Annotated in this window: 57 protein-coding genes and 1 other RNA gene (2 of these 58 only partly in view); 20 read left to right on the top strand and 38 right to left on the bottom strand. The window is 48.9% G+C overall.

Annotated elements, in window-relative coordinates:
• The 6 genes from AMJAP_RS01905 to grpE all read right to left on the bottom strand — a co-directional run.
• A protein-coding gene (locus AMJAP_RS01905) for a DUF3461 family protein (RefSeq protein WP_019620863.1) crosses the window boundary here: on the bottom strand, positions 1-293 show its 5' portion. 97 nt of this gene lie to the left of the window's left edge; the window shows 293 of its 390 coding nt (coding positions 1-293); it begins with the start codon at positions 291-293; its stop codon lies beyond the left edge, outside the window.
• Between the two features lie 167 nt (positions 294-460).
• Positions 461-1,267: a 4-hydroxy-tetrahydrodipicolinate reductase gene (gene dapB / locus AMJAP_RS01900; RefSeq protein ID WP_019620864.1), complete on the bottom strand. Its 807-nt coding sequence runs from the start codon at positions 1,265-1,267 to the stop codon at positions 461-463.
• A 52-nt stretch (positions 1,268-1,319) separates the two neighbouring features.
• Positions 1,320-2,123 carry a serine O-acetyltransferase gene (gene cysE, locus AMJAP_RS01895; RefSeq protein ID WP_019620865.1) on the bottom strand — a complete coding sequence of 268 codons (804 nt, stop codon included), beginning with the start codon at positions 2,121-2,123 and terminating at the stop codon, positions 1,320-1,322.
• A gap of 48 nt (positions 2,124-2,171) precedes the next feature.
• A complete protein-coding gene (gene dnaJ / locus AMJAP_RS01890; RefSeq protein WP_019620866.1) occupies positions 2,172-3,305 on the bottom strand; it encodes a molecular chaperone DnaJ in 1,134 nt (377 codons plus the stop codon).
• A 119-nt stretch (positions 3,306-3,424) separates the two neighbouring features.
• Positions 3,425-5,347 (bottom strand): molecular chaperone DnaK, encoded by a 1,923-nt coding sequence (gene dnaK / locus AMJAP_RS01885; RefSeq protein WP_019620867.1) that lies wholly within the window; start codon positions 5,345-5,347, stop codon positions 3,425-3,427.
• 121 nt (positions 5,348-5,468) lie between these two features.
• Positions 5,469-6,068, bottom strand: coding sequence for a nucleotide exchange factor GrpE (grpE, locus tag AMJAP_RS01880; protein WP_026340015.1), 600 nt, complete (start codon positions 6,066-6,068; stop codon positions 5,469-5,471).
• 178 nt (positions 6,069-6,246) lie between these two features.
• Between grpE and recN the strand changes: the two genes are divergently transcribed.
• Complete coding sequence (gene recN / locus AMJAP_RS01875; RefSeq protein WP_019620869.1) at positions 6,247-7,923, top strand: DNA repair protein RecN; 1,677 nt, start codon at positions 6,247-6,249, stop codon at positions 7,921-7,923.
• A gap of 62 nt (positions 7,924-7,985) precedes the next feature.
• Here the strand turns inward: recN and fur are convergent, their stop codons facing one another.
• Entirely contained in the window at positions 7,986-8,414 is a 429-nt protein-coding gene (fur, locus tag AMJAP_RS01870) for a ferric iron uptake transcriptional regulator (protein ID WP_019620870.1), read from the bottom strand.
• A 90-nt stretch (positions 8,415-8,504) separates the two neighbouring features.
• Between fur and AMJAP_RS01865 the strand changes: the two genes are divergently transcribed.
• Positions 8,505-8,843, top strand: coding sequence for an outer membrane protein assembly factor BamE (locus AMJAP_RS01865; protein ID WP_019620871.1), 339 nt, complete (start codon positions 8,505-8,507; stop codon positions 8,841-8,843).
• Between the two features lie 87 nt (positions 8,844-8,930).
• On the opposite strand, the gene AMJAP_RS01860 is transcribed toward AMJAP_RS01865, so the two are convergent.
• Genes AMJAP_RS01860 through AMJAP_RS01850 form a run of 3 tightly spaced genes read right to left on the bottom strand, consistent with a single transcriptional unit; the run spans position 8,931 to position 11,078 of the window.
• Positions 8,931-9,239 carry an RnfH family protein gene (locus AMJAP_RS01860; RefSeq protein ID WP_019620872.1) on the bottom strand — a complete coding sequence of 103 codons (309 nt, stop codon included), beginning with the start codon at positions 9,237-9,239 and terminating at the stop codon, positions 8,931-8,933.
• Positions 9,240-9,277: 38 nt separating this feature from the next.
• Complete coding sequence (locus AMJAP_RS01855; protein ID WP_019620873.1) at positions 9,278-9,709, bottom strand: type II toxin-antitoxin system RatA family toxin; 432 nt, start codon at positions 9,707-9,709, stop codon at positions 9,278-9,280.
• Positions 9,710-9,713: 4 nt separating this feature from the next.
• Positions 9,714-11,078, bottom strand: coding sequence for a sodium-dependent transporter (locus AMJAP_RS01850; protein ID WP_019620874.1), 1,365 nt, complete (start codon positions 11,076-11,078; stop codon positions 9,714-9,716).
• 201 nt (positions 11,079-11,279) lie between these two features.
• Here AMJAP_RS01850 and smpB point away from each other — a divergent pair, with 201 nt between their 5' ends.
• The 3 genes from smpB (at position 11,280) to AMJAP_RS01835 (ending at position 12,704) form a co-directional block, all read left to right on the top strand.
• On the top strand, positions 11,280-11,753 hold the full coding sequence (gene smpB / locus AMJAP_RS01845) for an SsrA-binding protein SmpB (protein ID WP_019620875.1): 474 nt from the start codon (positions 11,280-11,282) through the stop codon (positions 11,751-11,753).
• Positions 11,754-11,873: 120 nt separating this feature from the next.
• Positions 11,874-12,232: a transfer-messenger RNA gene (ssrA, locus tag AMJAP_RS01840) on the top strand.
• Between the two features lie 136 nt (positions 12,233-12,368).
• The gene (locus AMJAP_RS01835; protein WP_019620876.1) at positions 12,369-12,704 is read left to right on the top strand and encodes a 50S ribosome-binding protein YggL; all 336 of its coding nucleotides are present in this window, start codon (positions 12,369-12,371) and stop codon (positions 12,702-12,704) included.
• 255 nt (positions 12,705-12,959) lie between these two features.
• Here the strand turns inward: AMJAP_RS01835 and AMJAP_RS01830 are convergent, their stop codons facing one another.
• Positions 12,960-13,469 (bottom strand): HPP family protein, encoded by a 510-nt coding sequence (locus AMJAP_RS01830; RefSeq protein ID WP_019620877.1) that lies wholly within the window; start codon positions 13,467-13,469, stop codon positions 12,960-12,962.
• 122 nt (positions 13,470-13,591) lie between these two features.
• Here AMJAP_RS01830 and AMJAP_RS01825 point away from each other — a divergent pair, with 122 nt between their 5' ends.
• The gene (locus AMJAP_RS01825; RefSeq protein WP_019620878.1) at positions 13,592-14,179 is read left to right on the top strand and encodes a TetR/AcrR family transcriptional regulator; all 588 of its coding nucleotides are present in this window, start codon (positions 13,592-13,594) and stop codon (positions 14,177-14,179) included.
• An 88-nt stretch (positions 14,180-14,267) separates the two neighbouring features.
• On the opposite strand, the gene AMJAP_RS01820 is transcribed toward AMJAP_RS01825, so the two are convergent.
• Both AMJAP_RS01820 and AMJAP_RS01815 read right to left on the bottom strand, forming a co-directional pair.
• Complete coding sequence (locus AMJAP_RS01820) at positions 14,268-14,621, bottom strand: hypothetical protein (protein WP_019620879.1); 354 nt, start codon at positions 14,619-14,621, stop codon at positions 14,268-14,270.
• Between the two features lie 45 nt (positions 14,622-14,666).
• A complete protein-coding gene (locus AMJAP_RS01815; RefSeq protein WP_019620880.1) occupies positions 14,667-15,512 on the bottom strand; it encodes a protein NO VEIN domain-containing protein in 846 nt (281 codons plus the stop codon).
• Between the two features lie 762 nt (positions 15,513-16,274).
• On the opposite strand from AMJAP_RS01815, the gene AMJAP_RS01810 reads away from it, so the two are divergent.
• The 3 genes from AMJAP_RS01810 to AMJAP_RS01800 all read left to right on the top strand — a co-directional run bounded on the left by AMJAP_RS01810 (position 16,275) and on the right by AMJAP_RS01800 (position 22,391).
• The gene (locus tag AMJAP_RS01810) at positions 16,275-19,748 is read left to right on the top strand and encodes an indolepyruvate ferredoxin oxidoreductase family protein (RefSeq protein WP_019620881.1); all 3,474 of its coding nucleotides are present in this window, start codon (positions 16,275-16,277) and stop codon (positions 19,746-19,748) included.
• Positions 19,749-19,812: 64 nt separating this feature from the next.
• Positions 19,813-20,865, top strand: coding sequence for a Leu/Phe/Val dehydrogenase (locus AMJAP_RS01805; RefSeq protein ID WP_019620882.1), 1,053 nt, complete (start codon positions 19,813-19,815; stop codon positions 20,863-20,865).
• A gap of 110 nt (positions 20,866-20,975) precedes the next feature.
• Entirely contained in the window at positions 20,976-22,391 is a 1,416-nt protein-coding gene (locus tag AMJAP_RS01800) for a sodium-dependent transporter (protein ID WP_019620883.1), read from the top strand.
• Positions 22,392-22,568: 177 nt separating this feature from the next.
• Here the strand turns inward: AMJAP_RS01800 and AMJAP_RS01795 are convergent, their stop codons facing one another.
• A complete protein-coding gene (locus AMJAP_RS01795) occupies positions 22,569-24,239 on the bottom strand; it encodes a tetratricopeptide repeat protein (protein WP_019620884.1) in 1,671 nt (556 codons plus the stop codon).
• 477 nt (positions 24,240-24,716) lie between these two features.
• On the opposite strand from AMJAP_RS01795, the gene AMJAP_RS01790 reads away from it, so the two are divergent.
• Positions 24,717-25,307, top strand: coding sequence for a hypothetical protein (locus tag AMJAP_RS01790; RefSeq protein WP_201356400.1), 591 nt, complete (start codon positions 24,717-24,719; stop codon positions 25,305-25,307).
• Between the two features lie 335 nt (positions 25,308-25,642).
• Here the strand turns inward: AMJAP_RS01790 and AMJAP_RS01785 are convergent, their stop codons facing one another.
• From AMJAP_RS01785 to AMJAP_RS01775, 3 genes are all read right to left on the bottom strand, one after another.
• Positions 25,643-26,536 (bottom strand): c-type cytochrome, encoded by an 894-nt coding sequence (locus AMJAP_RS01785; protein ID WP_019620886.1) that lies wholly within the window; start codon positions 26,534-26,536, stop codon positions 25,643-25,645.
• A gap of 8 nt (positions 26,537-26,544) precedes the next feature.
• On the bottom strand, positions 26,545-27,114 hold the full coding sequence (locus AMJAP_RS01780) for a c-type cytochrome (protein WP_019620887.1): 570 nt from the start codon (positions 27,112-27,114) through the stop codon (positions 26,545-26,547).
• 128 nt (positions 27,115-27,242) lie between these two features.
• Complete coding sequence (locus AMJAP_RS01775; RefSeq protein WP_019620888.1) at positions 27,243-28,445, bottom strand: acetylornithine transaminase; 1,203 nt, start codon at positions 28,443-28,445, stop codon at positions 27,243-27,245.
• Between the two features lie 595 nt (positions 28,446-29,040).
• Between AMJAP_RS01775 and AMJAP_RS01770 the strand changes: the two genes are divergently transcribed.
• Complete coding sequence (locus AMJAP_RS01770) at positions 29,041-29,943, top strand: transferrin-binding protein-like solute binding protein (RefSeq protein WP_019620889.1); 903 nt, start codon at positions 29,041-29,043, stop codon at positions 29,941-29,943.
• Complete coding sequence (locus tag AMJAP_RS01765) at positions 29,906-31,180, top strand: porin family protein (RefSeq protein WP_019620890.1); 1,275 nt, start codon at positions 29,906-29,908, stop codon at positions 31,178-31,180. Before AMJAP_RS01770 ends, AMJAP_RS01765 begins: the two co-directional genes overlap by 38 nt.
• 20 nt (positions 31,181-31,200) lie before the next feature.
• Here the strand turns inward: AMJAP_RS01765 and AMJAP_RS01760 are convergent, their stop codons facing one another.
• The 3 genes from AMJAP_RS01760 to AMJAP_RS01750 all read right to left on the bottom strand — a co-directional run bounded on the left by AMJAP_RS01760 (position 31,201) and on the right by AMJAP_RS01750 (position 34,128).
• Positions 31,201-32,718, bottom strand: a complete 1,518-nt coding sequence (locus AMJAP_RS01760) for an ArnT family glycosyltransferase (protein ID WP_019620891.1) — start codon at positions 32,716-32,718, stop codon at positions 31,201-31,203.
• A gap of 79 nt (positions 32,719-32,797) precedes the next feature.
• On the bottom strand, positions 32,798-33,430 hold the full coding sequence (locus AMJAP_RS01755) for a 2OG-Fe(II) oxygenase (protein WP_019620892.1): 633 nt from the start codon (positions 33,428-33,430) through the stop codon (positions 32,798-32,800).
• A gap of 161 nt (positions 33,431-33,591) precedes the next feature.
• Positions 33,592-34,128: a hypothetical protein gene (locus tag AMJAP_RS01750; protein ID WP_019620893.1), complete on the bottom strand. Its 537-nt coding sequence runs from the start codon at positions 34,126-34,128 to the stop codon at positions 33,592-33,594.
• Positions 34,129-34,349: 221 nt separating this feature from the next.
• Between AMJAP_RS01750 and AMJAP_RS01745 the strand changes: the two genes are divergently transcribed.
• Positions 34,350-34,553, top strand: a complete 204-nt coding sequence (locus AMJAP_RS01745) for a hypothetical protein (protein WP_019620894.1) — start codon at positions 34,350-34,352, stop codon at positions 34,551-34,553.
• 160 nt (positions 34,554-34,713) lie between these two features.
• Complete coding sequence (locus AMJAP_RS01740) at positions 34,714-35,019, top strand: c-type cytochrome (RefSeq protein ID WP_019620895.1); 306 nt, start codon at positions 34,714-34,716, stop codon at positions 35,017-35,019.
• A gap of 70 nt (positions 35,020-35,089) precedes the next feature.
• Here AMJAP_RS01740 and AMJAP_RS01735 read toward each other — a convergent pair whose 3' ends face one another.
• Positions 35,090-36,043 (bottom strand): flagellar motor protein MotB, encoded by a 954-nt coding sequence (locus AMJAP_RS01735; RefSeq protein ID WP_019620896.1) that lies wholly within the window; start codon positions 36,041-36,043, stop codon positions 35,090-35,092.
• Between the two features lie 11 nt (positions 36,044-36,054).
• Positions 36,055-36,813, bottom strand: a complete 759-nt coding sequence (gene pomA, locus AMJAP_RS01730; protein WP_019620897.1) for a flagellar motor protein PomA — start codon at positions 36,811-36,813, stop codon at positions 36,055-36,057.
• Between the two features lie 235 nt (positions 36,814-37,048).
• On the opposite strand from pomA, the gene AMJAP_RS01725 reads away from it, so the two are divergent.
• From AMJAP_RS01725 to dxs, 3 genes are read left to right on the top strand one after another with little or no spacing between them, the layout of a single operon-like run.
• On the top strand, positions 37,049-37,288 hold the full coding sequence (locus tag AMJAP_RS01725; RefSeq protein WP_019620898.1) for an exodeoxyribonuclease VII small subunit: 240 nt from the start codon (positions 37,049-37,051) through the stop codon (positions 37,286-37,288).
• Positions 37,289-37,292: 4 nt separating this feature from the next.
• Positions 37,293-38,174, top strand: coding sequence for a polyprenyl synthetase family protein (locus AMJAP_RS01720; protein WP_019620899.1), 882 nt, complete (start codon positions 37,293-37,295; stop codon positions 38,172-38,174).
• 5 nt (positions 38,175-38,179) lie between these two features.
• Entirely contained in the window at positions 38,180-39,958 is a 1,779-nt protein-coding gene (gene dxs, locus AMJAP_RS01715; RefSeq protein WP_019620900.1) for a 1-deoxy-D-xylulose-5-phosphate synthase, read from the top strand.
• A 59-nt stretch (positions 39,959-40,017) separates the two neighbouring features.
• On the opposite strand, the gene ribA is transcribed toward dxs, so the two are convergent.
• The 13 genes from ribA to glyA form a co-directional block, all read right to left on the bottom strand.
• The gene (gene ribA, locus AMJAP_RS01710) at positions 40,018-40,629 is read right to left on the bottom strand and encodes a GTP cyclohydrolase II (RefSeq protein WP_019620901.1); all 612 of its coding nucleotides are present in this window, start codon (positions 40,627-40,629) and stop codon (positions 40,018-40,020) included.
• 109 nt (positions 40,630-40,738) lie between these two features.
• A complete protein-coding gene (locus tag AMJAP_RS01705) occupies positions 40,739-42,085 on the bottom strand; it encodes an ATP-binding protein (RefSeq protein ID WP_156815136.1) in 1,347 nt (448 codons plus the stop codon).
• Positions 42,082-42,744: a response regulator transcription factor gene (locus AMJAP_RS01700; RefSeq protein ID WP_019620903.1), complete on the bottom strand. Its 663-nt coding sequence runs from the start codon at positions 42,742-42,744 to the stop codon at positions 42,082-42,084. The genes AMJAP_RS01705 and AMJAP_RS01700 overlap by 4 nt, the downstream gene beginning before the upstream one ends.
• A gap of 15 nt (positions 42,745-42,759) precedes the next feature.
• On the bottom strand, positions 42,760-43,083 hold the full coding sequence (locus AMJAP_RS01695; RefSeq protein ID WP_156815137.1) for a PepSY domain-containing protein: 324 nt from the start codon (positions 43,081-43,083) through the stop codon (positions 42,760-42,762).
• A 132-nt stretch (positions 43,084-43,215) separates the two neighbouring features.
• Positions 43,216-43,689: a phosphatidylglycerophosphatase A family protein gene (locus AMJAP_RS01690; RefSeq protein ID WP_019620905.1), complete on the bottom strand. Its 474-nt coding sequence runs from the start codon at positions 43,687-43,689 to the stop codon at positions 43,216-43,218.
• Positions 43,686-44,663, bottom strand: coding sequence for a thiamine-phosphate kinase (gene thiL / locus AMJAP_RS01685; protein WP_019620906.1), 978 nt, complete (start codon positions 44,661-44,663; stop codon positions 43,686-43,688). Before thiL ends, AMJAP_RS01690 begins: the two co-directional genes overlap by 4 nt.
• 7 nt (positions 44,664-44,670) lie before the next feature.
• The gene (gene nusB / locus AMJAP_RS01680) at positions 44,671-45,147 is read right to left on the bottom strand and encodes a transcription antitermination factor NusB (protein ID WP_019620907.1); all 477 of its coding nucleotides are present in this window, start codon (positions 45,145-45,147) and stop codon (positions 44,671-44,673) included.
• Between the two features lies 1 nt (position 45,148).
• Positions 45,149-45,622, bottom strand: coding sequence for a 6,7-dimethyl-8-ribityllumazine synthase (gene ribH / locus AMJAP_RS01675; protein WP_019620908.1), 474 nt, complete (start codon positions 45,620-45,622; stop codon positions 45,149-45,151).
• Between the two features lie 5 nt (positions 45,623-45,627).
• Positions 45,628-46,746, bottom strand: a complete 1,119-nt coding sequence (ribBA, locus tag AMJAP_RS01670; protein WP_019620909.1) for a bifunctional 3,4-dihydroxy-2-butanone-4-phosphate synthase/GTP cyclohydrolase II — start codon at positions 46,744-46,746, stop codon at positions 45,628-45,630.
• 23 nt (positions 46,747-46,769) lie between these two features.
• On the bottom strand, positions 46,770-47,447 hold the full coding sequence (locus AMJAP_RS01665; RefSeq protein WP_019620910.1) for a riboflavin synthase: 678 nt from the start codon (positions 47,445-47,447) through the stop codon (positions 46,770-46,772).
• Positions 47,447-48,571: a bifunctional diaminohydroxyphosphoribosylaminopyrimidine deaminase/5-amino-6-(5-phosphoribosylamino)uracil reductase RibD gene (gene ribD, locus AMJAP_RS01660; RefSeq protein ID WP_019620911.1), complete on the bottom strand. Its 1,125-nt coding sequence runs from the start codon at positions 48,569-48,571 to the stop codon at positions 47,447-47,449. Before ribD ends, AMJAP_RS01665 begins: the two co-directional genes overlap by 1 nt.
• Before the next feature lie 5 nt (positions 48,572-48,576).
• Positions 48,577-49,053 carry a transcriptional regulator NrdR gene (gene nrdR, locus AMJAP_RS01655; RefSeq protein ID WP_019620912.1) on the bottom strand — a complete coding sequence of 159 codons (477 nt, stop codon included), beginning with the start codon at positions 49,051-49,053 and terminating at the stop codon, positions 48,577-48,579.
• Between the two features lie 172 nt (positions 49,054-49,225).
• Positions 49,226-50,482 (bottom strand): serine hydroxymethyltransferase, encoded by a 1,257-nt coding sequence (glyA, locus tag AMJAP_RS01650; protein WP_019620913.1) that lies wholly within the window; start codon positions 50,480-50,482, stop codon positions 49,226-49,228.
• 349 nt (positions 50,483-50,831) lie between these two features.
• On the opposite strand from glyA, the gene ettA reads away from it, so the two are divergent.
• Entirely contained in the window at positions 50,832-52,493 is a 1,662-nt protein-coding gene (gene ettA, locus AMJAP_RS01645) for an energy-dependent translational throttle protein EttA (RefSeq protein WP_019620915.1), read from the top strand.
• Between the two features lie 161 nt (positions 52,494-52,654).
• A complete protein-coding gene (locus tag AMJAP_RS01640) occupies positions 52,655-53,017 on the top strand; it encodes a PilZ domain-containing protein (protein ID WP_019620916.1) in 363 nt (120 codons plus the stop codon).
• Here AMJAP_RS01640 and radA read toward each other — a convergent pair whose 3' ends face one another.
• A complete protein-coding gene (radA, locus tag AMJAP_RS01635; RefSeq protein WP_019620917.1) occupies positions 53,018-54,391 on the bottom strand; it encodes a DNA repair protein RadA in 1,374 nt (457 codons plus the stop codon).
• 160 nt (positions 54,392-54,551) lie between these two features.
• Between radA and AMJAP_RS01630 the strand changes: the two genes are divergently transcribed.
• Entirely contained in the window at positions 54,552-55,826 is a 1,275-nt protein-coding gene (locus tag AMJAP_RS01630) for an O-acetylhomoserine aminocarboxypropyltransferase/cysteine synthase family protein (RefSeq protein WP_019620918.1), read from the top strand.
• Between the two features lie 69 nt (positions 55,827-55,895).
• Here AMJAP_RS01630 and can read toward each other — a convergent pair whose 3' ends face one another.
• Both can and hemE read right to left on the bottom strand, forming a co-directional pair.
• The gene (can, locus tag AMJAP_RS01625) at positions 55,896-56,621 is read right to left on the bottom strand and encodes a carbonate dehydratase (RefSeq protein WP_040404245.1); all 726 of its coding nucleotides are present in this window, start codon (positions 56,619-56,621) and stop codon (positions 55,896-55,898) included.
• A gap of 68 nt (positions 56,622-56,689) precedes the next feature.
• Positions 56,690-57,505: the 3' portion of a uroporphyrinogen decarboxylase gene (gene hemE / locus AMJAP_RS01620; RefSeq protein ID WP_019620920.1), read on the bottom strand. The gene runs 249 nt beyond the window's last position; only the last 816 of its 1,065 coding nucleotides appear in the window; its start codon lies off the right edge, out of view; the stop codon is at positions 56,690-56,692.

Here is a 57,505-nt window from a genome sequence, read left to right as displayed (position 1 = left end):
TTCACTAGCTTCTCTTCACAAACCAGCTTCTCCAGCTCAGCTAGCGCTCGCAAGTAATATGGCGAAGGCTCAGTACTGGCTCGATAAGGTACTAAACCACCTTCCACTGATACATTGGTGTGCTTGCGCTTAAACTTGAACTTCTTGCTCTTGGCCATCCACTCGCCCTGATGGCGGTGCAGATAGACTTTCAACACATCAACATCGTTTTCTGTGCGGGTCGTAAATTTCTCAATTTCATATGGGTCATCAAAACCCATCTCTGTCAGGGTCTGAAATTTTTTGGCAGACATTCCGTATACTCCATAAGCCATTCACTGTTATCCCATTGAATATAGATGAAAAACCATTAAATGGGAGTCGAACATAGTCCCATTATGGGATATTTTTCAATCGAGCCTGTAAACAGACATAAAAAAACCGCCAGCGGCGGTTTCAAAAGAGTCTGCCGTGGCCTGAGTTAATCACGCAGATCTAATACATCCTGCATATCATACAAACCTTTCTCTTTACCCGCTAACCAGCCTGCAGCCCGCACTGCGCCTTTGGCGAAAGTCATTCGGGAACTGGCCTTATGGGTGATTTCAATACGCTCACCTTCAGTGGCAAACAATACCGTATGATCACCGACAACATCACCGGCACGTACGGTAACAAAACCGATCTCTTCCTTAGTACGGGCGCCGATCTGACCTTCACGGCCATACACAGCACACTGACGCAGATCACGACCCAACGCACCCGCAACCGCTTCACCCATACTCAGCGCAGTACCCGATGGTGAATCGACTTTATGGTGATGATGAGTCTCAATAATCTCAACATCGTAGTCATCACCCAGCGCCTGTGCAGCTTCTGCCAGTAATTTGAAGCAGAGGTTTACACCAACACTCATATTTGAAGCAAAAACCACCGGCATCTTCTCACCAAAGCTGGTGAGTTCAGCGCGCTCAGCCTCGCTCAGACCGGTCGTACCAATCACCATCGCTTTGCCATGCTCAGCACACAACGCCAGATTGCTCAACGTCGCTTTGGGCGCCGTGAAATCGATCAGTACATCGAAGTCATCCATCACCTCCGCCAGAGAGCCAACAATAGCCACTCCCTGTTTACCAACGCCTGCTACCTCACCGGCATCAGCACCGATCAGGCTACTGGTAGCTTCGACAATAGCCGCACCCAACTGAACGCCTTCGGCTGCCTGAATTGCTTCAATGTTAGTTTTACCCATACGCCCGGCGGCGCCGGTTACTGCTATTCTGATCATTCTCTATTCCTATCTGCTCCAGAACCGCTAAAGTCTGCTCTGTGCCTGAATCTTATTTTGTCTTTAAACTAACGCTCTGGTCCATATCGAATGCAGGCATTTCGCATTCCGGACGACCAACAATTTTAGCTGGCACGCCTACCACGGTGGTATGGGGCGGAACATCTTCCAACACCACAGAGCCACCTCCGATTTTCGCACCGGCACCCACTTCGATATTTCCGAATATTTTAGCGCCTGCTGCGATCATCACGCCTTCACGAATCTTCGGATGGCGATCACCACACTCCTTACCCGTGCCACCTAACGTGACCGACTGAAGGATAGAAACATCATTTTCGATCACACAGGTTTCACCAACAACGATGCCGGTTGCATGATCAAACATCACTCCACAGCCAATTTTTGCCGCTGGATGAATATCAACCTGGAACACTTCACTGACGCGACTTTGCAGATAGAGCGCCATCGACTGACGTCCCTGCTGCCACATCCAGTGAGCAATTCGATACGCCTGCAAGGCATGAAAGCCCTTCAGATAAAGCAATACTGTGGTAAAAGTTGCGACGGCCGGATCACGGGTGCGTACCGCACTGATATCTTTGCAGATACATTTAAGAATATCCGGATCACCGCCCAACGCCGTTTCAATCAGCTCACGCAGCGTAATCGCCGCCATCACTTCATCAGACAGCTTGTTGGCCAGCAGGTAACTGACAGCCTCACAGAGACTCTTATGCTGGATAATCGTACTATGCAGAAAGCTCGCCAGAAAAGGCTCGCGGGATATCTCTTCCTGAGCTTCCTGTTGAATCAGCTGCCATAACTCTTCTGGGTGAGTGGGAAATTCACTCATACAAGACTCCTAAAAGTCAAAAGGGCTGCTAAGCAGCCCTTTGGGATATCAGGTCATATCCTCAAAAAATTTCTTAACGCTATCGAAGAAACCATGTTTCTTAGGCGCGTGATGTTTCTGACGTTCATCCATCGCCGTCTGGAACTCTCTCAGCAGCTCTTTCTGTTTACCGCTCAGGTTCACAGGCGTCTCAACAGTAACCCGAACTAACAGATCACCTACCGCACCACCACGAACCGGCTTGATACCTTTACCACGCAGGCGGAAAAGCTTACCCGTCTGAGTTTCTGCCGGAATCTTCAGTTTAACACGCGACTCAAGGGTAGGAACTTCAAGCTCACCACCTAACGCCGCATCGATAAAGCTAATCGGTACTTCACAGTATAGGTGTTTACCATCCCGCTCAAAAATCGCGTGATCACGAACATCCACCTGAACAAAAAGATCGCCGGATGGACCACCATGGCCGCCCGCTTCTCCTTCACCAGAGAGACGAATACGATCACCGGTATCAACACCCGCAGGAATTTTAACCGACAACTTCTTGGTTTGTTGCTTACGACCCTGGCCGTGACAGCTGCCACAAGGATCAGAGACAACCTGACCTTCACCATGACAGGTTGGACAAGTTTGCTGTACAGAGAAGAAACCCTGTTGCATACGAACCTGGCCCACACCACCACAAGTACCACAGGTTTTAGCGCTGGTACCAGGCTTAGCACCACTACCATCACAAACATCACAGCCGACCAGAGTCGGTACAGTGATCGTTTTCTCACAACCCCGAACCGCTTCTTCGAGACTCAGATCCATCGTATAACGAAGATCCGCACCGCGCTGCACATGACTACGACGACCGCCGCCATGGCCCTGCTGACCAAAGATATCGCCGAAGACATCACCGAAGATGTCCCCAAAGCCACCGGCACCACCGTGACCTCCGCCCATACCGTTCTGATCAACACCTGCATGACCATACTGATCATAAGCCGCTTTTTTCTGGTTATCAGAAAGAATTTCGTAGGCTTCGTTTACTTCTTTAAACGCATCTTCCGCCACTTTATCATCAGGATTACGGTCCGGGTGGTACTTCATCGCCATGCGGCGGTAAGCCTTTTTGATATCCCGGTCAGACGCGTCCCTTGAAACGCCTAACACATCGTAAAAATCTTTCTTCGACATAATCTGTTTCGCAATCCGGTTAGCTGGTTTTGTTGCTAAAAATTAGCTGACAATAAAAACGCGACAACGCGGGACCGGCCCGCGCTATCGTTTACAACGTTGAAAAAGCGATGAACGACTTACTTCTTTTCGTCGTCTTTAACTTCTTCAAATTCCGCATCAACAGCATCATCTGCAGGCTCTGCTTCAGCTTGTTCAGCGCCTTCGGCACCTTCAGCTTGCGCCGCTTCTGCGTACATCTTCTGAGCCAGACCAGAGATCGCTTCAGTCAGGGCAGCGGTCTTAGTATCGATCGCTTCTTTATCATCGCCCTTCAGCACTTCTTCCAGCTCTTCAACCGCTGCGTTGATCGCAGTTTTCTCTTCTTCAGTTGCCTTATCACCAGCATCTTCCAGAGTCTTCTTCGCCGAATGAATCATCGCGTCACCCTGGTTACGGGCCTGACTGATCTCTTCAAACTTCTTATCCGCTTCAGCGTTCGCTTCAGCATCCTGAATCATCTGTTCAACTTCTTCATCACTCAGGCCTGAAGAGGCTTTGATGATAATAGACTGTTCTTTACCCGTCGCTTTATCCTTCGCACCAACGTGCAGGATACCGTTTGCATCGATATCGAAAGTTACTTCGATCTGAGGCATGCCACGCGGAGCAGGTGGGATATCAGCCAGATCGAAACGACCCAGAGACTTGTTACCTGATGCTTGCTTACGCTCACCCTGAACAACGTGGATAGTTACCGCTGTCTGGTTATCATCTGCAGTCGAGAACACCTGAGATTTCTTCGTTGGGATAGTCGTGTTCTTATCGATAACCGGAGTCGCAACGCCACCCATGGTTTCGATACCCAGGCTCAGAGGCGTTACGTCCAGCAGCAATACGTCTTTAACGTCGCCAGCCAGTACCGCACCCTGAATAGATGCACCTACAGCAACCGCTTCGTCCGGGTTAACATCTTTACGTGCTTCTTTACCGAAGAACTCAGTAACGCTGGACTGAACCAGAGGCATACGGGTCTGACCGCCTACCAAAATCACTTCATCAATTTCAGAAACAGACAGCTCAGCATCTTTCAGCGCGATACGGCAAGGGTCCAGAGAACGCTTAACCAGATCTTCAACCAGAGATTCCAGCTTGGCACGGCTGATCTTAACGTTCAGGTGCTTAGGACCAGTCGCATCAGCAGTGATGTATGGCAGGTTTACGTCAGTAGTCTGTGTAGAAGACAGCTCAACCTTCGCTTTCTCAGCACCTTCTTTCAAACGCTGAAGAGCCAATGGATCATTATGCAGATCGATACCGGACTCTTTCTTAAATTCAGCCGCTAAATACTCGATCAAACGTAGATCGAAGTCTTCACCACCCAGGAATGTGTCGCCGTTTGTTGCCAGCACTTCAAACTGGTGCTCGCCATCAACTTCTGCAATCTCAATGATAGAGATATCGAACGTACCACCACCCAGGTCGTATACAGCGATTGTCTTATCGCCTTTAGACTTATCCATACCGTAAGCCAGTGCCGCAGCGGTTGGCTCGTTGATAATACGTTTAACAGTCAGGCCAGCAATCTGACCTGCATCTTTTGTTGCCTGACGCTGAGAATCGTTAAAGTAAGCAGGCACAGTGATAACAGCCTCAGTAACATCTTCACCCAGGTAGTCTTCTGCTGTTTTCTTCATCTTCTTCAGAATTTCAGCAGAGATCTGTGGCGCCGCCATCTTCTTATCGTTTACCTGAACCCAGGCATCGCCGTTATCGGCTTCGATAATTTTGTATGGCACCATTTTGATATCTTTCTGGACCACATCATCTTTAAAACGACGTCCGATCAGACGCTTAATCGCAAACAGAGTGTTGTGCGGGTTAGTAACCGCCTGACGCTTAGCTGGCTGACCAACCAGGATCTCACCGTCATCAGCATAAGCGATGATGGAAGGAGTGGTGCGATCACCCTCAGCATTTTCAATAACGCGTGGCTTGTCGCCATCCAGTACAGAGACACATGAGTTAGTCGTACCCAGGTCAATACCAATAATTCTACCCATTTCAATCACTCCCGTAATTCGGCGCCCGTTATGACGGGCTAAATTCTTTTCTAACTTGCTAGCTATATTGGTGCGGTTTTTTAAGTTTCAAGACCCTGCAACCAACTAAGTCAGCGACTATTTACTCTGCGCCCTTAGACACAATCACCATCGCCGGACGAATCAAGCGACTGTTCAGGCTATAACCTTTCTGCATAACGGCCATCACATGGTTAGCCGGCACCTCAGGATTTGGCACCATCGACATCGCCTGATGCAGTTCCGGATTAAAAGCCTCACCGGCAGGATTATGCTGCTCAACATTAAACTTACCCAGGCCAGAGACGAACATGTTCAATGTCATCTCTACGCCTTCACGCAATACCTTTACCGCTTCATCATCACTGACGCTGGCCTCAATCGCCCGCTCCAGGCTATCAACCACTGGCAGCAGCTCATTGGTAAACTTTTCCAACGCAAACTTATGCGCTTTTTCAACATCCTGCTCAGCCCGGCGGCGTATGTTTTGCATCTCAGCACGGGTACGCAGCTCCTGATCCATCAGTGCAGCCGTTTGATCCTGCGCTTGCGCTAACGCCAGCTGTAAAGCATCCACATCCGCTTCAGAGGCTTGTTCAGCAGCTGTTTCAACAGTCTCATCAGCTGCCGCAGCGCTGTCGACCGCATCAGTTACTGTTTCTGGCTGCATCTCGTCAACCTGAGATTTATCTTCGCCTGACATCACTCTCTCCAACCATCTGATATTTAAAATTTCTATTGAGCTTGTATATGGGGCTAAGACAACTGGATTCAAGTGGTTTTTCTGAGTTTTTTTTAACCAGACTGAGTAGTTAATCATTGCGCATCCATAATTATTGGCATATAAATAAAACACTGTATAAAAACACAGATAAAACCCTATGCTGACTCAACTCAATATTCGCAATTACGCCATTGTCGAGGAACTGGATCTGGAACTGGACGCCGGTATGACCGTTGTCAGTGGCGAAACCGGTGCGGGCAAGTCAATTATGCTGGATGCTCTGGGGCTCACTCTGGGCGACCGGGCAGACATGGGCTCAGTGCGCAAAGGCGCAGAGCGTGCAGAAATCATCGCCAGTTTCGACATCACTAACATCCCCAGCGCCAGGAAATGGCTACAGCTCCAGGATATGGATGATGACGAATGTATCCTTCGCAGAGTCATTACCAGCGAAGGTCGCTCGCGCAGCTATATTAACGGCAGCCCCTGTCCCATCACTAAAGTGAAAGAACTGGGCGAGTACCTGATTGAGATTCACGGGCAGCATGAACACCAGCGACTACTGAAAAAAGATCATCACCGCTATCTGTTAGATGCTTATTCCGGCAAAGCAGAGCTGGCCAAACAGACCCGCCAGCTGTTTCGTAACTGGAACACCCTTAACAAACGCCTGCAACAACTCTCCGCTCAAAGCGAAGAACAAACCGCGCGGCTACAACTGTTAAGTTATCAGGCGGAAGAACTTGAGCAACTTGAGCTAACCGAAGGCGAATTCGAAGCATTAGTTGAAGAACAAAGCACACTGGCCAATGCCGGTGAGATTATCCAGTCAGGCCAGCAAATACTGCAACTAACCAGCGAAGATGAGACCACCAACTGTCTGAGCTTAATCAACCAATGCCAGCACCTGTTAGAGAACATTAAAGGCACCTCACCTTCGATTACCCAAACAGTCGAGATGCTCAACAGCGCCCATATTCAGATCGAAGAAGCGGCACAGGAGATTAGCCACTATCTCGAACGGGTTGAGCTGAACCCGGAACGACAAGCGATCGTCGAAAGTCGACTGAGCGCTATTTTCGATCTGGCGCGTAAACACCGAATTCCCGCTGAGCAGTTATCCAGATTCCACCAGGACATTCACTCCGAGCTGGAAAATCTGAATCTTTCAGATCAGGCTCTGGAGCAACTGCATCAGGAAACCCAAGAGGCACGCAAAACATTCCTGAACAGCGCAGAAAAACTCAGCAAGGTTCGCATCAAAGCCGCCAAAGCCCTCTCTAGCGATGTAGACAAACAGCTTCACAGTTTAGGTATGGAAGCGGCGAAACTGACTGTAGGCCTCACCCCTTACACTAAAGATCATCTCAGCGCTCACGGTCTTGAGGAAGTTGAATTCCTTATTTCGACTAACGCAGGACAACCTCCCAGACCCCTGAACAAGGTTGCATCAGGGGGCGAGCTATCAAGGGTATCTCTGGCTATTCAGGTTATCACCGCACAAACGTCCAGCACACCGACACTCATCTTTGATGAGGTCGATGTGGGCATCGGTGGCGCTATCGCGGAAGTGGTCGGTAAATTACTGCGTCAATTAGGTGAGAACAATCAGATTTTAGTGGTCACTCACCAACCGCAGGTGGCCTCGCAGGGCCATCAGCACCTGTTCGTCAGCAAGCAAACGGTGAAAGACAAAACGATCACCCGAATCGACCGACTCAAGATCGATCAGCGGGTTGGGGAAGTAGCGCGTATGCTGGGCGGAATTGATGTGACTGAAACCTCACTGGATCATGCGCGTGAAATGCTGGGACTAGCAGACGCCAGAAGCTGATTAACGTTCAGACACAAAAAAACCGGCCATTGCCGGTTTTTTTTATGCTGCCATCGCCAGCCTTAGGCTTTAGGGCTGCACCCTTCTGCACATTCGCCATACAGATAGAGCGTCCGGTCGGTAATTTTAAAACCCAGCTCCTGAGCAATCTGATCCTGACGGTCTTTTAATGCAGGGTCGCTAAATTCCCGAACCTTACCGCATTTCACACAGACAATATGATCGTGCTGTTCATCCTGCGTCAGTTCAAAGACAGAATGACCACCCTCAAAATGATGTCGTGAAACCAAACCCGCCGCTTCAAACTGAGTCAGCACCCGGTAAACCGTCGCCAGACCTACATCTTCGTTGTGTTCCAACAAAAGCTTGTAAATATCTTCAGCACTGAAATGATCGCCTTCACCTGCTTTTTCAAGAATCTGATAAATTTTTACCCGAGGCAGGGTTACCTTCAGGCCGGCGTTTCTTAATTCTTGATTTTCATGTGCCATAATCTTTCTCTATGATGTTTATCGCAACGAATGTTAGACTTGCGATTCCAATTATCTGATTTTATACGCGAAAGTGGAAGTCATTTACTAATGCAAAAAATTCTTATTAGCGTTATTGCTGCTATTTTGCTTTCCGGGTGTGCCGAATTTCCCGGAGTTTACAAGATCGATATCCCTCAGGGTAACGTGGTTACTCAGGAAATGGTCGACACCCTCCGCCCAGGGATGACACAAAACCAGGTACGCTATGTACTGGGTACACCGTTGATTACAGACACCTTCAGCAGTAACCGCTGGGACTATGTCTATCGCAACCAGTACGGTGAAACCGGTACTGTAACTCAGCAACAGCTAACCGTGCTTTTTGACGACGCGGGCAGGCTATCGGGTCTGGCCGGCGACTTCCGTCCAGGTGGACAGCAGCAGTAAGCTACAGAAAATCATATCTGCTTTCAACATCGACAGTCTTATAAAAAAACCGACATCGTCCGGTTTTTTTAGGTCTGAAATCGGAGACTATTTAGCCTCTTCCGCTTCCCGCTCAGCTTTCGCCTTCGCAGCCCGGCGAGCCCGCACCTCTTTCGGATCAGCAATTAATGGACGGTAAATCTCCACTCGCTGATCCGGTTTAAGAATATAGCTTTTCGGATCAGGAATTCCCTTACCAAAAATGCCCATTGAATCATTCTCCGGATCAATCTGAGGATAGATCTCAACAATACGGGACTGAATCACCGCTTCATAAGCAGAACAATCTTCCGCTACCTGCAGTGATATAATTTTCTGCTCATGGGGTAGCGCAAATGCTACTTCAACCTTAATCATCTCTGTACCCCCGACCTTAATCTATTAATCCTAAACACTTAACCATAAACCTGATCAGCACGACTCACGAAGGCATCAACCATGGTCACCGCCATCTGATTGAAGACTTTACCCATCGCCAGGCTAGCCAGTTTACCGGAAAAATCAAACTGCAGGCTGAGACTCACCTTACAAGCCTCATCGCTCAGCGGTTGAAATAACCAAACACCGGAAAGACTGGAAAACGGGCCTTCGACCAGTTCTATCCGGATCTTCCCCGGACGTTCGTGCTCATTGCGGGTGGTAAAGCTGTATTTAAGACCCGCCTTAGCCACCATCAGACTCGCCTGCATCGTCGTATCTGTAGACTCAATCAGGGTAGTACCGGAACACCAGGGCAGAAACTGCGGATAGCTTTCCACATCATTTACCAGATCAAACATCTGCTCTGCTGTGTGAAGCACCAATGCACTCCGGTCTACCTGTGTCATTCAATCAGCCCAGTTTTTCGATCAGGTTCAAAATAAAGATCGCGGCAACCGCGACAGGTGCAATATAACGGATCGCAACCGACCAGGCCAGATAATAGCCCGGATTAGCCATTGCCAGTTCTTCACGGGTTACTTTTTGCTTCAGCGCCCAACCGGCAAAGCAGGCCACAAACAAGCCGCCCAACGGCAGGAAGACATTCGCGGTTATAAAATCGAGGAAGTCGAAAATATTCATACCAAACAAGGAGATATCGCTACCGAAATTGAACGAGCTCAGCGCCGCGATACCCAACAGCCAGACAACCAGCCCCAGCAGAATACAAACCGGGCCACGCTTAAGGCCAAACTTCTCTACCATCCAGGCAACACCAGGCTCCATCAGCGAGATCGCAGAGGTCCAGGCTGCCAGCGCTACCAGCACGAAGAACAGGAAGCCAAAGACCTGGCCACCCGGCATCTGCCCGAAGGCCACCGGCAGAGTAATAAACATCAAACCCGGGCCTGCACCCGGGTCCAGTGAGTTAGCGAATACGATTGGAAAGATCGCCATTCCCGCGATTAGCGCAATAGCGGTATCCAGCGCAGCAATGGTCAGCACCGTCCCCCCTATCGAAGCGTTCTTAGGCATATAGGAGCCATAAGCCATGATTGAGCCCATACCCAGTGACAAGGTAAAGAAGGAGTGCCCCAGCGCAACCAGCACGGCATCCCAGGACAGTTCAGAAGGGTCAAAATGGAAAAGAAAATCCAGGCCCTCACCAAAAGACCCAGACGTCATCGAATAACCCAGTAATACCAGCAACAAGACAAACAGAGCAGGCATCATCAGTTTAGTGGCCCGCTCAAGGCCCTTATTCACACCGCCCAGTAACACCACCATCACAAGCACTACAAATACTGAGTGCCAGATCAACAGAGTCTGCGGATCGGCCAGCAGATCACTAAAGACCTTACCCGCCTGCTCGCTGCCCACATCAAGAAAGTCGCCGTTGGCCATCGCCGCAACGTACGCCAGCACCCACCCGGCAACTACCGAGTAGAATGAGAAAATCAAAAATCCGGCCAGAGCACCCATCCACCCCACCAGCGCCCATTTAGGCGAATGATCTGACTCAATCGCAACCTCGCGCATCGAATTGATAGGGCTTTGACGTCCCCGGCGCCCCACCAGCACCTCGGCCATCATAATGGGCACACCAACACCCAGAATAAACAACAGGTAGACCAGTACAAAAGCACCGCCGCCATTTTCACCCGCGATATATGGAAACTTCCAGATGTTACCCAAGCCGACTGCTGATCCTGTTGCAGCCATGATAAAGATCCAGCGGTTAGCCCATGAACCATGAATATTCTGACGGTCTTTCATGTAAATCTCTTAAAGTAGACGGATATTTCAAATAGTAAACCAGGCGCATTGTCCATATTATAGCCACCTAATTCAATGATACTGGCCAGACCAGTGATAAAAAACCGACATTAGTTTTATCACTCCACTTATTGCGTTCATACGCTTCCAGCGATTCAATTCGCTTTCATTGCATTGCAGTGCTCTATATAATCGCGCCCCATGGCAAAGAAGAAACCAAAAATCAGTAGCAACACCATCTGTCAGAACAAAAAAGCCCGGCATGAGTATCATATCGATACCAAGTTTGAGGCTGGAATGGCTCTGGCAGGATGGGAAGTAAAAAGTCTCCGCGATGGCCGCGCTCAGCTTGTAGAATCCTATGTGATTATACATAACAGCGAAGCCTGGCTCGTTGGTGCCCATTTTACGCCACTGAAAACAGCCTGTACTCACGTTGTTGCCGATCCTACCCGGCAACGAAAACTGCTGCTCAACCGTCGTGAGATCGATCGCCTGATCGGTGCCACACAAGCGCAAGGCTTCACCTGTGTTGCTTTGTCCCTGTATTGGAAGAACGACAAAGTTAAGTGTGAAATTGCACTGGCTAAAGGTAAAAAGCAGCACGATAAGCGGGATACAGAAAAAGATCGCGACTGGAACCGCCAGAAGCAACGCATAATGGCGGCAAAGTAAGCCTCTTTTTACACTTTCTTTTTATATCGGCGTAATTGTTGATGTAAGTTTTGTCATAACGGCTATAATGGCCGCCTGATTCAGAGAACGAACCTGTTCCTCTGCTGTCAGAAACACTATGGGGATGACTTGGCTTCGACGCTGATTACGAACCCTTTGGTGCATGTCGTGAGTGTAGTGAATCACGTAAATCAATTACTACACAGTTATAGTTGCAAACGACGATAACTACGCTCTAGCAGCATAGTCTGCTTGCGCTGCTCCTTCAGGTGTCTATAACTAGAGGATTTTGCAGTGTCATTCGAGATAGAATCGCCCGGAAGCTTTGTCTCAAGCGGAACGGTTAAAACTTAAAGAGGCTCGCCCTATACGCCCTGACCTTCGGGCCGTTGCGGGTTAACTCAGTAGAAGTGTCTAAACATGTAGATCTAGAGGCAGAGGATTGGCGGACGCGGGTTCGACCCCCGCCATCTCCACCAAACACCACGGAAAAGGCCGCCCTCAGGGTGGCCTTTTTTGTTAATTATGTTGGTCAGATAAGCAGCTAGCCAAACTAGCTTTTGTCGTAAGCCTCACCCGCTACCACACAAACGCAATCTAATAGGATTTTCCATCATGGAAGCACGTCAAAAGCACAACCGCCGCCTACGTAAAAAACTGTACCTGGGTGAATTTGCCGTTAATCTCTTTGAGATTCATGTAAAGCTGTCTACCAACGAAACTAGTGAACTGGACGCCTTCATTGCCAGCTTTGTTGATCAGCTTGAAAAGCAGGGTCTGACCTACTTTGGCTACTCTGATCCTGACGGTATTCAGGGCCACGTCCTCTCGCAGCAGCGCTACGAGTCCCCTACTGAGAGCCAGCGACAGGAATTGGCTGATTGGTGCAAGGCTTACCCTACTATGGAAAGTTCCGAATTAGGTGAGTTAGTAGATATTAACCAGGCTTAATATCTACTCCCTGATGGACCAGGAAGAGCTCTTCAGTGGGTGTCGTGATTTACGACACCTACTAGTGAGAAACAGGCTCTTAGCTATTTCTTAACTACATACCTGTTCAGGTAAAACTCTGTCTAAGAGAAGCTCTCCCCTCTAATCGTCTTCGGTTCTATACAGCTAGCGCCTACAGATAAACAATATTACGACTCTGCCCCCTATTTATTATCCTATCTCTTCGCTCAACTGATAAATTCCTCACAACTGCGGCTACCAGTATTTAGGATAATTATCTGACCGGCTCAGGTTGTTATATAGCAGTGCTACCAGCACCAAGAGAACAGCACCACTCAGGGTAGGAAAGAACAGATAATCCCAACCCGGCTGAAGTAGAAAGACTATGACCGGGTTTGAACCGGCCGGCGGATGTACTGTTCGGCTAGCCATCATCAACATGATCGCAACACCGACAGCCAAAGCGACTGACCACCAAACAGGACCGAATAATATTACAAAAGTTAACCCTGTTAATGTGCTAATAAAATGCCCGAGAATCACATTTCTGGGTTGTGAAAAAGGCGCATCAGGAAACCCGAATACGAGTACACAGGAAGCACCAAAAGAACCCATTATCAGTACCGTTTCCAGGCTGTCTGCCAAATAGGCCAATAGCGCTATTGCAATAAAACCACCCAACCCGGCAACCAATATATTCCTGACTGGATGTTTCGCAGGTAAAGAAGTGGCATCCCCTCTCATTTTCACCAACAGATCAGCCATGTAACTCTCCAAAAACTTACCGGACAACATACAAAGTAGACCAATCTGTCTACCACCAGACTCATAGTAGACAGACCGGTCTACTCCTGTCAATATTGATGTTTTAGAATTCGGTGAAACGCATGTCAGACAAACGACTTCAATTGATCAAAACAGCCTTTAAGCTCTTTTATCTGAAGGGAGTGCATGCGGTTGGGATCAATGAGATATTATCTGAATCAGGCGTTGCTAAAAAAACCTTATATCATCACTTTTCTGGCAAAGAGGCACTAGTGTCAGCCGTTCTTGAGTACCGCGACCAGCGCTTTCATGACTGGCTAAAAGGCCAATTAGATCAGGCTAAGCCCGGTCCGGACAGCGTCCTGACTTTATTTGATGCACTTGATGACTGGTTCAATAACCGGGTTGATGAGCTACAACCCTTTCATGGCTGTTTCTTTATCAATGTTAGCGCCGAATTCAGTGAACCTAACAATCCTCTTCATCAACTATGTAGCCACCATAAAGAGCGCGTTGCTCAACTAATCAGAGCTCAGGTAGAAACGCTAGATCTCGAGCCTGTTGCGGCGGACGCTTTCACAAATGCATTATGTTTACTCAAAGAAGGCGCTATTACCCTGGCCCATGTACAAGGTGACCGCCTTGCTGCAATTAAAGCAAAAGAAACCGCCTTGCAGCTACTTCAAAGCAGCCATTGCATGAGAGATTAAAACTGAGCTAAGAAAGGTACGAACAAGCGTTATCTGGCGACGCAGAAGTAGCAATACTCAAACTCGGAAATTTCTAACTTTTAAAAGCTTAATATCCTTTAGTGACATACTGAACATAAGCATCACAAGACTTCTGCATTTCAAGTTTTGTGCTGTTGGAGTCAAATTGGATGTGAGCTTTTTTCCAGTCATCACATGACCTTCGTAATCTTTTTCCTTTAGTTGTTTGCTTTCGCTGCTCTTCAGTAGCAGCTTGCTCCGACCTCTGAGCTCTGACTTGCTTCGCTTGCACAACATTAATTTGTTCACGGAGCTCTTTGGACACCATGGATGCTTGATAAGCAACATACTGTGCTGAAATATAATTTGAAAGTAAGTTACCCGAAGCTACACCAAAAATTATAATCATTAGGATTAAAAGATAATGCAGAGGCTTTTGCATGATTAAAATTCCTTTTCTTATCAATACATAAGGAGCGATTTCTTCTCACCCTACCCTTCCCATATACTCCGACGGCCTCAAATCACAGAGTTCTTCTAAATTACCCTGTAACGAGAATACCTTCGGATCTGTTCGATATTTAAAGACTCGATACAAGTGGTAACGTTTAGCATTTGCTTGTGAAAAACGCAGTTCGTTTGGGGTGACATAGAATGGCGTATTCTTGCCGTTCTTGGTGGTTTTCGCCTCAATATATCGATCTGTACCATTTTCTTCAAAAGAAAGAATATCAAATCCTGCAGCAGGCCCCTGAGTAACAGAAATCTGCTCTATCCGTTCAGCCAGAGACTCTTTGCCTGCCCGAATAAGGCGAGCCTTTTCGAAATTAATAACAAACTGCTCACCTGCATCACCCAACTCAATATTGTTCGCTTCAATTTCCAAGAAGTTAACCTTCTCAGGTACATAAATAGCACGGGGTTCAGCTATCGAGCTTCCACTAGTATCTACAGGCTCAGGAGCATCTTCATAGGCTGCCAAGAAGTCCTGAATAGATGGGATAATAGGTAACGCTTCAGCATCCTTTTTGAACAAAGCATAAAGATCTCGATTTCGAGCTAAATAACCAAAGACTTCATTGAACAAGGCTCCTTGATAATTCCCAAGGGGTTTATAGCCGATAATACCCTGGATATCTTCTGACATTAGTACTGCACTAATGTTTTGATGCTTCATTTCAATTGAACCGTGAGTACGATTATTGAGTTGTTCGATAAGAGCGCGACGATGCCCTGTTTTGTTATACTTCTCGCCTCTTAACTCCAAGCGAAGCATATTGAAATAATCTTGAACGACCGCCTCAACTTCAGACTCAGACCAGTTATTAGCCATTTACATCCTTTAAATTTAAAACTAATACCGACACTCTGCCTCTATTTATCAAAATTTTCAATTAGTCAGAATTCCTTTTTCCTACCTGTACTTCCTCCACTAACCCATTGAATCAACAACCCTTTCTTAAGCGCTCTACTGTTATTGACCCAAAGAACGCACATAATCTATCCACCCAAAGCCCATTTTTTTAATAAAAAATTTATCTTACTAATTTTCAAATCCTGAACAGGCGATTTTCTCGTAACAACAATTAGAGGTTTCTCTTTTACTTTCATGAAGATAAGGGTAAATACCTATAAAACACCCGCAGATAACTTTATCGTAGATTTTAAAAAAGGCAGGATAATTCATCGCAAGAACCCGCTTTACTCTCTTAAAAACCTGTTGACTAAAAAAAATACCACCGATAGTATTTCTCGCCAGTACACCCCAAAACCCAACAGGTGTGCAGTAGTATTTCCCCGGCTACCCGCCGGTACAATAAAAACAATATTCAGCCATTGCTGTGATCCAGCAAGGTTAAAGGTATTTTGTAATGACAATGCGTCTCTCTCATCTCAGTGCCCCTGTGCACGCTCTTAATGCATCCGCAGTATCTGTTGTTTTGCCCCTGGCGAGTGATTCTCCGCCGCCAATGCGCTTAAGCCTGTCTGTGCGAGCATAGCCCGCCGGCGTTACACCTTCTTTCTCTTTTTTCTTTCTGATTCGTTCTGATACAGACAGCTCGACTGTACCTGTTCAGCACCAGGAGATCTCAGCATGCAGCAAACTATTACTCTGCAGGACAAGTGGGAAAAGCAGTCCGGTCGCGTCTATCTGACCGGTAGCCAGGCACTGGCACGTCTACCCATGTTACAAGCCGAGCGTGACCGTACCGCCGGACTCAATACTGCCGGTTTCATCTCCGGTTACCGCGGTTCACCACTGGGGAATTTTGACAAGACCCTGTGGCAGATCCGTGACTACCTGAAACAGCACAACATTACCTTTCAGCCCGGCGTTAATGAAGATCTGGGCGCCACTTCCGTATGGGGTTCGCAACAGGTCAACGTGTTCGAAGGCGCACGCTACGATGGCGTATTTGGCCTCTGGTATGGCAAAGGACCGGGTGTCGATCGCACCGGGGATGTGCTGAAGCACGCTAATGCCTTTGGTACCTCACCACTGGGCGGCGTACTGGCCGTTGCCGGTGATGACCACGCCAGCAAATCATCCACTCTGCCACATCAGAGTGACTACGCGTTTATGGACGCGATGATACCGGTACTGTACCCATCCGGTATTCAGGAAATGCTCGATTACGGCCTTTATGGCTGGGCGATGTCCCGCTACAGCGGCTGCTGGGTCGGCATGAAAGCACTGGCTGAAGTGATGGATTCTGCAATCTCCGCCAATCTGGATCAGGCCCGCCTTGAGATCAATACACCCACCGATTTTGAGCTACCTTCCGACGGGTTGAATGCCCGCTGGCCGGATAAGCCGCTACAGCAGGAAGAACGCCTGCACCGCTATAAGATACATGCTGCGCAAGCCTTCTGTCGCACCAACCGTCTTGACCGCACCATCATTGACACCGCCACACCGCGCTTCGGCATTGTCACCACCGGCAAGTCTTACCTGGATGTTCTGCAGGCACTGGAAGATCTGGGCATCAGCCACCAGCAAGCCGCTTCTCTCGGTATCCGCCTCTACAAGGTAGCAATGCCATGGCCACTTGAGCCCGAAGGTATTCACGAGTTTGCTCAGGGTCTGGACGAAGTCCTGGTGATCGAAGAGAAACGTAGCCTGATCGAAGATCAGCTGAAAGAGCAGCTCTACAGCTGGCAGGATCAGTCTGCCCGTCCGCGCATCGTCGGCAAGCGAGATGACCAGAACAACGAACTTCTGACGTCACTGGGCGAACTTACCCCGGCGATGATCGCCCGGGCGATTGCCGCGCGCATTGCACCGTTTTACACCAGCGAGCAGATCAGCAGCCGGCTGGATTTCCTGACCGGGAAAGAAGCCGAACTGGCCCAGCCTCGCGCCTTGCTGGAACGTACTCCACACTTCTGTTCCGGCTGTCCACACAACACCTCCACTACGCTGCCAGAAGGCAGTCGCGCCCTGGGCGGTATTGGCTGTCATTACATGGCCACCTGGATGGACCGTGGCACCGACACCTTCACCCAGATGGGTGGTGAAGGAACCACCTGGATCGGCCAGGCGCCGTTCACTGAAAACAACCATGTCTTCCAGAATCTGGGCGATGGTACCTACTTCCATTCGGGCCTGCTGGCCATCCGTGCGACCGTCGCATCCGGCGTCAACATCACCTACAAGGTGCTGTACAACGATGCTGTAGCGATGACCGGTGGTCAGCCGATCGATGGCACCCTGACGGTGCAGCAGATAACTCATCAGCTGTACGGTGAAGGTATCCGCCGCATTGCACTGGTCAGTGACGAGCCAAACAAGTACCCGAGCCGGGCTGAATTTGCCGACGGCGTTACCTTCCACCATCGCGACGATCTGCATTCGGTACAGATGGAGTTACGGGAATTAACCGGTTGCACAGTGATAATCTACGACCAGACCTGCGCCGCTGAAAAACGCCGTCGTCGTAAGCGCAACGAGATGACCGATCCGGATAAGCGTGTCGTTATTAATTCGGAGATCTGTGAGGGTTGTGGCGATTGCGGCATACAGTCTAACTGTCTGTCCCTGTTGCCCAAGGAGACCGATCGCGGCCGTAAGCGCAGCATTGATCAATCCTCCTGCAACAAGGATTTCAGCTGCGTGCGCGGTTTCTGCCCCAGCTTTGTGACCGTTAAGGGTGGTACGCTTCGCAAGCCCGAAGCCGTGGGTAGCAACCTGGCGTTTACCGAATTGCCAGAGCCGACACTGCCGAGCTGCAGCACACCCTACAACATTATGCTGACCGGCGTTGGCGGCACCGGTGTCGTGACGGTTAGTGCTCTACTGGGCATGGCCGCACATATCGAAGGGAAAGGTGCCGGCGTGCTGGATCAAATAGGTCTGGCACAAAAATTTGGCGCCGTTATGAGCCATATCCGTATCGCCGACACGCAGGAACAGATCCACACAGTGCGTATTCCTGCCGGTGAAACCGACCTGATGATCGGTTTCGACCTGATGGTTGGTGCCAGCGAAGAAGCGCTTGGCAAGCTGGATCGCCAGCGTAGTCACGTCGTGGTGAACAATCACGAGACCATGCCCGCTGCATTCACCCGAGACCCGGATATCCAGGTGCCCACTGAAGCGATGCAACAGGTGATCCGCGATACCGCCATCGCCAATGGCAGCCACTGCCTGGATGCCACTCAGCTGGCCACCGCCCTGCTCGGCAACGGTATGGCAGTCAATCTGTTCTGCATCGGTTTCGCCTGGCAGAAAGGTCTGATTCCATTGCACAGCCAAGCCATTGAGAAAGCGATTGAACTCAACGGCGTTGCCATCAAGGCCAATAAGCAGGCGTTCCTGTGGGGCCGCCGCGCAGCATTCGATCTGGCGCAGGTACAGGCGATTGCCAATCCTGACCCGCAGGTACAAGCCGTCAAGTTGATGCCCAGTCTGAATGAAATCATCGAGCGTGAAATGACTCACTTGCGTGATTACCAGAACGATGCGCTGGCACGCCGCTACAAGGCGCTGGTAGACAAGGTTCAACAGGCTGAGAATGCCCAGACGAACAGCTCCGGCCTGACCCTCGCCGTCGCAGAAAACTACAGCAAAGTGCTGGCGTATAAAGATGAGTATGAAGTGGCCCGCCAACTCACCTCGGCGCAGTTCCGCAAGCAACTGGAAGCCCAGTTTGAGGGTGACCTGGAGCTTGAATTCAATCTCGCACCACCGCTGATCAGCCGCCTTAACCCGGCCACTGGCCGACCACGCAAACGCGTATTCAGCGAAAAGGTACTGCCGCTGTTCCGCCTGCTGGCAAAGCTACGCAGCCTGCGCGGCACACCACTGGACCTGTTCAGCTACGGTGCCGATCGCCGTCTGGAACGCCGTCTGATCAGTGAATATGAGAGTGACATCCAACAACTACTGTCCTCCCTTAATAACCATAGCCATCAGGATGCCTGTGAGCTGGCACGCCTGCCTGCTGCCATCCGTGGCTATGGACCGGTGAAAGAGGCCGCCTACGACAAAGCACAACAGCAGCGTCAGGAGCTTCTCGCCCGGGTTAGTCAGACCAGCGACAGCCAGCAACAAGCTCAGGCTTTATAAACAGTCGCGAGACGTTTTAGCCCGAGCCTTACAACAAGAATAACGATTTAAGGAATACCTGATTATGTCCGTATTTAGCCATCCGGAATTTGATAACCATGAACAACTGTCCTTCTTCTGTGATGAAGAAACCGGCCTGAAAGCTATTATCGCCATTCACAACACCAACCGCGGCCCGGCACTGGGCGGCTGTCGGATGTGGAACTACGCCAGCGATGAGGAAGCGTTGCGCGATGTCCTGCGTCTGTCGAAAGGCATGACCTACAAGTCTGCCCTGGCCAACCTCGATCTGGGCGGCGGCAAGTCGGTGATTATCGGCGATCCACGCAAACATAAAAGCGAGGATCTACTGGCCGCCATGGGACGTTTCCTGGAGCGCACCGGAAATCAGTATATCGCTGCTGAAGATTCCGGAACCAGCGTGCCGGATCTGCAGGTTATGAACCGCTTTACCGACAATGTTGCCGGTGTCACCGAGCGCACCGGTATCGATGGCCTGCCCTGTAACGGCGATCCATCACCGGCTACCGCCTACGGCACCTTTATCGGTTTAAAAACAGCGGTTCAATATAAGTTAGACCGCAAAGACCTGAGCGGCCTGAAAGTCGCTATCCAGGGGGTCGGCAATGTTGGCTACCGTCTCGCCGAGCACCTGCATGCCGCCGGGGCTGAACTGTTCGTGACCGATATCCACGAGGAACAGGTACAACGGGCAGTGACAGAACTGGGCGCTACCGCTGTGTCGCAGAACGAAATTCTGTCTCTGGATGTGGATGTTATCGCCCCCTGCGCCCTTGGCGCCGTATTGAATGACGACAGCATTCCTCTGATCAAAGCTAAAGTCGTGGCGGGTGCATCGAACAACCAGCTGGCCTCGCAACGCCATGACCTGATGTTACGCGAGCGCGGCATCCTCTATGCCCCGGACTACGTATTGAATGCTGGCGGCATCATCGATGTTTTCTACGAGCGAGTCGGCCATGAGCACACCAAAGTCCGCGCGCACGTCGAAACCATTGCCGACACTCTCACCGAAATCTTCGGACGCGCCGATGTGCAGGATCGCCCCACCGGTGAAATTGCCAACGAACTGGCGGAAGAACGTTTCATGAAATAGCGTTTTTTAAGCAACAAAAACCTTTTTGCGGGTTGCCCGTCAGTCTGGTGCTGGCGGGCCTTACATTCTCATTCTCTCTAAGCATAAAAATAAAATCTGGAGACTCAAAAATGACTGAACTAACACAGAATCCTATCGCTGGATCTGCTGCTGGCGATAACACCAAGAAAGATCATCCGCTGTGGTCTTCCCGTATGGCCTTTATCCTGGCGGCCAGTGGCTCTGCCGTCGGCCTGGGCAATATCTGGAAGTTTCCCTATATCACCGGTGAAAACGGTGGCGGGGCTTTTGTACTGGTGTATCTGCTGTGTATCGCGCTGATCGGTATCCCGATCATGATTGCCGAAGTAATGATCGGCCGCCGGGGCGGTTCCAGCCCGATCAACAGTATGCGTCAACTTGCTCAGCGTGATGGTTTGTCCAAACGCTGGATCTGGATTGGTGGTATGGGAATGCTTGCTTCTTTCCTGATCCTGTCCTTCTACTCCGTCATCGGTGGCTGGGCGCTGTCTTATGTGGGTAACTCCGCAGGTGGCTTATTCGTCGGCAGCGATACCGAAACGATCGGCGCGATGTTTGGCAACCTCCTTGCTGATCCGTACACCCTGCTACTCTGGCACTCTGTATTTATGGTGCTGGTGATTATGATTGTCGCCCGAGGCCTCAGCTCCGGTATGGAAAAGGCGATCAATATCCTGATGCCGGTCCTGTTTGCCCTGCTGTTGGTAATGGTTGGCTACGCCATGAGTACCGACAACTTTGCCGACGGTTTCAAGTTCCTGTTTCAGCCTGATTTCTCCAAGCTGACCACCGAAGGTGTTCTCACCGCGCTGGGCCACGCTTTCTTTACCCTGAGCCTGGGTATGGGCGTCATGATGGCTTATGGTTCCTACCTGCCGAAGAACGTTTCTATCGTTAAAACCGCTGTGACCGTTTCAGTCGTCGATACGGTGGTTGCACTATTAGCCGGTCTGGCGATCTTCCCACTGGTATTCGCCAACGGTTTAGAAGCCGGCGCGGGCCCGGGTCTTATCTTCCAAACCCTGCCACTGGCTTTCGGACAGATGTCTGGCGGTGTGCTATTCGGCACCCTGTTCTTCATACTGCTGGTGGTCGCAGCAGTGACCTCGGCTATCTCCTTGCTGGAGCCAGTGGTCGAGTGGTTTGAAGAACAGAAAGGGATTAGCCGCCTGACCGGCACCCTGATCGCAGGCTTCTGTGTCTGGGGCCTGGGTATTCTGACGGTTCTGTCGCTTAACCTCTGGTCTGATGTACACCCGCTGAGCATGTTTGAACGTTTCGCAGGTAAAACATTCTTTGACCTGTTCGACTACTTCACGGCCAACCTGATAATGCCACTGGGCGGTCTGCTGATCTCACTATTTGTCGGTTGGTTTATGTCAAAACAGGCAGGCGAGAACGAACTGTCAATCGGGAACAAGCTGGCGTACAAGGCATTTATGTTTGTACTGCGCTTTATCACACCCGCTGCGGTGATGGTGGTATTTATCTACAACCTAGCTTAAGCCAAAAAGCACGGCGCTATCCAGGAAAAGGCTTATCGCACTCTCTAAAGAGTCGGTAAGCCTTTTTTCGTGTTTGAACTAGCTATAGGGGTATCCTCAGGGTTTATTTTATGTTGAAAAGATAACGACTAATGCTTGCCCTTAACTTGATAAAAGCGAGCGCCTTGAGAAATAATCTTATTTCTCTCTGAGACTCTGATCTACTGTATCTAAAATACCCAAGAACTTTTCATTCTGTATTAACGGAAGCAAACTGTAGTGAACATCTAACCCCTTAAGAGGTCGCAACGCAACAGTCGGCTCATCTGCTAAATATAAAGCATGCATACTATCCTGAGGGTGGTTTTCAGCATAATACAATTCAATTTTTCCTGAGTAGTTTGTCTTTCTTATAACACCCTTAATATCAAGTGCATCAGCCTCCAAACGCTTAAAACGTCTAGTAACAACCTGTCCACGACCATCATTGGCCAGGAAACCTTCAGTTATATTAGTTGGAGCAGAAAACCCAAGAATTTTTTCAGCTCCCAGTTCTACCCCATAGCGCAACGCACCATATCCTCCTGCGGAGGTTCCAAATGTGATCAAATGCGTGGCCTTAAGCTCTTTCAACAAAGCCCTTAAGTAACTTAGAGTATCTTCAAAACTCTCCGCCACCGAACGAATACCCTCGTTATATAAAATGCGATTACTATCTTGAAGATAAATAGCAGTCCACCCTTTTGCAGCAAAAAAACGATCTAACGCTTTTGCGGGCAGCATTGCTTTATCAGCTAACCCTGTAAACACAATTACCACCGGTGAATGGTTCTCAGTACAAGCGACATTCACGTCCTCACTATAAGACTCAAACTTAACTGGTCGTTTCAGCTGCTTATCATCTGGGGTTAAATCGAACCAGTCCTGCAATAAAGGAGCTTCTGAATTCTCGAAATTCTGTAGTAAAGCAGGAACAGGCCCTCCAAGTTCAATAAGTAGTTCTTTTGCAAAAAGCCTGACTCTCAATGAGTCCTCTTGTGTAACAGACTGAGCCCACTCAATAGCTCTTCTGACAACCTTGATATGATCATCTGCTTTGAAACTTCCAAGAACCCACCTAGCTCTTCGAAACAATTTATGACTGTCCCAGTTTCTCTCTAAGCCTTTTAATAACAGTGATTTAGCTTTTTCACGATGACCCATCATTCGATAAAACCGCAAGGCTTGTAAATTCACTTCAGGATTGTCGGGGGAGATCTTTAGCCAAAGCAGTAACGCATCCTCTTCACCCGGCGCAAATTTAGCAACTTCAAATGCGCGCTTACGAACAATTACATTATCCGGATACGTTTCACATAATTGATCAATTGTTTGCTTTGCAGACTCATAGTCATCAAGTCGTAAAAAAAGCTCCACCAGCCTAATAATCCGTTGAATATTAGTAATATATTCTTCTTTTATACTCTCTGATAGCAGGTTTTTCGCTAGCAGGATATCTCCTGCGCCAGATGCAACACGGGACTCTAAATCTAAAGACGCCCCCTTCTGCAAGCCTTTTTCTTTCGCCGAATTAATATAATTAGTCGCAACTTCAAACTGACTTCCATAAATAGCCAGCTTAGCCAGTTCAACATCTATTATCGCCCTACCGGGAAACTTCTCTTTTAGGCTTTTATAATAGAGTTCACCAGCAGCATCCCCATCAGCCTTTGTACGTATTCGTCCGCCCAACAGCTTCAATTGAAAGTTTTCCGGATATAACTCAGAAGCTTCATCTAATACTAACTGCGCCTCAGCTAAATCAGTTAATTGTATAAGCTGCTTAATCTCTTGAATGTATTCAGTAACGGTAGCGTCTTTCAATTTCATTCCTACACTTCCTGATAGCCAACACCTGTTCATGCTTATGACACTCTAGTTGAATCCTATGACAGCGAGACTTTTATTGATATAGCACATATATATAATGATATTTTCACAAATTTATTAGTATGCTGAACCTATAAATTCCCAGGGATTTCTTTTTATCATGTCATCTGCTTTGCGAAAAATAATACGAGAAAATGAGCGATACCGTTTAGCTTATGAGCGAGCCAGAGACTCCAGAAACCGCGTCACATCCGTGTATGATGTTTCCACACGATGCAACATGCTTTGTGAAGGCTGCCTTTTTTTTGATCGCGATGGAAAACATGCTGGCAATGGTTCCAAAACAGACCTAACAGCTTTCGAGCAACTCTTTGCATCAGAAAAAAACGAGGGGTAAATTACCCGTTATTCGGCGGAGCGGAGCCATCCTTAGAGCCTGAAATTCTTGAATTAGCTGCACGCTACTGGAAAAACGGTATGGTGCATACCAACGGCCTACGAAAAATAAACCCCGAACTTCCCTTCCGCTTATTTGTCTCCATCTGGGGCGGCCAAGAGCTATCACAGAAGTGGCGTGGTGTAGACAGCTATGCGAAAGCACTACAAGCTGCCAGTGACGATCCCCGAGCTATTATCAATTACACAGTAAACGCCCAAAATATAGAAGATATTCATACCGTAGTGCGCGATTGCGCAGAACTCGGACTCACGATAACTTTCCAGGTTTACAGCCCTACTAGTGATTACAACTCTTATCTCTCTGAAGGTTTAAGCACAAACCATAAATTTATTCGTTCAGATAACCCAGAGGGCAATCTGGTAATGACTCACTCTGATGACAAACGTGCTGCAGATGTTATTTGCGAAGCCATTGATGAGTACCCAGATACCGTCATATTCACAAAAGCTCTCACCCGCTGGACTTTTAATCGACCAGGAGTTTTTTTCGATACCGTTATTAGCGATAACGGCCCAACCGAGTGCCTGGCTGCAAACGATCCAAACCACCGTCATATAGAGTACAGTGGTCAGCAGGAAACAAAAAAACATGTGGCCATGGCGCAATAGAATGCCGCACCTGCCGGGTTTATACCGCCATATATCCTGGCTTTCTAAGAAGCAATATGAAACAAATCCAAACCCGTTCCGGAGCTATCGACTTTCTGGAAACACATGAGGTCTTTGATACTCTCTATGAGGGACATAACAGAACAGGCTGATACTCTGCTTCCCGCTTCTTATCCAACAGGGCTATGAGCATGCCGAACTCGCCTCAACGACTACAAAAGGAATAAAACTAAAACTGGAAGCGGTTCTTAAAATCTACCGAGCTGTCTCCTTTTCAGCTGTTGTAGTTATAGTCACTCTACTCTCTTTCTAAACTCTCATGGCCGCTTAAAGCGTTATTCACTTCTATTGATCAGGTAGTATGCAATTGCATTCAGATCCTGCTGTTGCAGATAGGAAGTTCCTTCACGAACCACCTCCGCCATACTACCACCGAAGACATCACCATCGGCTTTAACCCCGGTTTTCAGCGCATAGCCCAGATCAGCTTCACTCCATCCGGCTTCCGCTAACGCCTTCGCCGTGATCGGGGGCACTTTACTTTCTTCCGCCAGCGCTGATGCTCCACCTGTGTAGAAGGTTTCGTCATCCAGCGCACCTAACAGATTTCTCGGGCTGTGGCAGGCCGCGCAGTGGGCGGCACTTTCAGCCAGAAACTTACCCCGGTTATAGCGCCCATCTTTACCGGAATCTGCCGTAAAGGACTGTTCTTCAAAAAACAGCGTCTGCCAGAGAAACACACCCCGGCGCAGATTAAAGGGGAAACCCAGTTGATGTTCAGGGCTATCCTGAGCGACCGGAGGAACTGTCTGAAACGCAGCCCAGAGATCAGCGATATCCTGATCACTAAGACTGGCATAAAACTCATAGGGAAATGCCGGATAATAAGGTTCACCCGATGGAGAGAGACCATGGCGCAGCGCTGTAGCAAACTGTTCAAGGCTCCAATCACCAATACCACTATCCTTATCGGTGGTCAGGTTAGGCGGAGAGAAGGAGCCAAACTCTGTTTCCAGTGGTGCTCCTCCCGCCAGCGGCGCGCCGCCCCCTTTAGTATCGGTATGACAGGCTATACAGCCGCTGGCTCTGGCCAGATAAGCGCCTCGGGATACATCGCCCTGCCCGGCATTTAGCTGCAGTTCAGGATTATTAGCCAGTAATGGCAGGCTAAACCAGCCCGCAGCACCCAGAATCAATGCCCATAGTAAAAGCACCCCACTTTTTTTCATCAGACTGCTCAGTCCTCTATCCGGTAACGCTCATGGCATGAAGAACAGTTATCAGCAACCATCTGAAATACCCTGCTGGAAGGCATCTGCGCTAAGGTATCCGGGTCATCCGTCATAGGTTTAGTGCTTCCCATCATGCTGCCTGAGCTAGCCATCATTCCACCAGAGCCCATCATTGACTGATTAATATTAACTGCCGTTTCTTTATTCTCAGCTGCACGGAACAGGCCGTCCGCCAGTTTAACCTGACGATCTGACAATAATTTAAAACGCTGCCACTCGTCCCAGATCAAAGGTTTGGCTTCTGAATGTCCAGACAGACTCCCTTCAGGAAACAGTTTTGTCATTGCATCCCCTGAATGGGTTTTAATCGTCTCAGCAGCCTTGCGTATGGTATCGGCGCTATAGTCTGTCTCACCTTTAAAGATGGCACTCACCGCTTTGACGGAGTCTTTCATATCTTCCATCAGATCCATGCGCTCTTTGACGACCCCGGTTGCGCCCCCATGGGCAATTACCTGCTGCGTAGTCATTACCGTCAACGCGACCAGACAGGTTGATATAAGGACTTTCTTCATCGGGACAAAACCTCTTTAGAAATCATTAAACACCAAGATATACGGAGTCTGCTTAAATCACTCAATCTAACACAACCCAAGACAGGCATCAGATAAGACTAAGCATAAAGGTTCCTGCCGGGGGAATGTCAATCATCCCCCTGGATCGTCCTCAACACCTCTGCCAACAGGGCGATGCCCTCATCAACCCTCTCTTCCGTCAGTGTCAGAGCAGGCATAAATCGCAAAGAATCATCCCGTGGGGCATTCAACAACAAGCCAGCCTCTCTGGCATGCTCAACAATGCTCGGAGCCGAAAACTGTCCAGTATTGATGGCTAACAACAAACCTTCACCCCGGATAGCCCCAAGCTCAAATTCTTCAGTGAGGAGTTCCAGTTGCTTACAGAAGTAACGACTGACCCGATGAACCTGATTAAGAAAGCCTTCTGCCAGCACTTCCTGAACCACTGCCGCGGATACCGCACACATCAGTGGATTACCGTTATAAGTACCTCCCTGATCGCCGTGATCAAAGCAGCTAACCGCTTTACCGATCATCATTGCCGCAATCGGTACACCACCGCCTAAACCCTTGCCCAGTGTCATAATATGCGGCTCTGCCTGAAACTGCTGATATGCAAACAGATTTCCTGTCCGGCCAATGCCGGTTTGTACTTCATCTGCGATCAGCAGCAGATTATGCTTCCTACACAGAGTGTTCAGCCCGGCAACAAACGCAAGGTCTGCCGGAATTACTCCCGCTTCGCCCTGAATCAGCTCCAGCATAATAGCGACTGTCTGATCATCAATTGCCGCTTCAGTCGCCGTTAGATCGTTATAGGCCACCTTAGTAAAACCGCTCACCTTTGGTTCAAACAGCGGCGCAAAAGTCTTTTTACCCGTCGCCGACATAGTCGCCAGGGTTCTGCCATGAAAACTGTGATCGAAGGTAATCACCTTAAACGCGCCCTGTTTATTCTTCTGGCCCCATTTACGCGCCAGCTTGATCGCGCCTTCATTCGCTTCTGCACCGCTGTTGGTAAAGAAAACCTCATCAAACTTTGAGTTTTCACACAGCAATTCAGCCAGCTCCAGCATAGGCTGGTTATAGAAGGCAGGACCAGGGTTAATCAGTAGTGCGGCTTGGTGCATCAGCGTTTTCTGCATTACCTGCGGACTATGCCCCAAAGTATTCACCGCCCACCCCTGTATCCAATCGAGATAACGTTTGTCGTTCTGATCATAGAGATAATCCCCTTCCCCCCGCACAAAGCAGATTTCAGGCCGTTTGGTGATGGGTATCAGATAATTTTGCTTAGCTAACAGGCTATTTTCAGATATAGATTTCATCGATATATTCCTTAAAACTATTTATTTCAGGCACAAAAAAAGCCGCAGGGGTTACCTGCGGCTTTCTGAGTATTTAATTCGCTTAGACAGTCATCGTCGTCGAGATACAACACCCAAACAGGCACAGGTATTCGATACACGACGTCGCAATGTATTGATAAGGTCTGCAGCTGATAGCTGAGTATTGTTAAGTGATTTCATGATGAAGAGAGTATTGCGCCAATCGTTTTGACGGTCAATAGCTCAGCCAAGATATTCTTTACGACAAAACGAAACTAATCCTTTTCCCCTTCTCACTATAGTTTTAATACTCATTTTATCGTATTAATTTTATATTTCTTCACTGAGAAGAGGACACAAATAAAATTCAAACGCTTGATTCAAACTCATTCTTTTAATAGTGTTACTGACAGGAAAGACGAACAAGTTATTATATTCATAACCTTTAGCCTCTCCCCATTTAACCTCCAAATTAAGACACCGGATCGTCTGACTGCTACCTATATCAACTGAATGATTCAGAGCAAGTTCTTACCCTTAACCAGGGACGAACCTGTCAGATGTACTTATGCCGGTATTATCAAAGGACTGATTGATGAGCAACTCACTAAAAGCAACTATTCTCTGCTGTGGTATCACTCTGCTGGTTTCAGGTTGCGGTGGAGGCGGCGGTGGTAGCAGCGCGGTCGTTAAAAGATCTTTCACAAGCTTTAGCGCTATTCCAGCAAATACACTAGTTGATATTGAAGGTCAGTCTGTGGAGTCTAGCTATACCGCTAATTCTGCATCTGTGACTGGTATTTCAGACTTAGGCACTGACTCAACCGCCAAATCATCACTCACTTATGATACAAGTGGCAATATCTCAAAACTGTCAATAATCACAGACAATGGTACGATTAGCTGGGATTCAGCCACTGATACATTTGATTTCTCATCACCTGTTCTTCAAGTTCTCTCAGCAGACACTAGCAACTATGGCGTTGCCATTGATGCAGAGGACATGGGGTGGAATTATCAAACACTTGGATCATGGGTTTCAGGCATAGGAGCAGTAACCAGCTCTGGCCGTATTGGCGCCATATCCGTAGGTTCCCGTACCGATGGCAGCGCTGTGCCCACAACCGGAACAGCAACATTTACAGGCATGACAACGGGTATACATATTGATGCAGCAGGCACGGCATTTTTCGTTGCCGGTGCGACGTCAATTGGAGCTGATTTTACTACCCGAAGCCTCAGTTTTACTACCTCAAACAACAATACAGTTAACCTGGATGATGCAACCACAGGCATTAATGCGGACCTTAATCTAACCGGCACTCTGACCTATGTTGCGGGATCCAATAACTTTTCAGGTGCCGTGACCGGAGCCGGCATTAATGGTACAGCTGATGGCCACTTTTACGGTCCATCCGCAGAAGAAGCTGGCGGTACGTTCTCCCTGACAGGTACTGGCGTTGAAAGCTATATCGGCGCTTTTGGTGCTAAACGATAAATTGACTTTCAAGCAATTAATCTGCCTGGTTTTTTCCACATCTGCCTCATTGTTTAGCTATGCGGATGCAGACAATAAAACAGGCAGTAATGATAGACCTGCAGAGATTGAAGTTGTTCACATAGAACGTAAGCTTCAATCTTTGTTTACTATGGGAGGCATCGCTCTGCAACAGAGGAATTTTCCTTTGGCTGTAGCTATCTTTAGAGAATTTCTAAAAAAAGAGTCCAGCCCTCGTGTGCAACTGGAACTTGCAAGAGCACTCTTTCTGATGGGAGAGTTCTCACAGGCTAAACAAGAATTTAACGCGGTACTCCTCTCAGGTGGTCTTCCCTGGCCAGTGAAGCAAAAAATATATCTGTATTTACGCGAAATCGATAAGGCGCTGGGGTTTGTAGACTTTTCTCTGGCCTTGGTCAGCGACAACAATCCAACCAACTTTACCTCAAAAGAAGAGGTCACTATTCTCGGGCATAAGCTGACGGTAGCTCCCCCCCCTGAAAAGCGAGTTTCTCAAGGATTAAACTACAAACTAATGGCCGGAGCCCCTCTCACTGATAATTTTCTTACTCAGGCTTACGTCGCGCTCTCCGTCCGAGACTTCGAACAAAACACTCTGGATAGCTATACCTTAGATACCGGGATACGTTATATCCCTGAAAATCATCGGAATATTCAATATACCCTGGGAATGGAAAACAGTTGGGATACAGAATCCCTAAAATATGATTATTCCTATGCGGGGATAAAATACAGCCCCAGAATCACTGATCAGTTCAACCAAATTATTGAATACTCTATCGGTCAGTTAGATATAGAGAACGCAGATCATCTGGATGCTCTGCAACATTCCGTTGCAGCCAATATAATAGTTCCTATCGGTCGGAATTCGCGAGCCCTGGGAGGCTTGACCGTCACCGATTCCAGAGCCCGAGAGAACCCTTACTCATATATTTCTACTACATTTTCTGCCGCAGTTGAGGTCCCTATCAATTCATGGAGTATTGATTTTGGAGGCAAGTTAGCATGGGCAGACTATAAAGGCTCTGATCCTTTTTTCGGTATAACACGGCAGGATAACAAGAGCACCTGGCATATAAACCTTTTTAACCGGGAGACAGACTGGCAGGGATTAACACCAATTATAGGCATTTCATATGAGCAGGTAGAATCTTCTATAGATTACTACACCTACGACAAAATCGTCTTCACCGTTGAACTACGCTCTTTTAAGTAAAGCTTATTCCATTCACTAAGTTATTTAGCGTCGGAACCAGAACATTGTTTTTCTGAAACAAATAAGACATACCCTAGACGATGCTCGCCACTGTCGGCATAACGATAGGGGGCTGTAATATAGCGATAGGGCTTACTCTGTGCATCAATTCCCAAACGCTTAAGGTAATTAACCTGCGGCAACGGCATATTATCATGCCGGGTAGCTTTCCAGACCACCAGACACTGCCCACTTCCCATACTCGGGTCAGCTATAAAAAATTCAGTATTCGGGCTCAGAATTCTGGCACCATCAAAGTATAAACTAAGATTGGCGGCGGTCAGATTACTGTCCCCAATGATAGTCCCCTGTGTAAAGCCCTCTTGTTTCAACTGTTGCGCAAGCTCGGCAGAGGGATACTGCATGCGGTTAGCATTACGTTTAACATAAGGAGCAAGCCAGAACTGAGCAAAACGCAGAACCACCACTATCACTATAAAAAAGACAATCACCGAGCGAAGTATTGTCTCTCGTCGCACTGGAGAGCCAACGGTCTCAACCCTGCTGAGCATATAGAGAGGAAAGAAAATCAGTAGCGGCTGAAACCAACGACTCTGAAACTGAGTCGTACCAAACAGTAGGATCAGGGCTATACAGATTAGCCCCCCTGCAATCAGAAACCGCGCAATCAGCACCCGGTGTACGCATTCATTCTCGACAGACAACGGTTTATAGGCTGAAGGAAAAATAAGTGTCAGTACCAGCCAGACCAAAATTAGAAATTCGGCGGCATTCTTTGCCAGACTAGAAAAACCAGCGAGCACTCCGTTTAGGTAACTGGCCTCACTGCCCTCTCCCACCTGGCCACCAATAAAAGCTTTAATCTCGTCGAGATGACCAACAGCCCACAGCAGATGTGGTAAAAAAAGCAGGATAACGATGCTGATAGAAATCAGTATGCGTCGATTCAAAATCAAACCACGATATTCTCTGACGGACAACGCAGATAACAGCAAGCTGGCGGCAAACAGGCCGAAACTATATTTCGCCAGCATACCGCAAGCCAACAAAATACCCAGCGCAATATAGCCGCTAAGGGCACGCGTCTGATAGATTCTGAACACAGTATAAAAAGTAGCGGACGCAATCGCAGTAACCAGTACCGTATGGGTCAGATCCCGGACGGACTCCCAGGCGACGCTGGGGATCAGGCATAAGGAAAAGCTCGCCAGTAGCGCCATGCGCTGATTAGGAATAACCTGCCGGGCGATCAGCCAGGTAAATAGATATATAGAGAACAGCAGGAGTGACTTTAACACTGCCAGCGCAAAGACACCGGTTCCCAGCAGCTGGAAAAACAGCCACTGAATCCAGGTATATAGTGGTGGTTGAGTGTTATACCCTAACTCAAGTTGCTGCCCCAGAATGACCTGCTCAGCTTCATCCAACTCCAGCGTCCCACCCATTCCCAGACGGATAAACAGGTGTAGCAGTATGTACCCTGCCAGTAGCCAGAGAAAATTGAGTGGTGCAGGCGTTGATTTAGCTGATAGGGACACGAGTGACCTTAAGTCCATCCGATTGTTATGTTGTATGTTATCACCGACAGCGAGAAAACCGAAAACTGATCACTGCTTTTCAGGCATCCGGATCGACCTTGCCATTGCCCGAACTGTTGATTCGATACCAACCTGCAATACTGTAACGATCAGCATTAGCAGGCAGCACTTCATGGGGGAACTCTTCACTTAAAAAAACCACTAAAGTGCCGAATTCAGGTGTTACTTTCAGCAAAGGTATTTTACCCTCTTCCGGATATATCAGCAGCTCCCCCCCATCCTCAGCGGGCCAATCCGAATTAAGATAGGTTACGACCGTCAGCACACGGTTTTGCTGTCCTCTAAAAGCATCCAGATGCACTTTGTAAAAGTCACCTGGCTGGTAATGAGCGTAATGGCTCTCGAACGAGAACAGCCCCAGAAACAGCCGTCGATTCAGCGCCCGTTTGAGCCCATCAGCCCATTCAAGCCAGGCATGGCCGGCCGTCGTAGAGTTGTCGATCCAACAGATCTCATCGCGACGTATCGCTTCGGTTTTTATATGGGCATCCTGACGGCCTATACCTGCCCGACTAAAGCGTTCAACAGGTAAGCTTTTAACTTCGTCAGCCAGCGCAGTGCAAAGTTCAACAGGCAGCGCATTACTTAGTACAGAATAACCCTGCCGATATACCTCTTCTGCTATCCGATCAAAAATCTCACTGTCTGACATCCGGGTAACTCCACTTATCAGCGTCTTTAATGAAGTCCGCATTTGACAAAAAAACTGCTAAAGGGGCAATCCTTTTTTGCTGCCAGACTGATCTGAACACGCATAAAATCACAGCTATAAAAAAGGGCCGCAACAGCGACCCTCTTTTAAACAACTTATTTTCAGCTGCGGCGGTCTGAAGGACTACCACGTCGCTCACGACCAGAGAAACTGGGAGCAACATCAGTGCTTCGAACATAACCCACAACACAACGTTCCGGGTCTATCACTTCACTCAGTACTTCACGCCATTTGTCTGAATTAAGCACAACATGAGAAGAATCACTGAATTCCAGCCAGCCATTCTCAACCATTGCCTTTACTTTACGACGAACAGTCTCATATGGAATGCCAGTAGCAATACTGATGGAATGGTTATTACAGGAAAAACCAGCAACGGCTTGCTGTTCTTCAGCCCCTTCTCGTTGGCGCAATGCCCACAGAGAGATTACGTTAAAAATAATGGCCGATTTGATGTCGCCATCAAACACACGATAACAACGTATCAGAAAATCAGTTGAAAAAGACACGAAGCCAAGCTTTTGCGCCAATTCATCGTCGTCGTAACTGGCTCGCAGGCTAGTTGGCATACCCCCTCCTAATATTGAAGTTTTGCTCTGATATGAACCAGCCTTTAATGCGGTATTATTTTTATCCATTATCCCCCCCGGTTTCATTTCCTGCGTGCCAATCCTTGCCATCGACGCAGAGCCCTATTCAAACAGATATCTCAGTTTGAGTAATAAATACAACATATACCATTCCCCCCCCTTACGACAACAAAAACCCTAAAAATCTTAGGCAATTAAGTGGTCGCAACACTTTTGTAACAATATCCTGAGATTATCTACCCGCTAATGTAGAGAATAGGTTTAAAACAATGAAGACGAATGACATTGAACATCAAATAGAACAATTTATGCGTGACGGCCATACTACTGATCAGATTGGTAATATCATCGGCCTGCCCGCTGAACAGGTTAAGGCACTCTGCAGCGACCTCAATAAACAACGAGACCTGCAGAAAACGAAAGCCACAAATCAACACAGCCAGGCTATTTACGCGATGAGTTTACATGCCTGAATGAACGCTTTGTCTTACATCATATATTGCCGATTCAGATTCAATTCAGGCCTATTGTGGTATTTACACTAAGTACCCGTTACGAATACACTTCAGTGACCAAATTCCGGGGCCGGTAATACGGCAACTTTCTACGGATACTAATAAAGGTGAAGGCAATATGAAAAAGACTATGATTCTGGCAGTAACTGCCATGTTAATGACTCCAGTTGCAGCAATGGCTGAACGCGATGGCGCAACTGTTTACAACACTAAGTGTATGGCATGCCATATGACTGGCGCAGCCGGCGCTCCGATTGTGGGCAAAGCTGACCAGTGGGGTCCACGTGCTGCTATGGGTATTGATGCACTTACAGCATCTGCAATAAAAGGTGTTAACGCTATGCCACCTAAAGGCACTTGCATGGATTGTACTGATGGTGAGCTGAAAGCTGCTATCCAGCACATGCTAGATAACTCTAAGTAATAGAGTTCTCAGATAAAAAAACCCAGCTGTTGCTGGGTTTTTTTGTATCTAAATAAGGTCTGAATTTCCATTAGAAAACTTCTTGCGGCTCCAGCGGCCCGAATTCCTTATCCCCTTCACCCTGAGTTCTCAGTTTTTCCAACGCTTCAGGGTCATTTCCTTTCTGTATAATAATCTCAACCCGGCGATTGGTACTGCGATTTTCAATAGTGTTATTCGGTGCTAAGGGTTTCGTATCAGCAAAGCCTATAACCGTAAATCGTGCCTGGTCTATACGCGGATCGGCAAACAGTTCATGTCCTACTGCCAGTGCCCGGGAAGTCGACAGCCCCCAGTTAGACTCATAACGCCCGCCGGAAACCGGGATATTATCGGTATGTCCTTCGATGGCAACTTTACCGCTGACATTAAGTAGTACATCACGAATTTTGGCAATTATCGGTATATAAGCAAATTTAAGTTCTGCAGAACCTGAGTCAAATGAGCCTTTTTCTTTCACCCGAATAACAATCTTCTTGCCATCCGTCGCCACTTCAACACTGCCTTGCCCAATCTCCTGACGCAGCGCAGCCGCAAATTCAACCGCTTCCTCCTGAGCCTCAGCTTCCGCCTTAGCCTCGATTTCTTCCAGCATCTGCCGTAACTCTTCAGCAGTTTCTCCCTGCTGCTTATCACTGACCTCGGACTCTCCCTCTTCTGTCCTGACATCGAGGGTCTGCATATTATTATTAATCGTCATCTGTCGGACTTCATTCAGAGGTGTCGGTTCGGGACGACCGGGACTGAACTCCTGAGCAATAATACTGGTACCTTTCGGAATATCCTGAACTTTAACCTGATTCTGAACACCAAACGCTTCGCGCATCGAACCGGCCAACTGCTTGAATTTCAGCACATCCATTTCAGAAAATGACAATAGAAGTACGAAGAAACACATCAGCAGTGACATCAAGTCACCAAAGGTAGCCAGCCACCCCGGCAAACCCGCCGGGCAGGGGGGACACTTATGCTCTTCTTCACTCATTCTGCTATCCCCTACTCTTCAGCGACCGCGCGCTTTTTCTCAGGAAGATAGTTGCGCAGCATCTGCTCAATAACACGGGGATTTTGTCCTGCCTGAATCGCCAGCAAGCCATCAATAATCAGCGACTGATTAAGTTCTTCTTCTGCTTTGCGCGCATCCAGCTTATCTGAAACGGGTAACGCAAACATAGTCGCCAGCATCGCGCCGTATAGTGTTGTCAGCAGCGCAACTGCCATCGCCGGACCGATCGATTTCGGATCAGACATATTGGATAGCATCTGCACCAGGCCGACCAGCGTACCGATCATGCCCATACCTGGGCCCACATCGCCTATCGCTTTAAAAATATCAGAACCATATTCATGGCGTTCTGTCGTCAACCCTTTCTCTTTGTTCAGCAGGGCTTTGACAATGTCGGGATCATGCCCGTCCACCAGCAGCTGGATTCCCCGCTGCATAAAGTCAGTACTGACTTCCTTATCTTCCAGAGACAGCAATCCACCTTTTCGCGCAGCGTCTGCCAGATCCACAGTTTCAGCGATAATATCTTCGGGTTTAACTGATTTAAATTTGAACGCCTTTCCAACAACTTTGCCTACCGCCAGAAAGTGCGCCAATGGAAACTTCATCAGTACAACAAAAAGACTTCCGCCAATAACGATCAACAATGACGGAACGTTTACAAAAACACCGATATCACCGCCTGTAACCATCGCAGCAATTACGATACCAAAGGCGCCTATAATACCGACGAGCGACGCTATATCCACGCTTCATTCCCCAAATCAATAAGTTAGTCAGGCCATCCAAACAATCAACAGCACCTATATAAAAATCTGTGATTGCTGGCATACCTATTTAGCTGTAGCTAGATAGTATCAAAAAAATAACCGGGTTCACCTATTTAGCACTGTTTCTAGTACAATTTATTGGTCTGATTGACCAAAACCGGCCTGTCCGGTAGTTTGTCGCCTTTTTAACGGTTCCAACCCGACGGTACACTCTATGCCTGCAAAGAAGAAAACACCCGATTTTGAAACCTCTTTGGCACAGTTGGAGACGATGGTCACCCAGCTTGAGCAGGGAGAGTTGTCTCTTGAACAGTCTCTGCAAACGTTTGAGCAAGGTGTCAGCCTGACCCGCGACTGCCAGTCCATTCTCGCCCAGGCAGAACAAAAAGTGCAGATGCTGATTCAGCAAAATGGGGAGTTAAAAGAGGTTCCCTTTGATCTGCCAGAGGAGTGACCTGATGGAAGGAAAGCTTTTGCTACAGCAGTATCAGAAAAGAGTTGAGCAACAGCTGGAAACCGTACTGCAAAAAACCTGTGATGCTGAGCGGGTTCGTCTGGCGATGAACTATTCGCTGTTTAACGGTGGCAAACGGGTGCGGCCAGTACTGGTCTATATGGCAAATCAACTGTTGAACGGTCAACTAGCACAGGCAGATTCTGCTGCCTGCGCAATCGAGTGCATCCATAGCTATTCACTGGTACATGATGACCTCCCGGCGATGGACGATGACGAGCTGAGACGCGGTAAGCCGACCTGCCATATCGCCTTTGATGAAGCGACCGCAATCCTTGCCGGTGATGGGCTACAACCACTGGCTTTCGAACTGCTCGCTACCGATAACGGTCTGTCAGCTGAGATTCGCCTGCAGATGGTTAGCGTAATAGCCCGTGACAGCGGCTATCTGGGCATGGTGGGCGGCCAGTCCATCGACCTGAGCAATGAAGGGCAACAGATCAGCACTGAGCAACTGGAGCTGATGCATCGACACAAAACCGGCGCTCTGATCTGCGCCAGTATAGAGATGGGCGCACTGTCCAGTAACCATGCCAGCAAAGCAGATCTGCACGCACTTAAAAGCTACGCCAACGCTATCGGTCTCGCATTTCAGGTAAAGGACGACATTCTCGATATTGAAGGCAGTACAGAAACCTTAGGCAAACCCCAGGGCTCTGACCTACAACATGAAAAATCAACCTACCCAGCGCTCTTGGGTATGGAGGGCGCTAAGCAAAAACTAGCGCTGTTAAACGAGCAAGCCCACGCAAGTATCGCGGACTTCGGTGACGCGGCACAACCACTGCACTGGCTGGCAGACTACATTGTTGAACGACAGTACTGATCACTATGTTCTACTCGATTCCTGAATCCCGCCCGGCTACCCCCTTGCTGGACAGCATCGCGTCACCCGCTGACCTGCGACAGCTATCCCCTGAGCAGCTGCCCAAAGTCGCCGAGCAACTGCGAGCCTTCTTACTCTATTCTGTCGGCCAGACCGGCGGGCATTTTGGCGCCGGTTTAGGTGTGATTGAATTAACGATAGCGCTGCACTACCTACTAAAAACGCCGGATGATCATCTGATCTGGGATGTCGGCCATCAAAGTTATCCCCATAAGATTCTCACCGGTCGTCAGGATGCCCTACTGAGCATCCGTCAGAAAGAAGGGCTAGCCCCTTTTCCTCGTATCAGTGAAAGTCAGTACGATGATTTCGGTACCGGGCACTCCAGTACCTCGATCAGTGCAGCCCTGGGAATAGCTATTGCAGACCGCCTGCAGGGTTTTGAACATAAGACTGTCGCTATCATAGGGGATGGCGCAATGACGGCAGGGATGGCATTTGAGGCCCTCAATCATGCCGCCCATACCAATGCCGACCTGTTGGTTATCCTGAATGATAATGATATGTCGATCTCCCGGAATGAGGGTGGACTGGCAACTTATCTGGCAAAAAACCTGAAAGACAAGATGGGTGCCACCACTGCAGCATTGTTTGAAGCAGTTGATTTTCACTATAGCGGCCCCGTCGATGGCCACGATTTCGAAAAACTAGTACCGGCATTGCAACTTGCGCTCAACTCTCAGGGACCACAATTCCTTCACATCACAACCCTGAAAGGCAAAGGGTTCGCCCCCGCAGAGAAAGACCCGGTTGGCTATCATGCGATCACCAAGATTGAGCCTATCACTCAGCCTCAATCCGCCCCCAAAGCTAAACCACCAAATTACGCCCACATATTTGGCCGCTGGATCTGCAATCTGGCTGAGAATGATATGCGCACCGTCGGTATAACCCCGGCGATGAGTGAAGGCTCCGATCTGGTCGCGTTTTCGCAACGCTTCAGCGAACGTTTTTTCGATGTCGCTATCGCAGAACAGCACGCTGTCACTCTGGCAGCAGGTATGGCTTGCCGAAATATGAAACCGATCGTGGCGATCTATTCGACCTTTTTACAGCGGGCCTATGATCAGCTTATCCATGATGTCGCGATCCAGAACCTTGATATACTTTTTGCCATAGACCGGGCAGGCCTGGTGGGCGAAGACGGGGCAACCCACGCAGGCTGTTTCGATATCAGCTATCTGCGCTGTATTCCCGACATGGTTATTATGACTCCTTCCGACGAGCAGGAACTCTGCAACCTTTTGCAAACCGGCTATGATTTTAATGGCCCGGCAGCGGTTCGTTACCCCCGGGGTACGGGGCCTGGACGCAAGGTCGAAAAAACAGAACCGGTCCCCCTTGGCAAAGCCCACCTTATCCGTCAGGGAACACAGGGAGCACTATTAAACTTCGGCCCGCTTCTGCAAGAAGCGAAAGCAGCGGCGGAGCAACTTAACCTTACCTTGGTTGATATGCGTTTTGTTAAACCACTTGACCGGAAAATGATTGATAAGCTGGCCAGGGAACACCCTCTGATAATCACACTTGAAGACCACTCAATCAAAGGCGGAGCGGGATCCGAAGTAAGTGAGTACCTACACTCTAAACAGTACAGCAATCACTTACTTTGCCTGGGCATACCGGATCGCTGGATTGAGCACGCAACACGTTCCGAACAATTAGAAGAGTGCGGGCTGGATTGCCAGGGAATAGTTGCAGCGATCGAAGAGCGACTGTCTTAGCCCCCGATAAAACAGGATAAAAAAAACCGGCCTCAGCCGGTTTTTTTTTCGCGTAGCGCTTAGTCATCATCCTGAAAATGATGTTCGCTCATCAGATGTCCTAACTTACCCATTTTAGTCGCGAGGTATTCTTCGTTATGACGATTTTTACCCACTTGCAGGGGCACCCGCGCAGCTACATTCAACCCATACTTTTCTAATGCCTTCACCTTACGTGGGTTATTGGTCATCAGATTTACACTCTGGATGTTCAGGTGCTCAAGCATTAGTTTACACATGCTGTAATCACGCATATCAGCGGCAAAGCCCAGTTTTTCATTGGCCTCAACCGTATCCGCTCCACCGTCTTGCAGATGATAGGCTTTAATTTTGTTCAGTAGACCAATACCCCGGCCTTCCTGACGCAGATAGAGAAGAACACCCGCGCCCTCTTCGCTAATCCGCTTCAATGCTTCCTGCAACTGAAAACCACAATCGCAACGCAATGAGAATAGCGCGTCACCGGTGAGGCATTCTGAATGGATGCGCGCCAGTACCGGCTTACCCGAATCCAGCTCACCAAAAGTCAGTGCCACATGTTCTTTCCCTGACTCCAGGTCTTCAAATCCCACCATGGTAAAAACACCCCAGGGGGTCGGCAGCTTAGATGATGCGACGTACTTAACGGACACTAAGGAATTCCTTCAAAAAATAAGGCGGTTATTCTAGCAGTGATATCTGTTTTCACATACCCCTGAAATGGGGGCGTTATCAGAATATTAAAGGTGTATGAGGTTAATTTTAGTCTGGAAGCTCCAGATCAACCCGACGTGGCAGCACTACCTGAACCTCCAGCCCTCCCAATCGCTGAGAGGAGTCCAGCATCAGTTTGCCCTGATATTGACGCACGATCTCAGTGATAATACTCATGCCCAGACCGTGTCCAGTGGTAGACTCATCAAGTCGTTCACCCCGATTTAGTAAGCGTTCACGCGCGTCCGGCGGTATTCCCGGACCATCATCCTCGACCACCAATTCAAGACAGTGATCATCCATATGCGCTTTAATCCGAACCTGACTCCCAGCCCACTTACTGGCGTTATCCAGTAGATTACCCATTAACTCTACCAGGTCATCACGCTCACCAGGAAAATAGCTTTTTGCACTGATATCTAATTCAAAAATTAGTGCTTTTTCACGATAAATGGCTTTCAGTGTGCGTGTTAGTTTTTCCAGCTCTTCGCCAATATAGATCCGCTGACCTGGCAGTGCAGCCCCGGCAATCCTTGCCCGGGTCAGTTCACGTTCGATCATCTCCCGCAGCCGTGCAGACTGTTCTTTAATCGCTTCCCCCTGATCAATATCCTCTTCGAGAAGCACATCAACATGACGGTCAATAACGGTTAAAGGTGTTTTCGCCGCGTGAGCCAGATTACCCACCGCATTACGGGAACGTTGTAATCGCAACTCCATGTTCTGGACCAGATAATTTATCTCAGTCACAAGAGGCTCGATCTCCGTCGTATTCGTTGAAGACAGTTGACGTATATTGCCCGATTTTAAGCGCGAGATATCTTTCTTTACATCAATGAGAGAGCACAGGCCGCGGCGAATAATAAAGATCTGTAGCGTCAGCAGGACAACCAACCCCAGGGTTCCCAGGCCGGCCAATAGCCAGCCTAATTGGCTGAGAGATTCCTCGATACGACTGATATCTTCAGCCAAGATCACTTGAATCTCTCGCCCTTGTTTCATAAATGTTTTTGAATAAACCAGCGTCGGCTTATTATTCTGTTCAATCAGGCTGATATTTTCCTGACCAATGTCATTTCCCCCGGTCGAGGGTATCTGAGCATCCCAGAGGGAACGCGAATAAAACCACTTCCCATCAACGGCTACTTGGAAATAGTGTCCAGACATAGGCTGCTGGTATACCGAGGATGTGTTATCAAGATTGATTCGCCAGCCAGAACCGATATCCATCTCCACCGCCCGTAAGACAGAGTACGCATCACTGTTCAGCCGGGAAGCAACAAATTCATAGGCCATCTGCCGCAGAAACCAGCTTTGCCCCAACCAGAACAGTCCGAAGAGGACGAGCGTGACGACAATAAAGTTAACGTTAAGCCGCGACTGGATCGACCTCAACGGCTGGCTCCGAACACATAACCCTGGCCACGTTTTGTGGTAATCATTTCGTGTCCTATCTTTTTTCGCAGCATTTTAATGTAGGCTTCAACAACATTACTGTCATTTTCGGCGCAGTCATCATACATATGCTCCACCAGCTGCAGTTTCGATAAGACTCTGCCAGGGTTGTGCATCATATAACGCAGTAATCGATACTCAGTGCCCGTCAGAGCGACTTCCTGCCCCTCACGAAGCACCGACTGAGTATTCTCATCTAAGGTAAGACCTGAAGTCTCTAACTGGGAACTGATCTGTTGATTGGCTCGTCGCAGCAGCGCCGTCATTCTGACCAAAAGCTCTTCAGTATGAAAAGGTTTAGGGAGGTAGTCATCAGCGCCTGCATCAAAGCCGTCCACCCGCTCTTGCCAGGCGCTACGTGCCGTCAGAATCAATACCGGAATATTGTTCTTCTGCGCTCGCCAGTGTCGCAGAACTTCCAGACCCGGTTTATCAGGTAAGCCCAGGTCCAGAATAACCAGATCATAGATATCCTCTTTACCCATGATCTGTCCATCAATACCATTAACCGCCAAGTCGACTGCATAACCGTTACGCGCCAGCGATGTTTTCAGTTCAGGCCCCAGTGCTGCATCATCTTCCACCAGCAAAATTCGCATCGGCTTACACTCTCCCTATTTGTTATCGACTGTGACCGGATCGGTGACAACACCACTACGAGCATCCACATAGAGCATATTCACCATGCCATCGGCACTGGCAATCTCCATCTCATAAATATACGACTGCTCATCCTGCAGCAAACGAGTATCTATAATCTTACCTTCCGATAGCCGGTTTACCAGCTCCATCAGTTCTGTCATAGAAAGAATTTCGCCTTCCTGAACCAGTAACCGACAAGCCTCGTAGTCCAGCGCTTTAATCCCGGAACCACCACTATATACGGGCGTCGTCAAACTAAAGACGGCCAAAAAAACTGCTGTGAATATCATTTTCATAAAAGCTCCCGGGGAATCAAGAAACTGATTCAAACGCCCCATTTATACTAACAAACAGACGTATTACAGCTTTAGATTAACAAGGGTGTCTGAAATTAAACTGAAAACGAAGCCTTTTGGCGACAGAATAAATTACAAGAATAGCGCGAGTAACTGCAAGCACGCCAGCGCCATCAGACCCGCTAGAATATCATCCAGCATAATCCCCAGGCCTCCTGCGACTTTCTTATCCGCCCAGCTGATAGGCCAGGGTTTGATAATATCAAACAGCCTGAATAGCACAAAACCGATGATAATCCATAACCAACCGGGCGGTGCCGCAAACATCGTCAGCCAGTAACCTACGAACTCATCCCAGACGATGCCACCATGATCGTGCACCCCCATATCATCAGATGTTTTACCGCAGAGGTAGATACCTACGACAGAGGTCAGTAACAAGATAGCCGCGTACCAGGGAAGCGCCAGGGGCTGCATCAGCAGAAAAAAGGGTATAGCCGCCAGCGTCCCAACAGTCCCCGGAGCCCAGGGTGCTGCTCCACTTCCCAGACCAAAAGCCAGAAAATGCACAGGATTACGCCATACAGAAGCAGGAGCTCGGTTCATTGTTTAAAACCTTTATCTGAAAAATGATTATATCCATGGGGCTCTACCGGCCAGATTTCACCCTCTTCGGCCAGCACAATACCGGGCGTGTCAGTAATCTGACCTATACAGGTGACTGCCACATCGTGTTCACGCAACACCCAGGCCAGCTTAGGTTCAGACAGAAGAGGAACGGTAAAGCAGAGTTCAAAATCTTCACCACCGCTCAACGCCCACTCCCTCGCCTTTTTTTCCCCTACCCAACGATACAAGGACTGAGAAATAGGCATCTCCCCAGGATTCAACATCGCGCCCACATGACTGGCTTGAAGAATGTGATTCAGGTCGGCCAGTAAACCATCGGATATATCGATTGCTGACGTCGCAAAGTCAGCAACCAGGAGCGCTGTATCAAGACGCGGTTCGGGGTTGTAAAAGCGTTTCTGCAAGTAGGGCACCTGCTCGCCAACAATATGCTTCAGAACGGTTTCCAGGCCACCTCTGGAATCACCCAGCGTTCCGGTGACAAAGATCCGATCACCCGGTTGTGCGCCCCGGCGAAGCAAAGCTTTACCGGGCTTGGTCCAGCCATGCACTTGTACACTCAGTGTTAGCGGACCACGGGTCGTATCACCCCCTACCAGTCGAACACCATACTGAATGGCAAGCTCGCTAAGCCGGGTACTAAAAGCTTTCAACCAGGAATTGTCTGTTTCAGGTAGCGTCAGTGCCAGCGTAAAACACGCAGGAACAGCCGCCATTGCAGCCAGATCACTCAGTGCTGCACCCAATAGACGAGAGGCAACTTTATCACCCGGGGTTCCTGGTGGAAAATGCGTCCCCTCGACCATCGTATCAATCGATACTACCAGCTCATAGCCGGCTGGCGGGGCGATAACCGCACAGTCATCGCCTACTGACAAACGAACAGAACCAGACCTATCACTTCCCACTTCTGAGAAGTAATGCTGGATCAGTTCAAACTCGTCCGCCATTAAACTGCTATTTACCGCGTTTCGCGTTAATCTCAGTCATACGTACCCGGGCAGCTAGTTTGTCCAGAATGCCATTCACGTATTTATGACTTTCAGTCGCACCGAAGATTTTTGCCAGATCGACACTCTCGTTAATCACCACTTTGTAGGGCACAACGATGCGATGAACCAGCTCAAAGCTTCCGATACGTAACACTGCACGTTCAATGGGATCCAGATCCTCTAATGCCCGATCAAGAAACGGCTCGTAAGCTTTATCCAGATCGGCAACATTGGCAGGCACGCCATGTAACAGCTCGCCAAATAGCGTCAGATCTGTACCGGACATGTCGTTATCCATACGAAACTGCAATTCGATATCATTCACCGCATTGCCCGACATCTGCCACTGATACAGCGCCTGTAGTGCGAAACTACGGGCGGCGCGGCGCATCTCTGTACGAGAGGGCTTCTTTGACTTTTTAGGCGCAGGTGTATCGCTCATCTTAAACCTCTAACTGACGAAGCAAGCTAACCATTTCCAGTGCAGAAAGGGCTGCTTCAGCGCCTTTGTTACCCGCCTTAGTACCTGAACGCTCGATCGCCTGCTCAATAGAGTTAACAGTCAAAATACCGTTAGCCACTGGAATACCTGAATCCAGAGAAACCTGAGCAACACCTTTAGAGCTTTCACCGGACACATATTCGAAATGCGGCGTGCCGCCCCGAATAACTGCACCCAGCGCGATAATCGCATCATCTTTCTTCTGCGAGGCCAGTTTTTGCACCGCCAGAGGAATTTCAAATGCACCCGGTACCCGGATAACACGGATCTTTTCTTCAGCAACACCATGGCGCTTTAGAGTATCAATCGCACCGTCTAACAGGCTTTCAACAACAAAGCTGTTAAATCGACCCACAACAATCGCGTATTGACCGTTACCGGTCAGGAAATCACCTTCAATATATTGAACTGACATATTCTTCACTCTTCACATGCAATGTAATCGACAATTTCCAGGTCAAAACCTGAAATCGCATTAAACTTCATAGGTGAACTCATCACCCGCATTTTACCTACACCCAGATCCCGTAGAATCTGAGAACCGGTACCGACTGTCAGGTAGGAACCGGAAGCACTGATATTGTGCTGTCTAATCTTTTTCTCTGTCTTAAGCATAGCGTTCAGAGCAGTCCCAAGATCGACTCGCTCGCCGGTATCCAGCAGCAAGACAACCCCTTTACCCTCTTCAGCAACGCGCTTTAGCGCCCGGCGCATGGTCCATTTCAACTCTTCGCCCTGAGCAGCACCAACCACATCTCTCAGGACTTCAGTACGCAGATGAACCCGTACTGCAGTAGGCTCATTTTCATCAATATCGCCCAGCGTTAATGCCAGGTGAGCACAGCCCTGAATTTCATCCCGATACGAAACAAAATTAAAGTCACCGAATTCAGTCGGCAAGGTACCTTCATCTTCACGCATCACCGTGTGTTCATTGGTGGTACGGTAATGGATCAGGTCCGCGATAGTACCTATCTTCAAATCATGTTTCTGAGCAAACTCTTCGAGATCAGGGCGACGCGCCATAGTGCCGTCAGCATTCATAATTTCAACGATAGCTGCCGATGGAATCATGCCTGCCAAACGAGACAAGTCACACCCGGCTTCTGTATGGCCTGCACGGCTCAAAACACCACCTGGTTGCGCCATCAGAGGGAAGATATGGCCTGGCTGGACAATATCTTCCGCCTTAGCATCCAGACGCACCGCAGTTCGCACTGTGTGTGCACGATCCGCGGCGGAGATACCGGTTGTAACACCTTCAGCTGCTTCAATCGACATCGTAAAGTTGGTCTCGAACTGAGCACCATTACTCTTCACCATCAATGGTAACTTTAGTTGCTCGCAACGCTCTTGCGTCAGAGTAAGACAGATCAGACCACGGGCATGAGTCGCCATGAAGTTGATATCATCAGCCCGCACCATCTCAGCTGCGATAACCAGATCGCCTTCATTTTCCCGATCCTCATCATCCATCAGGATAACCATTTTACCCTGACGAATATCTTCAATCAGTTCCTGGGGGGTATTCAGTTTCATTCAGCCTATGCCTCTGTTGCCGGTTAGCGGCGGTTCAGGAAGCCTGCAGCAGCGAGGGTAGACATACTCACCCCACCGGCTGGCTCCGTTGTATTAGTATCAGCATCATCGGTGTAGTTGATCAACCGTTCCATGTAACGAGCAATAATATCAACTTCCAGATGTACCTTTCGACCAGCCTGATAGCTGGCTATTATCGTTTCTTGTGCGGTATGGGGCACAATATTCAAGTCAAATGTATGCCCCTCTACCGCATTTGCGGTGAGGCTTACGCCATCGACCGTTATTGAGCCTTTTCCCGCTATGTAACGGGCAATCGTTTTGGGCGCACTGATTTTATACCGAATTGAGCGGGCGTCCGCTTCAACAGATATAATTTCACCCAAGCCATCTACGTGACCGGTGACAATATGACCGCCAAACCGGGTAGTTGGCTGCATCGCTTTTTCGAGATTAACCCGTTCTCCCGGCGCCAGATCTGGAAAGCGGGAGTGAACCAGGGTTTCTCTGGAAACATCAGCCCAGAAACCATCACCCGGCAATGCCACTGCGGTCAGACAAACACCGTTAACAGCGATGCTGTCACCCAGCTTAACATCCGACAGATCCAGATCACCGGTACGAATATAAAGACGCAGATCTCCCTGCACCTCTTCAGCAGCAGCAATCACTCCCACCGCTTCAATAATTCCGGTAAACATTAATGTTTCTCCTGCCGGGGAATCAGCGTAAGGCGCAGATCATCGCCCAGCGCCCGACTATCCCGTAGAGTGAAGTTTATCTGTTCACTCATGTTATCCAGCGGTAGCAGAAACATCGGTCGGGCTCTGCTACCCAATAATTTCATCGCCTGATAGAGAACCAGTTCATCCACCAGCCCCTCTTCTATAAAGGCTCCGGCCAGAGTGGCCCCGGTTTCTATCAGTACTTCATTACAGTCTCTGAGGGCCAAAGCCTTTAACAGCTCCTGAAGATTAATGCCGCCGTGCTGTCCGGGGAGTTTTAGCCATTCGGCTTGCTCTATATCCGCAATAAAAGCCGGTGCATCGACACAGCTGACAATCAGTGTTTCACCTGGCAAACGTAACATCTTTGCCTGCTCTGGCATCCGCCCAGAACTGTCTAATATAACGCGCAAAGGCTGACGTGCAACTACTTCGGTCGCATTTTCCAGTCCCAACTCAGATTCGCGTACCGTCAGGGCAGAGTCATCTTTGATAACAGAACCCACTCCACTGACAATAGCAGAACTACGCGCTCTTAAACGTTGCACATCCTGTCGTGCCATTGGCCCGGTAATCCACTTACTTTCACCGGATGCCATCGCCGTGCGACCATCAAGGCTGGCGGCCATTTTCAATCTGACAAATGGCATACCTGTCACCATTCGCTTAATAAACCCCGGATTCAGTTCCCGGCACTGGGCTTCCATCAGCCCCGTACGTACTTTGATACCCGCCTGTTCCAGCTTACGAACACCCTTTCCTGAAACTTGTGGATTAGGGTCGACCATACCCACCACGACTTCAGACACCCCGGCATTGATCAACCCGTCTGCGCAGGGCGGCGTTTTACCGAAGTGGCTACAGGGCTCCAGCGTAACGTAGGCGGTACAACCCTTTGCACGTTCGGCAGCACTTCGTAGGGCATTCACTTCCGCATGGCCTTCACCGGCTTTACGGTGGTAGCCTTCTGCAATCTGTTCGCCATCTTTTACTAACACGCAGCCAACCCGGGGATTGGGTGCCGTGGTATAGAGCCCCTGCCAGGCGATCTGCACCGCCCGGGACATAAATTTGTGGTCTGTAACACTCCAGTCTGACATGCTGCTTACTCTGCCTTTACGGCATCCTCTTTCTGCTCTGACAGACGATCGATCTCTTCTTTAAACTCGTTAATATCCTGAAAGCTACGATACACCGAGGCAAATCGAACATAGGCAACCTGATCCAGTTTACGCAACTCGCTCATCACCTCTTCGCCTACCGTACGGGAAGGCAGCTCTCGCTCACCAGTAGCACGCAAATGCTGTTTGATACGACTAATACAAGCTTCGATATCTTCTACACTGACAGGACGTTTTTCAACTGCACGCTGAATACCGGCGCGCAATTTATCTTCATCGAAAGGTTGGCGAGTGCCATCCGCTTTAATCATGCGGGGCATCAGAAGCTCGGCAGCTTCATAGGTTGTGAACCGCTCATGGCAGGTAATACATTCGCGACGCCGGCGAATCTGCTGCCCTTCTGCAACCAGGCGTGAGTCCACCACCTTGGTCTCATGGGCATTACAGAACGGACAGTACATATATCATCCTCAAAGAGCGTAGCTGCTATTTCAGCTATAAGAGCGTTTACATTAATGCTTATAAATAGTGCTTATATAAAGACTTTGATCAAAACCTTTATATAAGCAACCGGGGCGCACAAGGCGCCCCGACAGAGAAACTGATCTGTAAAACAGTTTCTATTGTAACGGTTTACTTATAAACCGGGAAGCGGGCACAGATATCCAGAACATTCTGTTTAACTGTATTGATCACTTCCTGATTCTCGATATTGTCCAGCACATCGCAAATCCAGTTAGTCAGCTGCTCTGCTTCAGCCTCTTTGAAACCACGGCGAGTAATAGCCGGAGTACCAATACGCAGACCTGAAGTGACAAATGGAGAGCGTGGATCGTTTGGAACCGAGTTCTTATTCACAGTAATATTTGCCTGGCCCAACGCCGCATCAGCATCCTTACCTGTGTATTCTTTACCGATCAGGTCAACCAGGAACAGGTGATCATCAGTACCTTCAGATACGATTTTTATCCCGCGATCCATAAAGACTTTAGCCATAACCCGGGCGTTTTTAACAACCTGAGCCTGATACTCTTGCCACTCACTTTCCATCGCTTCTTTGAAACAGACCGCTTTAGCAGCGATGACATGCATCAGAGGGCCGCCCTGAGACTCAGGGAAAACAGCAAAGTTTAGCTTCTTCTGTAGCTCTTCATCGGCATTCGCAGACAGAATCAAACCACCACGTGGGCCACCCAGCGTTTTGTGCGTTGTTGTTGTCACAACATCAGCCACAGACAATGGACTTGGATATACACCCGCTGCAACCAGTCCCGCAACATGGGCCATATCAACAAACAGGAGTGCGCCAACTTTATCCGCAACATCACGGAAACGTTGCCAATCAACAATTCGTGAGTATGCAGAGAAGCCTGCTACGATCATCCGGGGCTTGTGCTCCAGCGCAAGACGCTCAACTTCATCGTAATCAATCTCGCCAGTTTCAGCATTCAACCCATACTGAACCGCTTTGTAGATTCGACCAGAAAAGCTAACAGCGGAACCGTGTGTCAGGTGACCACCGTGTGCCAGACTCATCCCCAGAACAGTATCGCCTGGCTGACAAAGCGCCATATAAACGGCGGCGTTTGCCTGAGAACCAGAATGTGGCTGAACGTTAGCATAAGTCGCACCAAACAGTTCTTTAGCACGATCAATCGCCAGCTGTTCTACTATATCAACATGCTCACAACCACCGTAATAACGCTTATTAGGGTAGCCTTCCGCGTATTTATTGGTCAGCTCAGAACCCTGTGCTTCCATTACCCGTGGGCTGGTGTAGTTTTCAGAAGCAATCAGTTCAATATGCTCTTCCTGACGCTTGGCCTCAGCCTGCATCGCAGCATATAGATCCGGATCAAAATCAGCGATAGTCATCTCTTTGCTAAACATTAGCGGTCCCCAAGGTTGAGATTTACACAGGCCCGGCCAGCACCATTGCAGTGGCGATAATCTGGGCCTTGGAAAAGCCGCGTATTATAGTCGAATTTATATACAAAACGCACTTGAAACTGAATCAGTTCTTTGAGAATTTCACTCATGAAGAGGATATCTGCACCAGCATTCTCAATCAGGGCAACCTCCGCACCACTTTCAGCAAGTCAGACACCCACAGAAATAGCGCCATAAAGCCCTTCACTCTATGAGAACCCGTGATGTTTTAGTCCATATCAAATGGTAATAATCGCTCTGTGCGGCTAAGATATGCGCAGTTTCGAGATAACAGTTAACAGGTTGTGTAATGGCTCAGTACGTTTACAGCATGAATCGGGTTGGCAAAGTCGTGCCACCCAAGCGTGAAATTCTTAAAGACATCTCCCTGTCATTTTTCCCAGGGGCTAAAATTGGTGTACTTGGACTAAACGGTTCGGGTAAATCTTCGCTGCTTAAAATCATGGCAGGCTTAGATCAGGAATACATCGGTGAAGCACGTCCAATGCCGGGGATTAAAGTTGGCTACTTGCCGCAAGAACCCCAACTGGATGAGAGTAAAACCGTTCGCGAAATTGTCGAAGAGGCAGTTTCCGATGTTAAAGAAGCACTGGACGGTCTTGAAGCAGTTTATGCCGCCTACGCAGAACCCGATGCCGACTTTGATGAGTTAGCGAAACAGCAAGCACGCTTTGAAGATCTGATCTCCGCAAAAGACGGTCATAATCTGGACACCATGCTGGAACGCGCCGCTGATGCGATGCGTCTGCCACCCTGGGACGCCGAAGTTAAACACTTATCGGGCGGTGAACGCCGTCGGGTTGCTCTCTGTCGCCTATTACTCGACAAGCCAGATATGCTGTTGCTGGACGAGCCAACCAACCACCTGGATGCGGAATCAATCGCCTGGATTGAGCGGTTCCTGCAGGAATACCCGGGTACCGTTGTGGCGATCACCCACGACCGGTATTTCCTGGACAATGCCGCCGGCTGGATTCTGGAACTGGACCGCGGTCGCGGCATTCCATACGAAGGCAACTACTCTAGCTGGCTGGAGCAGAAAGAACATCGCCTGGAGATGGAATCTAAACAGGAAGCGGCCCACCATAAAGCGGTTAATGCCGAGTTAGAATGGGTACGACAGGGCCAGAAAGGACGCCAGGCTAAATCTAAAGCCCGTTTGCGTCAGTTTGAAGAGATGAATTCCCGTGAATTCCAAACCCGCAACGAAACCTCTGAGATTTATATCCCGCCGGGTCCTCGTCTGGGTGAAAAAGTTATCGTACTGGATAACGTTACCAAGTCCTTTGGCGATAAAGTCTTGTTTGAAGATCTGTCGTTAAGCATTCCTCAGGGCGCTATTGTCGGTATTATCGGTGGTAACGGTGCCGGTAAGTCCACTCTGTTCAAGATGATCACCGGACAGGAAAAACCTGATGCCGGCAGTATCGAAATTGGCGAGACAGTTAAACTGGCCTATGTTGACCAGAGCCGCGATCTTGCCGGCGAGAAAACCGTCTGGGAAGAGATCTCTGATGGCCAGGACAATATTATTGTCGGTAACTACACCTCTTCTTCTCGCGCCTATTGCGGCCGTTTCAACTTCAAAGGCTCCGACCAGCAGAAGTTTGTTAAGGACCTCTCGGGCGGTGAACGTAACCGCCTGCATATGGCCAAGTTGCTGAAAGAGGGCGGTAATGTGCTGCTGCTCGACGAGCCAACTAACGACCTTGACGTTGAAACCCTGCGGGCACTGGAAGAAGCGCTGCTGGCATTCCCTGGTTGTGCGGTAGTCATCTCTCACGACCGCTGGTTCCTGGACCGGGTATGTACCCACATGCTGGCTTACGAGGGTGAATCTAACGTTGCATTCTTTGAGGGCAACTATACCGAATACGCTGAAGATTATAAAAAGCGGCACGGTAAAGACCACCAGCCTGAGCGAATCAAATACAAGCGTATGGCCAAGTAGTAATCCAGCATTAAGCGCTTTGCAGAAAAAACCGGCCCTCAGGCCGGTTTTTTTATTCCTCATGCTGAGTAATCCTGCAGGTATTCCCGGCGGACAATTTGCTCTAAACTAAAAGGCAATTTGCTGCAGCCAACACGTAGTAATACGCAGGAGAATAGAAAATGACAGAAGAACGGCGCCGCTTTCAGCGGATAACCTTTGATGCAGACTGTGAAGTAGAGACCGAAGCCTGTAGCTGGCCAGTCAACCTGATCGACATCTCTTTTCGCGGGGCTCTCACCTCCACTATCATCACCCCTATGCTGAAAGTCGGCGACAACGCTGACCTTGTGCTAAAACTGAGTGATGACATTACCATACGCATGCCCGTTATTTTACGTCATCAAATGGGCGAATATCTGGGCTTTGAAGCTCAAAGCATGGATATAGACAGCGTTTCACATCTTCGCCGACTTGTAGAACTGAATCTCGGTAACGAAGACCTGCTTGAACGAGAGCTGGAGCACCTGAGCGCTAAAGAGTAATCACAGCGCTTCCAGGGCTTCCGATAACTGACTCACGCCTATTACCTCCATTCCCTCCAGGCGCTGTTTTGGCGCATTTGCTTTTGGCACAATCGCACGCCTAAATCCGTGTTTAGCCGCCTCTTTGATGCGCTCCTGACCATTAGGCACCGGACGAATTTCACCTGACAACCCGACCTCACCAAAAACAATCAGATCTTGTGGCAGCGCCCGATCACGAAAGCTCGAAACCACGGACAGCAATAGCGCCAGATCAGCACTGGTTTCAAGCACTTTGACACCGCCCACTACGTTAACAAACACATCCTGATCACCTGTTTGTAAACCTCCGTGGCGATGCAATACCGCCAATAACATCGCCAACCGGTTATGATCTAATCCCACGGCAACCCGTCGCGGGTTATTCATATGACTTTCATCCACTAGCGCCTGAACTTCTACCAGCAAAGGACGAGTACCCTCCCACACCACCATTACCAGACTGCCAGGGCTAGGCACCTCGCCACGGTTGAGAAAAATAGAACTGGGGTTTTTTACTTCTTTCAGGCCTTGCTCAAGCATCGCGAACACACCCAGCTCATTCACCGCACCAAAACGGTTTTTATGACTACGTAACGTCCGGAAACGACCGTCACTATCACCCTCTAATTGCAGTGAACAGTCAATCATATGCTCCAGCACTTTCGGTCCCGCCAGCGAGCCGTCTTTAGTGACATGGCCAACCAGGAACAACACCGTGCCTGTCTGCTTAGCAAAACGAGTCAGATAGGCAGCCGCCTCTCGAACCTGAGACACACTCCCGGGAGCAGATTGCACATCATCCACATGCATCACCTGTATCGAATCGACCACCAGCACTTTCGGCTTAAGCTGTTCGGCGGTGGTGCAGATTTGCTCAACACTGGTTTCTGACAGCATTTTCAGATTATGGCTATTCGTCCCTAAACGCTGAGCGCGCAGAGCCACCTGCTGCAGAGATTCCTCACCGGTAACGTAGAGCGCGGGCATCTGCTGGGCAAGATGACACATAGTCTGCAATAACAGTGTACTTTTACCCGCGCCAGGATGACCACCGATCAGAATCGCAGAGCCAGGCACTAATCCTCCCCCCAGCACCCGATCTAACTCACCGGATCCAGATGCAAAACGAGGCATTTCGGCCAGATTCACCTCTGACAGGTCCTGCACCTTTGCAACATTGCCAGCCCCCGCATATCCCTCATACCGAGCACCCCGCGTACTGCTTGCTTTAGCACTGCTAAGGCGAATCTCGGTCAGAGTATTCCAGGCATTACAGGCGGTACACTGCCCCTGCCATTTGGAATAATCTGCGCCGCAGTCATTACAGACATACGCACTCTTCGCCTTAGCCATCAAACTCTCCTTTAGGTGTATCTGCGCATTCTATCTGAACCCTCTGCTGCCTTGAACAAAAGAGAGCTTTATTTCTTCTCCTGAAGAGCTACAATCGAGCGCTACGTAACAAATACAAGAACGAAATTTAACGTATCACATTTCTCATGAGGAGCTTCAGATGAAACTGGAAACCATTGCCGTACACGGCGGTTACAGCCCGGACGAAACCACTAAAGCAGTTGCTGTCCCTATTTATCAGACCGCATCATACGCATTCGATAACGCACAGCACGGCGCCGACCTGTTCGATCTGAAGGTACCCGGTAATATCTACACCCGTATCATGAATCCGACCAACGATGTACTGGAACAGCGTGTTGCAGCGATGGAAGGCGGCGTTGCTGCTCTGGCAGTTGCTTCAGGCATGGCAGCCATTACTTACACGATTCAGACTATCGCTGAAGCCGGTGATAACATTATCGCTACCAGCGAGCTGTACGGCGGGACTTATAACCTGTTCGCGCACACTCTGCCGCGCCAGGGTATCGAAGTACGCTTCGCTAACAAAGACGACTTTGCCGCAATGGAAGCTCAGATAGACGACCGCACCCGCGCAATCTTCTGTGAATCCATCGGCAACCCTTCTGGCGGCATTGCTGACATTGAAGCTCTGGCCGAACTGGCCCATAAACACGGCCTGCCACTGATCGTTGACAGCACTGTTGCCAGCCCCGCACTATGGCGTCCGATTGAGCACGGCGCTGATATCGTTATTCAGGCAGCCACTAAATACATCGGCGGCCATGGTAACTCTATCGGTGGCGTCATTGTTGATTCCGGAAACTTCCCTTGGGCAGATAACGCTGACCGCTTCCCTCTGCTAACCACACCTGATGTTTCATATCACGGCGTGGTCTATACCGATGCCTTTGGCCCTGCTGCATTTATCGGCCGCTGCCGTGTCGTTCCGCTGCGTAATACCGGTGCCGCACTGTCACCAATGAACGCCTTCCTGCTGATTCAGGGTATCGAAACTCTAAGCCTGCGAATGGAACGTATCTGCGAAAACACTCAGACGATTGCAGAGTACCTGGAAAATCATGACCAGGTATCCTGGGTCAACTATGCAGGTCTGGAAAGCCACAAAGATAACGCTTTGGCTAAAAAGTACATGAACGGCAAGGCATCAGGGATTCTTAGCTTTGGTCTGAAAGCCGGCCGCGAAGCCACTATTAAATTCTACGATGCACTCAACATCTTCCTGCGCCTGGTTAACATAGGTGATTGTAAGTCATTGGCATCAATCCCAGCCGAAACTACTCATCGTCAGCTGAACGATGAAGAACTGAAATCAGCTGGCGTAAGCCCGGAAATGGTTCGTCTGTCTATCGGCATCGAGCATATCGATGACCTGATGGCCGATCTTGATCAGGCACTACAAGCTGCGAAGTAATATTTAAAGCAGATAAAAAAAAGCCTCGCTAATGCGAGGCTTTTTTATATCACCTGAGCAAATAAATGATCAGTTAAACAGTTTACGTAGTTTATCCCATAAACCGCGGGCGTTTTGTCCCTTTTCAGACACAAAGGCCAGCTCACGCAGTTTTTCGATTTTGTTAATCGCAAGCCGATACTCGTCATCTACATCTTCCTGACTACAGGCGTCAAATTCCAGATCATTGACCAGGCCATCATTGAGTCCATAAACCCAACCGTGCACAGCCACATCCTGTCCTCTCGACCAGGCTTCCTGTACCACTGTGGTCTCACAGACATTATAAGCCTGCTCAATTACGTTCAATTCACACAAACGGTCCAGCTGCTGATGGGAGTTATCCCAGGCCGACAACAACTTACGGTGTTTATTGTAAACATTACGAATATGCCGCAACCAGTTGTCAATCAAGCCATGAGGAGTCGCCTCTATCGCCGCTTTAACGCCTCCGCATCCGTAGTGTCCTACGACCATAATATGCTTCACTTTCAGCACTTCAACCGCGTACTGAATCACCGACAGGCAATTCATATCAGTATGCACAACCAGATTTGATACGTTACGGTGAACAAATAGCTCACCTGGCATCATATTTACAATCTCATTTGCAGGTACCCGGCTATCAGAACAACCAATCCATAGGTATTCAGGAGCTTGCTGCTGGGCAAGTGTTTCAAAAAATTCCGGATCTTCCTGATTGATTTTTTCCGCCCATTGACGGTTACTTTCCAATAGTTCTGTCAGTCGTTTCATCTCGGGAGCCATCAATTCCGTTAGATAACAAAAGAGGGCCATAAGCCCTCTCATTAAATTTCAACACGTTAGACGTGGTACTGAGCACTTAGTTCATGTACCGCATCAACAAAAATCTTCGGCTGAGCCGGGTCAACAAACTGGTGGATACCATGCCCCAAATTAAAGATATGACCAGGACCGCTACCATAACGCGCCAGAATATCTGCCACTTCAGCACGAATACGCTCAGGCGTACCATATAATACAGACGGATCCATATTACCCTGCAAGGCCACTTTGTCACCTATACGGGCCCGGGCATCATCAATATTGGTTGTCCAGTCCAGTCCTAAAGCATCTGCTCCCGCCTCAGCCATCGCTTCCAGCCACTGGCCACCATTCTTGGTAAACATAATCAGCGGCACCTTACGCCCTTCGTTTTCACGAATCAGACCATTGGCAATCTTCTGCATATATTTCAATGAGAACTCCTGATACATCGGACCGCTCAATGCGCCACCCCAGGTATCAAAAATCTGTACCGCCTGAGCACCACTACGGATCTGCTCATTCAGATAGTCAGTCACCGATTGCGCCAATTTATCTAACAGCTGATGCAGCACTTCAGGCGTCGCATACATCATCTTCTTGATATGACGGAAATCTTTACTGGAACCACCCTCAACCATATAGGTAGCCAGTGTCCATGGACTACCTGAGAAACCGATCAGCGGCACTCGTCCATTCAGCTCGGAGCGAATAGTCTTCACTGCGTTCATTACATAATCGAGATCACTGGCAGATTTAGGTACCGGCAGAGCATCTACATCAGCTTCCGTACGAATAACCTTCTTAAACTTAGGCCCTTCACCGACTTCAAAATACAAACCAAGACCCATAGC

The sequence above is a fragment of the Amphritea japonica ATCC BAA-1530 genome, from assembly GCF_016592435.1.
GTDB classification, from domain to species: Bacteria; Pseudomonadota; Gammaproteobacteria; order Pseudomonadales; family Balneatricaceae; genus Amphritea; species Amphritea japonica.
This window is presented reverse-complemented; position numbering and strand designations above follow the sequence as displayed.

Coding starts and splice junctions, on each gene's coding strand:
- AMJAP_RS01735 (WP_019620896.1), bottom strand. CDS start 36,043: ATGAGTGAAGAAGAGCATAAGTGTCCCCCCTGCCCGGCGGGTTTGCCG.
- AMJAP_RS01640 (WP_019620916.1), top strand. CDS start 52,655: ATGACAGAAGAACGGCGCCGCTTTCAGCGGATAACCTTTGATGCAGAC.
- AMJAP_RS01805 (WP_019620882.1), top strand. CDS start 19,813: ATGTCCGTATTTAGCCATCCGGAATTTGATAACCATGAACAACTGTCC.
- nrdR (WP_019620912.1), bottom strand. CDS start 49,053: ATGTACTGTCCGTTCTGTAATGCCCATGAGACCAAGGTGGTGGACTCA.
- AMJAP_RS01775 (WP_019620888.1), bottom strand. CDS start 28,445: ATGAAATCTATATCTGAAAATAGCCTGTTAGCTAAGCAAAATTATCTG.
- AMJAP_RS01855 (WP_019620873.1), bottom strand. CDS start 9,709: ATGACACAGGTAGACCGGAGTGCATTGGTGCTTCACACAGCAGAGCAG.
- AMJAP_RS01700 (WP_019620903.1), bottom strand. CDS start 42,744: ATGCGAATTTTGCTGGTGGAAGATGATGCAGCACTGGGGCCTGAACTG.
- AMJAP_RS01820 (WP_019620879.1), bottom strand. CDS start 14,621: ATGCAAAAGCCTCTGCATTATCTTTTAATCCTAATGATTATAATTTTT.
- dapB (WP_019620864.1), bottom strand. CDS start 1,267: ATGATCAGAATAGCAGTAACCGGCGCCGCCGGGCGTATGGGTAAAACT.
- ribD (WP_019620911.1), bottom strand. CDS start 48,571: ATGTCAGACTGGAGTGTTACAGACCACAAATTTATGTCCCGGGCGGTG.
- ettA (WP_019620915.1), top strand. CDS start 50,832: ATGGCTCAGTACGTTTACAGCATGAATCGGGTTGGCAAAGTCGTGCCA.
- AMJAP_RS01850 (WP_019620874.1), bottom strand. CDS start 11,078: ATGAAAGACCGTCAGAATATTCATGGTTCATGGGCTAACCGCTGGATC.
- AMJAP_RS01770 (WP_019620889.1), top strand. CDS start 29,041: ATGAGCAACTCACTAAAAGCAACTATTCTCTGCTGTGGTATCACTCTG.
- AMJAP_RS01830 (WP_019620877.1), bottom strand. CDS start 13,469: ATGGCTGATCTGTTGGTGAAAATGAGAGGGGATGCCACTTCTTTACCT.
- radA (WP_019620917.1), bottom strand. CDS start 54,391: ATGGCTAAGGCGAAGAGTGCGTATGTCTGTAATGACTGCGGCGCAGAT.
- AMJAP_RS01810 (WP_019620881.1), top strand. CDS start 16,275: ATGCAGCAAACTATTACTCTGCAGGACAAGTGGGAAAAGCAGTCCGGT.
- recN (WP_019620869.1), top strand. CDS start 6,247: ATGCTGACTCAACTCAATATTCGCAATTACGCCATTGTCGAGGAACTG.
- AMJAP_RS01665 (WP_019620910.1), bottom strand. CDS start 47,447: ATGTTTACCGGAATTATTGAAGCGGTGGGAGTGATTGCTGCTGCTGAA.
- dnaJ (WP_019620866.1), bottom strand. CDS start 3,305: ATGTCGAAGAAAGATTTTTACGATGTGTTAGGCGTTTCAAGGGACGCG.
- AMJAP_RS01860 (WP_019620872.1), bottom strand. CDS start 9,239: ATGATTAAGGTTGAAGTAGCATTTGCGCTACCCCATGAGCAGAAAATT.
- can (WP_040404245.1), bottom strand. CDS start 56,621: ATGAAACGACTGACAGAACTATTGGAAAGTAACCGTCAATGGGCGGAA.
- fur (WP_019620870.1), bottom strand. CDS start 8,414: ATGGCACATGAAAATCAAGAATTAAGAAACGCCGGCCTGAAGGTAACC.
- AMJAP_RS01695 (WP_156815137.1), bottom strand. CDS start 43,083: ATGAAAATGATATTCACAGCAGTTTTTTTGGCCGTCTTTAGTTTGACG.
- nusB (WP_019620907.1), bottom strand. CDS start 45,147: ATGAGCGATACACCTGCGCCTAAAAAGTCAAAGAAGCCCTCTCGTACA.
- AMJAP_RS01725 (WP_019620898.1), top strand. CDS start 37,049: ATGCCTGCAAAGAAGAAAACACCCGATTTTGAAACCTCTTTGGCACAG.
- AMJAP_RS01790 (WP_201356400.1), top strand. CDS start 24,717: ATGGTGCATACCAACGGCCTACGAAAAATAAACCCCGAACTTCCCTTC.
- AMJAP_RS01815 (WP_019620880.1), bottom strand. CDS start 15,512: ATGGCTAATAACTGGTCTGAGTCTGAAGTTGAGGCGGTCGTTCAAGAT.
- AMJAP_RS01825 (WP_019620878.1), top strand. CDS start 13,592: ATGTCAGACAAACGACTTCAATTGATCAAAACAGCCTTTAAGCTCTTT.
- smpB (WP_019620875.1), top strand. CDS start 11,280: ATGGCAAAGAAGAAACCAAAAATCAGTAGCAACACCATCTGTCAGAAC.
- grpE (WP_026340015.1), bottom strand. CDS start 6,068: ATGTCAGGCGAAGATAAATCTCAGGTTGACGAGATGCAGCCAGAAACA.
- AMJAP_RS01745 (WP_019620894.1), top strand. CDS start 34,350: ATGAAGACGAATGACATTGAACATCAAATAGAACAATTTATGCGTGAC.
- ribH (WP_019620908.1), bottom strand. CDS start 45,622: ATGTCAGTTCAATATATTGAAGGTGATTTCCTGACCGGTAACGGTCAA.
- AMJAP_RS01785 (WP_019620886.1), bottom strand. CDS start 26,536: ATGAAAAAAAGTGGGGTGCTTTTACTATGGGCATTGATTCTGGGTGCT.
- dxs (WP_019620900.1), top strand. CDS start 38,180: ATGTTCTACTCGATTCCTGAATCCCGCCCGGCTACCCCCTTGCTGGAC.
- AMJAP_RS01800 (WP_019620883.1), top strand. CDS start 20,976: ATGACTGAACTAACACAGAATCCTATCGCTGGATCTGCTGCTGGCGAT.
- AMJAP_RS01720 (WP_019620899.1), top strand. CDS start 37,293: ATGGAAGGAAAGCTTTTGCTACAGCAGTATCAGAAAAGAGTTGAGCAA.
- AMJAP_RS01750 (WP_019620893.1), bottom strand. CDS start 34,128: ATGGATAAAAATAATACCGCATTAAAGGCTGGTTCATATCAGAGCAAA.
- AMJAP_RS01630 (WP_019620918.1), top strand. CDS start 54,552: ATGAAACTGGAAACCATTGCCGTACACGGCGGTTACAGCCCGGACGAA.
- AMJAP_RS01740 (WP_019620895.1), top strand. CDS start 34,714: ATGAAAAAGACTATGATTCTGGCAGTAACTGCCATGTTAATGACTCCA.
- AMJAP_RS01755 (WP_019620892.1), bottom strand. CDS start 33,430: ATGTCAGACAGTGAGATTTTTGATCGGATAGCAGAAGAGGTATATCGG.
- thiL (WP_019620906.1), bottom strand. CDS start 44,663: ATGGCGGACGAGTTTGAACTGATCCAGCATTACTTCTCAGAAGTGGGA.
- ribBA (WP_019620909.1), bottom strand. CDS start 46,746: ATGAAACTGAATACCCCCCAGGAACTGATTGAAGATATTCGTCAGGGT.
- AMJAP_RS01865 (WP_019620871.1), top strand. CDS start 8,505: ATGCAAAAAATTCTTATTAGCGTTATTGCTGCTATTTTGCTTTCCGGG.
- AMJAP_RS01795 (WP_019620884.1), bottom strand. CDS start 24,239: ATGAAATTGAAAGACGCTACCGTTACTGAATACATTCAAGAGATTAAG.
- AMJAP_RS01780 (WP_019620887.1), bottom strand. CDS start 27,114: ATGAAGAAAGTCCTTATATCAACCTGTCTGGTCGCGTTGACGGTAATG.
- dnaK (WP_019620867.1), bottom strand. CDS start 5,347: ATGGGTAGAATTATTGGTATTGACCTGGGTACGACTAACTCATGTGTC.
- AMJAP_RS01835 (WP_019620876.1), top strand. CDS start 12,369: ATGGAAGCACGTCAAAAGCACAACCGCCGCCTACGTAAAAAACTGTAC.
- glyA (WP_019620913.1), bottom strand. CDS start 50,482: ATGTTTAGCAAAGAGATGACTATCGCTGATTTTGATCCGGATCTATAT.
- cysE (WP_019620865.1), bottom strand. CDS start 2,123: ATGAGTGAATTTCCCACTCACCCAGAAGAGTTATGGCAGCTGATTCAA.
- AMJAP_RS01690 (WP_019620905.1), bottom strand. CDS start 43,689: ATGAACCGAGCTCCTGCTTCTGTATGGCGTAATCCTGTGCATTTTCTG.